The 57,547-nt window shown below is 64.2% G+C and carries 48 protein-coding genes (1 of these 48 cut by a window edge); 22 read left to right on the forward strand and 26 right to left on the reverse strand.

Annotation, left to right across the window (positions count from 1 at the left end):
• Positions 1–401: 401 nt before the first annotated feature.
• Complete coding sequence (locus F2P45_RS08650; protein ID WP_166872910.1) at positions 402–794, reverse strand: hypothetical protein; 393 nt, start codon at positions 792–794, stop codon at positions 402–404.
• A 354-nt stretch (positions 795–1,148) separates the two neighbouring features.
• Here F2P45_RS08650 and F2P45_RS08655 point away from each other — a divergent pair, with 354 nt between their 5' ends.
• Positions 1,149–2,738, forward strand: coding sequence for a phage tail sheath family protein (locus F2P45_RS08655; protein ID WP_166872913.1), 1,590 nt, complete (start codon positions 1,149–1,151; stop codon positions 2,736–2,738).
• A 165-nt stretch (positions 2,739–2,903) separates the two neighbouring features.
• Here F2P45_RS08655 and F2P45_RS08660 read toward each other — a convergent pair whose 3' ends face one another.
• The 3 genes from F2P45_RS08660 to prpR all read right to left on the reverse strand — a co-directional run bounded on the left by F2P45_RS08660 (position 2,904) and on the right by prpR (position 7,274).
• Complete coding sequence (locus F2P45_RS08660; protein ID WP_370663224.1) at positions 2,904–4,094, reverse strand: trans-sulfuration enzyme family protein; 1,191 nt, start codon at positions 4,092–4,094, stop codon at positions 2,904–2,906.
• Positions 4,091–5,467: a pyridoxal-phosphate dependent enzyme gene (locus tag F2P45_RS08665; RefSeq protein ID WP_166872916.1), complete on the reverse strand. Its 1,377-nt coding sequence runs from the start codon at positions 5,465–5,467 to the stop codon at positions 4,091–4,093. The genes F2P45_RS08660 and F2P45_RS08665 overlap by 4 nt, the downstream gene beginning before the upstream one ends.
• Positions 5,468–5,621: 154 nt before the next feature.
• The gene (gene prpR / locus F2P45_RS08670; RefSeq protein ID WP_166872919.1) at positions 5,622–7,274 is read right to left on the reverse strand and encodes a propionate catabolism operon regulatory protein PrpR; all 1,653 of its coding nucleotides are present in this window, start codon (positions 7,272–7,274) and stop codon (positions 5,622–5,624) included.
• A gap of 207 nt (positions 7,275–7,481) precedes the next feature.
• Here prpR and prpB point away from each other — a divergent pair, with 207 nt between their 5' ends.
• The 5 genes from prpB (at position 7,482) to F2P45_RS08695 (ending at position 17,176) form a co-directional block, all read left to right on the forward strand.
• The gene (prpB, locus tag F2P45_RS08675; RefSeq protein WP_166872922.1) at positions 7,482–8,366 is read left to right on the forward strand and encodes a methylisocitrate lyase; all 885 of its coding nucleotides are present in this window, start codon (positions 7,482–7,484) and stop codon (positions 8,364–8,366) included.
• A gap of 33 nt (positions 8,367–8,399) precedes the next feature.
• On the forward strand, positions 8,400–9,566 hold the full coding sequence (prpC, locus tag F2P45_RS08680) for a bifunctional 2-methylcitrate synthase/citrate synthase (RefSeq protein ID WP_166872925.1): 1,167 nt from the start codon (positions 8,400–8,402) through the stop codon (positions 9,564–9,566).
• 22 nt (positions 9,567–9,588) lie between these two features.
• Positions 9,589–12,186, forward strand: coding sequence for a Fe/S-dependent 2-methylisocitrate dehydratase AcnD (gene acnD / locus F2P45_RS08685; protein WP_166872928.1), 2,598 nt, complete (start codon positions 9,589–9,591; stop codon positions 12,184–12,186).
• Positions 12,186–13,385, forward strand: coding sequence for a 2-methylaconitate cis-trans isomerase PrpF (gene prpF, locus F2P45_RS08690; RefSeq protein WP_166872931.1), 1,200 nt, complete (start codon positions 12,186–12,188; stop codon positions 13,383–13,385). The genes acnD and prpF overlap by 1 nt, the downstream gene beginning before the upstream one ends.
• Positions 13,386–13,555: 170 nt before the next feature.
• Positions 13,556–17,176: an EAL domain-containing protein gene (locus tag F2P45_RS08695; protein WP_166872934.1), complete on the forward strand. Its 3,621-nt coding sequence runs from the start codon at positions 13,556–13,558 to the stop codon at positions 17,174–17,176.
• A 232-nt stretch (positions 17,177–17,408) separates the two neighbouring features.
• Here the strand turns inward: F2P45_RS08695 and xth are convergent, their stop codons facing one another.
• On the reverse strand, positions 17,409–18,179 hold the full coding sequence (xth, locus tag F2P45_RS08700) for an exodeoxyribonuclease III (protein WP_166872937.1): 771 nt from the start codon (positions 18,177–18,179) through the stop codon (positions 17,409–17,411).
• Positions 18,180–18,651: 472 nt separating this feature from the next.
• Here xth and F2P45_RS08705 point away from each other — a divergent pair, with 472 nt between their 5' ends.
• The 4 genes from F2P45_RS08705 (at position 18,652) to F2P45_RS08720 (ending at position 20,286) form a co-directional block, all read left to right on the forward strand.
• Positions 18,652–19,029, forward strand: a complete 378-nt coding sequence (locus tag F2P45_RS08705) for a phiTE_015 family protein (protein ID WP_054267055.1) — start codon at positions 18,652–18,654, stop codon at positions 19,027–19,029.
• The gene (locus tag F2P45_RS08710) at positions 19,029–19,217 is read left to right on the forward strand and encodes a DUF1653 domain-containing protein (protein ID WP_166872940.1); all 189 of its coding nucleotides are present in this window, start codon (positions 19,029–19,031) and stop codon (positions 19,215–19,217) included. The genes F2P45_RS08705 and F2P45_RS08710 overlap by 1 nt, the downstream gene beginning before the upstream one ends.
• A 74-nt stretch (positions 19,218–19,291) precedes the next feature.
• Positions 19,292–19,759 carry a CreA family protein gene (locus tag F2P45_RS08715; RefSeq protein ID WP_370663227.1) on the forward strand — a complete coding sequence of 156 codons (468 nt, stop codon included), beginning with the start codon at positions 19,292–19,294 and terminating at the stop codon, positions 19,757–19,759.
• Positions 19,760–19,833: 74 nt separating this feature from the next.
• Positions 19,834–20,286 (forward strand): hypothetical protein, encoded by a 453-nt coding sequence (locus F2P45_RS08720; protein ID WP_166872947.1) that lies wholly within the window; start codon positions 19,834–19,836, stop codon positions 20,284–20,286.
• A 61-nt stretch (positions 20,287–20,347) separates the two neighbouring features.
• On the opposite strand, the gene F2P45_RS08725 is transcribed toward F2P45_RS08720, so the two are convergent.
• Positions 20,348–21,841 (reverse strand): leucyl aminopeptidase, encoded by a 1,494-nt coding sequence (locus F2P45_RS08725; RefSeq protein WP_166872950.1) that lies wholly within the window; start codon positions 21,839–21,841, stop codon positions 20,348–20,350.
• A 59-nt stretch (positions 21,842–21,900) separates the two neighbouring features.
• Here F2P45_RS08725 and lptF point away from each other — a divergent pair, with 59 nt between their 5' ends.
• From lptF to F2P45_RS08740, 3 genes are read left to right on the forward strand one after another with little or no spacing between them, the layout of a single operon-like run.
• Positions 21,901–23,043: an LPS export ABC transporter permease LptF gene (lptF, locus tag F2P45_RS08730; RefSeq protein ID WP_166872952.1), complete on the forward strand. Its 1,143-nt coding sequence runs from the start codon at positions 21,901–21,903 to the stop codon at positions 23,041–23,043.
• On the forward strand, positions 23,040–24,224 hold the full coding sequence (gene lptG, locus F2P45_RS08735) for an LPS export ABC transporter permease LptG (RefSeq protein ID WP_166872955.1): 1,185 nt from the start codon (positions 23,040–23,042) through the stop codon (positions 24,222–24,224). The genes lptF and lptG overlap by 4 nt, the downstream gene beginning before the upstream one ends.
• Positions 24,224–24,589 carry a sirohydrochlorin chelatase gene (locus F2P45_RS08740; RefSeq protein WP_166872958.1) on the forward strand — a complete coding sequence of 122 codons (366 nt, stop codon included), beginning with the start codon at positions 24,224–24,226 and terminating at the stop codon, positions 24,587–24,589. The genes lptG and F2P45_RS08740 overlap by 1 nt, the downstream gene beginning before the upstream one ends.
• 33 nt (positions 24,590–24,622) lie before the next feature.
• On the opposite strand, the gene F2P45_RS08745 is transcribed toward F2P45_RS08740, so the two are convergent.
• Positions 24,623–25,642, reverse strand: a complete 1,020-nt coding sequence (locus F2P45_RS08745; protein ID WP_188130123.1) for a LacI family DNA-binding transcriptional regulator — start codon at positions 25,640–25,642, stop codon at positions 24,623–24,625.
• A 316-nt stretch (positions 25,643–25,958) separates the two neighbouring features.
• Here F2P45_RS08745 and F2P45_RS08750 point away from each other — a divergent pair, with 316 nt between their 5' ends.
• Positions 25,959–26,423, forward strand: a complete 465-nt coding sequence (locus F2P45_RS08750; RefSeq protein WP_166872961.1) for a hypothetical protein — start codon at positions 25,959–25,961, stop codon at positions 26,421–26,423.
• Between the two features lie 68 nt (positions 26,424–26,491).
• Here the strand turns inward: F2P45_RS08750 and F2P45_RS08755 are convergent, their stop codons facing one another.
• The 4 genes from F2P45_RS08755 to F2P45_RS08770 form a co-directional block, all read right to left on the reverse strand.
• Positions 26,492–26,806 carry a hypothetical protein gene (locus tag F2P45_RS08755; protein ID WP_370663228.1) on the reverse strand — a complete coding sequence of 105 codons (315 nt, stop codon included), beginning with the start codon at positions 26,804–26,806 and terminating at the stop codon, positions 26,492–26,494.
• 75 nt (positions 26,807–26,881) lie between these two features.
• Complete coding sequence (hemP, locus tag F2P45_RS08760) at positions 26,882–27,058, reverse strand: hemin uptake protein HemP (protein WP_166872965.1); 177 nt, start codon at positions 27,056–27,058, stop codon at positions 26,882–26,884.
• A gap of 154 nt (positions 27,059–27,212) precedes the next feature.
• A complete protein-coding gene (locus tag F2P45_RS08765) occupies positions 27,213–28,250 on the reverse strand; it encodes an AraC family transcriptional regulator (protein WP_229504981.1) in 1,038 nt (345 codons plus the stop codon).
• A 7-nt stretch (positions 28,251–28,257) separates the two neighbouring features.
• Positions 28,258–29,184 (reverse strand): diguanylate cyclase domain-containing protein, encoded by a 927-nt coding sequence (locus tag F2P45_RS08770; RefSeq protein ID WP_166872971.1) that lies wholly within the window; start codon positions 29,182–29,184, stop codon positions 28,258–28,260.
• 607 nt (positions 29,185–29,791) lie between these two features.
• On the opposite strand from F2P45_RS08770, the gene F2P45_RS08775 reads away from it, so the two are divergent.
• The 3 genes from F2P45_RS08775 to F2P45_RS08785 all read left to right on the forward strand — a co-directional run bounded on the left by F2P45_RS08775 (position 29,792) and on the right by F2P45_RS08785 (position 34,560).
• On the forward strand, positions 29,792–32,380 hold the full coding sequence (locus F2P45_RS08775) for a TonB-dependent receptor (protein WP_166872974.1): 2,589 nt from the start codon (positions 29,792–29,794) through the stop codon (positions 32,378–32,380).
• 7 nt (positions 32,381–32,387) lie between these two features.
• The gene (locus tag F2P45_RS08780; RefSeq protein ID WP_166872978.1) at positions 32,388–33,968 is read left to right on the forward strand and encodes a phytase; all 1,581 of its coding nucleotides are present in this window, start codon (positions 32,388–32,390) and stop codon (positions 33,966–33,968) included.
• A gap of 148 nt (positions 33,969–34,116) precedes the next feature.
• Positions 34,117–34,560: a hypothetical protein gene (locus F2P45_RS08785; RefSeq protein WP_166872981.1), complete on the forward strand. Its 444-nt coding sequence runs from the start codon at positions 34,117–34,119 to the stop codon at positions 34,558–34,560.
• Here the strand turns inward: F2P45_RS08785 and cobA are convergent.
• The 6 genes from cobA to F2P45_RS08815 are packed head-to-tail and all read right to left on the reverse strand — an operon-like array spanning position 34,549 to position 40,651.
• Complete coding sequence (gene cobA / locus F2P45_RS08790; protein ID WP_166872984.1) at positions 34,549–35,316, reverse strand: uroporphyrinogen-III C-methyltransferase; 768 nt, start codon at positions 35,314–35,316, stop codon at positions 34,549–34,551. The genes F2P45_RS08785 and cobA overlap by 12 nt on opposite strands.
• A 42-nt stretch (positions 35,317–35,358) precedes the next feature.
• The gene (locus F2P45_RS08795) at positions 35,359–36,678 is read right to left on the reverse strand and encodes a sulfate adenylyltransferase subunit 1 (protein WP_166872987.1); all 1,320 of its coding nucleotides are present in this window, start codon (positions 36,676–36,678) and stop codon (positions 35,359–35,361) included.
• Positions 36,678–37,616 (reverse strand): sulfate adenylyltransferase subunit CysD, encoded by a 939-nt coding sequence (gene cysD, locus F2P45_RS08800; RefSeq protein WP_166872990.1) that lies wholly within the window; start codon positions 37,614–37,616, stop codon positions 36,678–36,680. The genes F2P45_RS08795 and cysD overlap by 1 nt, the downstream gene beginning before the upstream one ends.
• A 47-nt stretch (positions 37,617–37,663) precedes the next feature.
• Entirely contained in the window at positions 37,664–38,380 is a 717-nt protein-coding gene (locus F2P45_RS08805) for a phosphoadenylyl-sulfate reductase (protein WP_166872993.1), read from the reverse strand.
• Between the two features lie 8 nt (positions 38,381–38,388).
• Positions 38,389–38,970, reverse strand: coding sequence for a DUF934 domain-containing protein (locus F2P45_RS08810; RefSeq protein ID WP_166872995.1), 582 nt, complete (start codon positions 38,968–38,970; stop codon positions 38,389–38,391).
• Positions 38,963–40,651, reverse strand: coding sequence for a nitrite/sulfite reductase (locus F2P45_RS08815; protein WP_166872998.1), 1,689 nt, complete (start codon positions 40,649–40,651; stop codon positions 38,963–38,965). The genes F2P45_RS08810 and F2P45_RS08815 overlap by 8 nt, the downstream gene beginning before the upstream one ends.
• Before the next feature lie 214 nt (positions 40,652–40,865).
• Between F2P45_RS08815 and F2P45_RS08820 the strand changes: the two genes are divergently transcribed.
• Both F2P45_RS08820 and F2P45_RS08825 read left to right on the forward strand, forming a co-directional pair.
• Complete coding sequence (locus F2P45_RS08820; RefSeq protein ID WP_099881478.1) at positions 40,866–41,807, forward strand: CysB family HTH-type transcriptional regulator; 942 nt, start codon at positions 40,866–40,868, stop codon at positions 41,805–41,807.
• A 22-nt stretch (positions 41,808–41,829) separates the two neighbouring features.
• Positions 41,830–42,480, forward strand: a complete 651-nt coding sequence (locus tag F2P45_RS08825) for a class I SAM-dependent methyltransferase (protein ID WP_166873003.1) — start codon at positions 41,830–41,832, stop codon at positions 42,478–42,480.
• Between the two features lie 17 nt (positions 42,481–42,497).
• Here the strand turns inward: F2P45_RS08825 and F2P45_RS08830 are convergent, their stop codons facing one another.
• The 6 genes from F2P45_RS08830 to F2P45_RS08855 form a co-directional block, all read right to left on the reverse strand.
• The gene (locus tag F2P45_RS08830) at positions 42,498–43,346 is read right to left on the reverse strand and encodes an MFS transporter (RefSeq protein WP_229504982.1); all 849 of its coding nucleotides are present in this window, start codon (positions 43,344–43,346) and stop codon (positions 42,498–42,500) included.
• Between the two features lie 123 nt (positions 43,347–43,469).
• Positions 43,470–44,255: a DeoR/GlpR family DNA-binding transcription regulator gene (locus F2P45_RS08835; RefSeq protein WP_166873006.1), complete on the reverse strand. Its 786-nt coding sequence runs from the start codon at positions 44,253–44,255 to the stop codon at positions 43,470–43,472.
• Positions 44,256–44,400: 145 nt separating this feature from the next.
• On the reverse strand, positions 44,401–45,417 hold the full coding sequence (locus tag F2P45_RS08840; protein WP_166873009.1) for a porin: 1,017 nt from the start codon (positions 45,415–45,417) through the stop codon (positions 44,401–44,403).
• Positions 45,418–45,655: 238 nt separating this feature from the next.
• On the reverse strand, positions 45,656–46,903 hold the full coding sequence (locus F2P45_RS08845) for a PAS domain-containing sensor histidine kinase (RefSeq protein ID WP_229504983.1): 1,248 nt from the start codon (positions 46,901–46,903) through the stop codon (positions 45,656–45,658).
• A gap of 212 nt (positions 46,904–47,115) precedes the next feature.
• The gene (locus F2P45_RS08850) at positions 47,116–47,877 is read right to left on the reverse strand and encodes a LytR/AlgR family response regulator transcription factor (RefSeq protein WP_166873012.1); all 762 of its coding nucleotides are present in this window, start codon (positions 47,875–47,877) and stop codon (positions 47,116–47,118) included.
• A gap of 103 nt (positions 47,878–47,980) precedes the next feature.
• A complete protein-coding gene (locus F2P45_RS08855; protein ID WP_166873015.1) occupies positions 47,981–49,333 on the reverse strand; it encodes a sensor histidine kinase in 1,353 nt (450 codons plus the stop codon).
• Positions 49,334–49,664: 331 nt separating this feature from the next.
• Between F2P45_RS08855 and F2P45_RS08860 the strand changes: the two genes are divergently transcribed.
• The gene (locus F2P45_RS08860; protein ID WP_166873018.1) at positions 49,665–50,603 is read left to right on the forward strand and encodes an exopolyphosphatase; all 939 of its coding nucleotides are present in this window, start codon (positions 49,665–49,667) and stop codon (positions 50,601–50,603) included.
• A 51-nt stretch (positions 50,604–50,654) separates the two neighbouring features.
• Here F2P45_RS08860 and F2P45_RS08865 read toward each other — a convergent pair whose 3' ends face one another.
• From F2P45_RS08865 to F2P45_RS08875, 3 genes are all read right to left on the reverse strand, one after another.
• Entirely contained in the window at positions 50,655–53,042 is a 2,388-nt protein-coding gene (locus F2P45_RS08865) for a sensor domain-containing protein (protein WP_166873021.1), read from the reverse strand.
• A 134-nt stretch (positions 53,043–53,176) separates the two neighbouring features.
• Entirely contained in the window at positions 53,177–54,442 is a 1,266-nt protein-coding gene (locus tag F2P45_RS08870) for a nitronate monooxygenase (RefSeq protein WP_166873024.1), read from the reverse strand.
• A gap of 247 nt (positions 54,443–54,689) precedes the next feature.
• Positions 54,690–55,175 carry a YajQ family cyclic di-GMP-binding protein gene (locus F2P45_RS08875; protein WP_099881460.1) on the reverse strand — a complete coding sequence of 162 codons (486 nt, stop codon included), beginning with the start codon at positions 55,173–55,175 and terminating at the stop codon, positions 54,690–54,692.
• Between the two features lie 115 nt (positions 55,176–55,290).
• On the opposite strand from F2P45_RS08875, the gene murB reads away from it, so the two are divergent.
• Both murB and F2P45_RS08885 read left to right on the forward strand, forming a co-directional pair.
• Positions 55,291–56,331: a UDP-N-acetylmuramate dehydrogenase gene (gene murB, locus F2P45_RS08880; RefSeq protein WP_166873027.1), complete on the forward strand. Its 1,041-nt coding sequence runs from the start codon at positions 55,291–55,293 to the stop codon at positions 56,329–56,331.
• A gap of 292 nt (positions 56,332–56,623) precedes the next feature.
• Positions 56,624–57,547, forward strand: partial view of a glycoside hydrolase family 3 protein gene (locus tag F2P45_RS08885; RefSeq protein WP_229504984.1) — the beginning only. The gene runs 2,202 nt beyond the window's last position; the window shows 924 of its 3,126 coding nt (coding positions 1–924); its start codon is at positions 56,624–56,626; the stop codon falls past the right edge of the window.

Genomic DNA, 57,547 nt, shown 5'->3' on the forward strand with positions numbered 1-57,547 from the left:
CCCACGAAGGTGGCATCGTGTGTCACGCCGTTGGCTTGAGTGCTAAACTTTTTCATGACTTCCCCTTTCGATAGTGGCTGACAGATTCGCCAAATTCGTTTAGACCACGCTGACTTACAAATGTCGCGTCACCGTAGGTCTCGGGACGGGGAAGTCCCTTTCATTCATTCGGACACGGCCTCGGCATTATTGCGGCAGAGCTCGTGTCCGTTTGTCAGACCTGACACCGGGATGACGACACCGGGATGACACCGGGATGCAGACACCGGGATGCACCGGGATAGACAGTCAGACCTGACACCGGGATAGACACCGGGATAGTAGAGTTCGTGTCCCTTTGTCAGACCTGACACCGGGATAGACCTGACACCGGGATGGGATGACACCGCGCAATGGCCGGTTTAGCGCAGGCGGCCCACGTAGCTTTGCACGGACGCGGCGCGCGCGCTCAGGGCTGCCGGCGCCGCCGCAGCGAGGCCGGCGGACGGCGCCTGCACCGGTGCCCCCTGCTGCGCCGGCACGCGCGCCAGCAGCGGTGTTGTCGCCACAGTGACGAACAATCCGCCCGTGCCGAAATAGATCTCCTGCAAGCGTGCACCGATCTGTAGCAGGTCCTCGTTGCCGCTCGCAAGGGCCAGCCCCAGCACATGGCGGCAATAGGCCGGATCGACGCGCATATATTCGATATCGGTCACGCGGCCTTGCCCGCGCCGCAGTATCACGTGCAAACGCGACATTAACGCAAATGCCTGGTTTTCCAGGTGGGCCATGGTGATTTGCTCGTTGGTCGTCATCAATCGACTCCTTTATGTGCGCGGCCAGAATTTTTGCCGGATAAACAACTGCTTTGCATATTGCATGCCGGCCAATGCGGGAAAATACCGTCCGCCTTACCCGAATTGCATCGCTTTCGCACCGCCATGGCGCAGCGCCGGCGATGTGTGGCACCAATACCTCGCATCAGCGTGTATTTACCCGCGCCCGACCCGGTTTCTCGCCAGCGCTGTCAAGCCCGTTTCGCAAGACTATTGCAGAGTCCGCTTGCATCATTGATTAATGTCAAAGATAACGTTTTCAAAGCGCATCTAATAGCTATGTCGCCGCAGTTTGATGCAGCCGTGAATATAGAAAACGAAACAGGAGATCCCATGCATGCCGCAATGAGCTACGCCAGCACCGTGACCGAGCAGCTTCCCACAGCCGTACACCCGATTGCGGGTGTGGCCACCTCGATCACCGCGTTTGTCGGCCGCGCGCTGCGCGGGCCGGTCGATGAACCGGTCAGCATCGCCAGCTTCGCCCAGTTCGAGCGCCTGTTCGGCGGCTTGTGGGAGGGCAGTGCGCTCGGCTTCGCGGTGCGCGATTTCTTCCTGAACGGCGGCGCCAGGGCCGTCATCGTGCGCCTGTACCACGCCCCGGCACCGGCCGACGGCGTGGTGCGCAGCCACGCCATCCTGCGCGCCGGGGGACTGACCCTGCAGGCGCGCGACCCCGGCACCTGGGGCAATGCGCTGCAGGTGCGCGTCGACCACGAACTGCTGTCGGGCGACCCGGACAGCTTCAACCTGTCGGTGCGCGACAGCGTCACCGGCCAGGTGGAGCTGTTTCGCAACGTCTCGCTCGGCGCCAGTCATCCGCGCCGGGTCGACCTGGTCTTGCGCAGCATCTCGCGCCTGGTGAGCATGAGCGGCACGCTGCCTCTTGAGCGCCCCGCCAGCCATCCGCGCGCGCCGGCCGAGGGCGACGCCTGGCAGTGCGGCGCCGCCAGCAACACCGGCGTGATGGATGCCGACCGCGCCGCCGCCGAACTGCCGCTCACGCTGGCGGACTTTATCGGCAACGGCAAGATGGCGCGCAAGGCCGGCCTGTACGCGCTGGACCGCGCCGATTTGTTCAACCTGCTGTGCATTCCTCCCTACCTGGAGAACGGCGGCGACCTGCTCGACGCCGGCGTCCACAGCGCCCTGGTGGCCGAAGCGGGCGCTTACTGCGAACTGCGGCGCGCCATGCTGCTGGTCGACCCGCCGCCGGCCTGGCACAGCGTCGACAACGCCCTCGAAGGCGTGGCCGCACTCGGCACCAGCAGCAGGAATGCGGCGCTGTTCTTCCCGCGCTTGCTGCAGCCGGTCGACCAGCGCGGCGGCCAGCTCACGCGCCTGGCCCCTTGCGGCGCGGTGGCCGGCATCATCGCCCGCACCGACCAGCAGCGCGGCGTCTGGAAAGCGCCGGTCGGCATGGACGCCACCCTGATCGGCGTGCCGGAACTGAGCGTGCCGGTGTCCGACAGCGACAACGGCATGCTCAACCCCCTCGGCATCAACTGCCTGCGCAGCATGCCGTCGGCCGGGCGCATCGTCTGGGGCGCGCGCACCCTGCACAGCGACGACCCCGATGGCGCGCAGGGCAAATGCATCCCGGTGCGGCGCACCGCGCTGTATATCGAAGAGAGCCTGGTGCGCGGCACGCGCTGGGTGCTGTGCGAGCAGAACGACGACCAGCTGTGGGCCCAGGTTCGCCTCAGCATCCACGCCTTCATGGTCGGCCTGTTCCGCCAGGGCGCGTTCCAGGGCAAGGCGCCGCACGAAGCGTTTTTTGTCAGCTGCGGGCCGGAGACGACCACCCAGGACGACGTGGAGCATGGGGTACTCAACATCACCGTCGGTTTCGCGCCGCTCAAGGCCGGCCAGTTCGTGCTGGTGCACGTGCAGCAGGCGGCCGGCCAGGTGCGCAGCCACTGATGCCGGCCGGCGTCGGGGCCAGCCGATCCAGCGGCGCTGGCGAACGGCCAGGCGTCCGACGCCATGGCGGATGCCGGCGCGGTTTTTGGGGCGCATGAGCGTTGGCGCCGGCGTCCCGGGAGACGCCGGCCAGTTTGCCGCCGGCGCTGCCGGCAGCGAGCAGGCTTAGATGGCGGCCAGCGCGGCGCGCAGGTCGTCGCGCAGGTCTTCCACGTGTTCCACCCCGACCGACAGGCGAATCAGCCCATCGCTGATGCCGAGCAGCGCGCGCTGCGCCGGCGGAATGGTCGCATGGGTCATCAGGGCAGGGTGCTCGATCAGGCTTTCGACCCCTCCCAGGCTCTCGGCCAGGGTGAACACCTCGCAGCGCTCCAAAAAGCGGCGCGCGCCGGCCAGGTCGGTATCGAGCTGGATCGAGATGATGCCGCCGAAGCCGTTCATCTGGCGCTTGGCCAGTTCGTGCTGCGGATGCGAAGCCAGGCCAGGATAGAAAACGCGGCCGACCTTCGGTTCGTTTTCCAGCCATGCGGCCAGGTCCAGCGCGCTGGCGCAGTGGCGTTCCAGGCGCAGCGCCAGGGTCTTGATGCCGCGCAGGACCAGGAAGCTGTCAAACGGACCCTGGATCGCGCCCACCGAATTTTGCAGGAAGCCCAACTGCTCGGCCCATGCAGCCTGGTGCTCGCCCGCGCCGACCACCGCAATGCCGCCGATGACGTCCGAATGGCCGTTCATGTATTTGGTGGTCGAGTGCACCACGATGTCCATGCCCAGTTCCAGCGGACGCTGGACGATCGGGCTGGCGAAGGTGTTGTCGCACACCGAGATGATGCCGCGCGCGCGGCAGATGTCGCCGATGGCTTTCAGGTCGGCCAGCTTGAGCATCGGGTTGGTCGGCGTTTCGACCCATACCATGCGCGTTTCGGGACGAATGGCCGCCAGCAGCTTGGCCGGATCGGTCAGGTCGACGTAGGTGAAATCGTGGCCCGCGCTGCGCCGGCGCACGCGCTCGAACAGGCGGTAGGTGCCGCCGTACATGTCGTCGCCGGCGATGATGTGCGAGCCGGCGTCGGCCAGTTCGAGCACGGTCGAAATGGCGGCCAGGCCGGAGGCGAAGGCGAACGCCTGCGCGCCGCCTTCCAGGTCGGCCACGCAGCGTTCCAGCGCCCAGCGGGTCGGATTGTGCGAGCGTCCGTAATCGAGGCCCTTGTGCACGCCCGGGCTTTCCTGCACATAGGTGGAGGTGGCGTAAATCGGCGGCATCACCGCGCCGGTGGACGGATCGGGCGACTGGCCGCCGTGGATCACGCGCGTGGAAAGATGTTTTTTGCTGATCGAGTCGGTCACGGGTTTGTTCACGATAGGGTCCTGCGCAAGTGGTTAAGAAGGTCGAAGCGGGTAATCAGGCCATAAAAATGATCGTCCTCGCTGATGACGGCGGTCAGGCCGCGGTCGAGTATATCGCGCAGCTCGGCCATGCTGGCGGACGGACGCAGTGTTTGCAGTTCCGACGTCATGGTGGTGCCGACCTGGTCGCGAAAGCGCGTGGCGTCGCCCGTCACATGCAGCAGCAGGTCGGATTCGTCCAGGATGCCGGCCAGGCGGCCCTTGTCGATCACCGGCAGCTGCGCCAGGTCGGCGCTGCGCATGCGGTTGAACGCCGTGAGCAGGGTATCGGACGGCGCCACGGTGACCACGTCGCCGTCGTCGAAGCGGCGGCCGATCAGGTCGCGCAGGTCGCCCAGCGCCGGGCGCTGGAGCAAGCCCTGGTCGACCATCCAGCCGTCGCTGTAGACCTTGGTCAGGTAGCGCGTGCCGGTGTCGCACACAAACGTGACCACTTTCTTCGGCGTGGTCTGCGCGCGGCAGTAGCGCAATGCGGCCGCCAGCAGGGTGCCGCTCGACGATCCGGCCAGGATGCCTTCTTCGCGCAGCAGCATGCGCGCGCTGCCGAAGCTGTCTTCATCGCTGACGGTGTAGGCGCTTTTCACGCGCGACAGATCGGCAATCGCGGGAATGAAGTCTTCGCCGATGCCTTCGACCGCCCACGAACCGGCGTCGTCGCGCAGCACGCCGGTGTTGATGTAGTCGGCCAGGATCGAACCTTGCGGATCGGCCAGCACGAATTCGAGCTTCGGTTGCACCGTTTCGAAATAGCGCGACAGGCCGCTCAGGGTGCCGGACGAACCGACGCCGACCACGATGGCGTCGAGGTCATGCCCGGTCTGTTCCCACAGTTCGGGGCCGGTGGTGCTCTGGTGCGCCAGCGGGTTGGCCGGGTTGTTGAACTGGTCGGCGAACCAGGAGCCGGGAATCTCGCGCGCCAGGCGCGCCGCCACATCCTGGTAGTACTCCGGATGGCCTTTGCCGACGTCGGAGCGGGTCAGGTGGATGTCGGCGCCGAGGGCTTTGAGGTGCAGGATTTTTTCGATCGCCATTTTGTCGGGCACGACCAGCACCACGCGGTAGCCTTTCAGGCGCGCGACCAGGGCCAGGCCGAGGCCCGTATTGCCGGCGGTGGCTTCGACCACCACGCCGCCGGGTTTCAGGCTGCCGTCGGCTTCAGCCGCTTCGATCATGGCGCGGCCGATACGGTCCTTGATGGAGCCGCCGGGGTTTTGCGATTCGAGCTTGAGGAACAGGCGGCACGGACCGGTGTCGATGCGGGTCACTTCGATCAGCGGGGTGTTGCCGATCAGGGAAAACAGGGCAGGCTGCGGTGCGGATGACATGAGAACCTCCGAAAGCCGGGTTCGGCGTCCTTGTGGGCGGCCGCTCCGGCGGAAAAAGGGCGGATCATAGGCGTGCGGTGACGGCGATGGAACGAATGATTCTATGCTTTGATATATGAATTCCGATCCGGTTTGCGCAAGTGCGATGCGTTTCCTATAGCTCGTCGTTCCCGCGCAGGCGGGAACCCAATTTTAACTTGCGCCACAAGGTCGTGCGGCTGATCCCCAAATACGCAGCCGCCTCGTCGCGCCGCCCGCCGAAGCGGGCCAGTACTTGCTCCACCGTTTGCTGCACCGTTTGCTCCACCGTTTCGGCCGCCGTCGCCTCCACGGCGAGCGGCGCCCGCACCTCCCGTCCCAGTTCGGGCGCGACCGACAGCACGAACGCCGGCGTCAGCGCCTGCAAGGGCTCGGCCGCCAGAAACAAGGCCACCCGCTCCATCAGATTGCGCAGTTCGCGCACATTGCCCGGCCAGCCGTAGCGTTCCAGCAGCGGCGCGCAGCCCGTCATCTCCGCATGCAGGTTCGGATGCGGCCGCGCGCCCAGCGCCGCCAGCGCATTCTTGAGCGACCACTCGGCCAGCGCCACCACGTCGCCCGCGCGCTCGCGCAGCGGCGGCAACGCCAGGCGCAGCACCGCCAACCGGTAAAACAGATCGGCCCGGAAACGTCCCTCGCGCACGCGCTGCTCCAGGTCGCAGTGGGTGGCGCTGATCACGCGCACATTGATTGCGATCGGGCGCGTGCCGCCGACCCGCACCACCTCGCGCTCTTCCAGCACGCGCAGCAGGCGCGTTTGCAGCGGCAGCGGCATTTCGCCGATCTCGTCGAGAAACAGGGTGCCGCGGTTGGCCGCTTCGAACAGGCCCGCATGGCCGCCCCGGCGCGCGCCGGTGAACGCGCCTTCCTCGTGCCCGAACAGTTCCGATTCGAGCAGCGACTCGGCCACCGCGCCGCAATTGACGGCCACGAACGGCCGGTTTGCGCCCAGGCTGCGCGGGCTTTCGCGGTGAATCGCCTGCGCCACCAGTTCCTTGCCGGTGCCGGTTTCGCCTTCGATCAGCACCGTCGCGGGCGAGCGCGCATACAGCACCACGGCCTGGCGCAAGGTCTCCATGGCTTGCGAGTCGCCGCGCAAGTCGTTCAGGCCATGCCGTGTGCGCATGGTGTCGGCGACCACCGGGCGCCGCCCGCTGTTCGATTCGAGCTGGGTCAGGCGCGCCAGTTCCAGCGCATCGTCGAAGGCCTGGCGGATCGACGCCGCCGAATACACGAACACGCCGGTCAGTCCCGCTTCCTCGGCCAGGTCGGTAATCAGGCCCGCGCCGACGATGGCGTCGATACCGGCCGCTTTGAGGTCGTTGATCTGGGCGCGCGCGTCTTCTTCGGTCACGTAGGTGCGCTGGGCGATGGCAAAACCGAAGGTGCTGGCAAATTCGGCCAGCTCCGGCAGCTGCTGCTGATAGGTGATCACGCCGATGCGCTCGGCCACGCGGCGCGCGCGCGCCAGCGCCTGCATCACATCGAAGCCGCTGGCCTTGGCGATCACCACCGGCACCGACACCCGGCCCTTGAGGTAGGCCGCGTTCGACCCGGCCGCGATCACCACGTCGCAGCGCTCGCTGGCCATGCGCTCGCGAATATGCCGCGCGGCGTCGTCGAAGCCGAGATTGACCGGCTCGATGGACGCCAGGTGGTCGTATTCGAGCGTGATATCGCGGAACAGGTCCGACAGGCGCGAGACGGAAACGGTCCAGATGACCGGCTTGTCGCCGGCCTCGGAAGCGCTACGGGAAGAATAGGGCATGTTTCAATTTTACCCCAGTTGCGTTTCACACGTTTCATCTTGAAACATGCTGAAACACCAGTGCAATGGAACAGCTTGTTTCTAATGTGCGCAAGGCATTGAATACAAAGAGGTTTCGTGCGTCAGGCTGAGTGGCTTGCGCGTGGCACGCCGCTTGCAATGCAAACAGCATTGTCATTCCAACGCAGTACCCGAGGAGAAAACGCAATGAGAGAATCACGAGGCGCGATGTTCCGCCGCGCAGTCCAGGAAGAGTCGCCGTTGCAGGTCGTCGGCACCATCACCGCCTACACCGCGCGCATGGCCGAACAAACCGGTTACAAGGCCGTGTACCTGTCCGGTGGCGGCGTGGCCGCCAACTCGCTCGGCATGCCGGACCTCGGCATCAGCACCATGGACGACGTGATCACCGATGCCCAGCGCATCACCGACACCTGCGGCCTGCCGCTGATGGTCGATATCGACACCGGCTGGGGCGGCGCTTTCAACATCGCGCGCACCATCCGCCACATGATCCGCGCCGACGTGGCAGCGGTGCACATGGAAGACCAGGTGTCGGCCAAGCGCTGCGGCCACCGTCCGGGCAAGGAAATCGTCAGCAAGGAAGAAATGGTCGACCGCATCAAGGCCGCCGTCGACGCCCGCCATGACGAAAGCTTCGTCATCATGGCGCGTACCGATTCGCTGGCGGTCGAAGGCCTGAACGCCGCCATCGACCGCGCCTGCGCCTACGTGGAAGCGGGCGCCGACATGATCTTCCCGGAAGCGATCACCAAGCTGGAGATGTACAGCCAGGTGCGCGAGGCGGTCAAGGTGCCGATTCTGGCCAACCTGACCGAATTCGGCGCGACCCCGCTGTTCACGCTCGACGAACTGCGCGCGCACAAGGTCGACATCGCCCTGTACTGCTGCGGCGCCTACCGCGCCATGAACGCTGCGGCCCTCAATTTCTACAAGACGCTGCGCGCCGAAGGCACCCAGAAAAACGTCGTAGCGACCATGCAAAGCCGCATGGAGCTGTACGACTACCTCGGCTACCACGAGTACGAGCAAAAGCTCGACTCGCTGTTCGCCCAGGGTAAAGAAAAGTAATCACACAAATTTAGAAGAATCGCGGAGCCTCACATGACTGACATCACCACCCCGGCCGAAGCCGTCCCGTTCAAGCCGAAAAAATCGGTCGCCCTGTCCGGCGTTACCGCCGGTAACACCGCACTGTGCTCGGTCGGCAAAACCGGCAACGACCTGCACTACCGCGGCTACGACATCCTCGACGTCGCCGACAGCTGCGAGTTCGAAGAAATCGCCTACCTGCTGGTACACGGCAAACTGCCCAACGACGGCGAACTGCGTGGCTACAAGGCGCACCTGAAATCGATGCGCGGCCTGCCGCAGGCGGTCAAGAACGCACTCGAAGCGCTGCCGGCGTCGAGCCACCCGATGGACGTGATGCGCACCGGCGTGTCCACCCTCGGCTGCGTGCTGCCCGAAAAAGACGACCATAATGTGCCGGGCGCGCGCTCGATTGCCGACCGCCTGATGGCGTCCTTCGGTTCGATGCTGCTGTACTGGTACCACTTCAGCCACAACGGCCGCCGCATCGACACCGAAACCGACGACGACTCGATCGGCGGCCACTTCCTGCACCTGCTGCACGGCTTCAAGCCGCCCGAGGCGTGGGTCAAGGCGATGCACACCTCGCTGATCCTGTACGCGGAACACGAATTCAACGCCTCCACCTTCACCGCGCGCGTGATCGCCGGTACGGGTTCGGACATCCACTCGGCCATCACCGGTGCGATCGGCGCGCTGCGCGGTCCCAAGCACGGCGGCGCCAACGAAGTCGCGCTCGACATCCAGAAGCGCTACGAAAACCCGGACGAAGCCGAAGCCGACATCCGCAACCGCGTCGCCAACAAGGAAGTCGTGATCGGCTTCGGCCACCCGGTGTACACCGTGTCCGACCCGCGCAATAAAGTGATCAAGGAAGTGGCGCGTTCGCTGTCCGAAGGCGCCGGTTCGACCAAGATGTTCGACATCGCCGAGCGCCTGGAAACCGTCATGTGGGAAGTCAAGAAGATGTTCCCGAACCTGGACTGGTTCTCCGCCGTGTCGTACCACATGATGGGTGTGCCGACCGCCATGTTCACGCCGCTGTTCGTGATCTCGCGCACTTCCGGCTGGGCCGCCCACGTGATCGAGCAGCGCATCGACAACAAGATCATCCGCCCGAGCGCCAACTACGTCGGCCCGGACGACCTGACCTTCGTGCCGCTGGCCGATCGCAAGTAAACAGGTAAGTAAGGGATCAAACATGAACACGAACCACCGCAAGAACCTGCCGGGCACCAAACTCGATTACTTCGACGCGCGCGCCGCGGTCGACGCCATCGCGCCTGGCGCCTATGACAAGCTGCCGTACACCTCGCGCGTGCTGGCCGAGAACCTGGTGCGCCGCTGCGACCCCGCGACCTTGAACGCCTCGCTCGGCCAGCTGATCGAGCGCAAGCGCGACCTCGACTTCCCGTGGTTTCCGGCGCGCGTGGTCTGCCACGACATCCTGGGCCAGACCGCGCTGGTCGACCTGGCCGGCCTGCGCGACGCCATCGCCCTGCAAGGGGGCGATCCGGCCCTGGTCAACCCGGTGGTGCCGACCCAGCTCGTGGTCGACCATTCGCTGGCAGTCGAATGCGGTGGTTTCGATCCCGATGCCTTCGACAAGAACCGCGCCATCGAAGACCGGCGCAATGAAGACCGTTTCGACTTCATCAACTGGACCAAGAAGGCCTTCAAGAACGTCGACGTGATCCCGCCGGGGAACGGCATCCTGCACCAGATCAATCTGGAGCGCATGTCGCCGGTGATCCAGGTGCAGGGCGGCGTGGCTTATCCCGACACCCTGGTCGGCACCGACTCGCACACCCCGATGGTCGACGCGCTCGGCGTGATCGCCATCGGCGTGGGCGGCCTGGAAGCCGAAAGCGTGATGCTGGGCCGCGCCTCGTGGATGCGCCTGCCGGACATCATCGGCGTCGAACTGAGCGGCAAACCGCAGCCGGGCATCACCGCCACCGACACGGTGCTGGCGCTGACCGAATTCCTGCGCCAGCAGAAGGTCGTCTCGTCGTATCTGGAGTTTTACGGCGAAGGCGCTGCGCACCTGACCCTGGGCGATCGCGCGACGATTTCCAACATGGCGCCGGAATACGGCTCGACCGCCGCGATGTTCTACATCGACGAGCAGACCATCACCTACCTCAAGCTGACCGGGCGCGACGACGAACTGGTGAAACTGGTCGAGCTGTATGCCAGGCACACCGGCTTGTGGGGGGATACGCTGGGCAACGCCGAGTACGAGCGCGTGCTGCGCTTCGACCTGTCGACCGTGGTGCGCACCATCGCCGGCCCGTCCAATCCGCACAACCGCGTGCCGACCTCGGAACTGGCCGCGCGCGGCATCAGCGGCTTGGTCGAGAACGAGCCTGGGCTGATGCCCGACGGCGCCGTCATCATCGCCGCCATTACCAGCTGCACCAACACCAACAACCCGCGCAACATGATCGCCGCCGGCCTGCTGGCGCGTAACGCCAACAAGCTCGGACTGACGCGCAAGCCCTGGGTCAAGAGCTCGCTGGCGCCGGGCTCCAAGGCCGTCACCCTGTACCTGGACGACGCCGGCCTGATGCCGGAACTCGAAAAGCTTGGCTTCGGCGTCGTCGCTTACGCCTGCACCACCTGCAACGGCATGTCCGGCGCGCTCGATCCGGTGATCCAGCAGGAAGTGGTGGAGCGCGACCTGTACGCGACCGCCGTCCTGTCGGGCAACCGTAACTTCGACGGCCGCATCCACCCGTACGCGAAACAGGCCTTCCTCGCTTCGCCGCCGCTGGTGGTGGCCTATGCGATCGCCGGCACGATCCGCTTCGACATCGAAAAGGACGTGCTGGGCATCGCCGCCGACGGCACAGCGGTCACGCTCAAGGACATCTGGCCGAGCGACGCGGAAATCGACGCACTGGTGGCGTCCAGCGTCAAGCCGGCGCATTTCCACAAGGTCTACATTCCGATGTTCGCCAAACAGGAAGACGACGGCGTCAAGGTCAGTCCGCTGTACGACTGGCGGCCGAATACCACCTACATCCGCCGTCCGCCGTACTGGGAAGGCGCGCTGGCCGGTGCGCGCACCCTGGCCGGCATGCGTCCGCTCGCGGTCCTGGGCGACAACATCACCACCGACCACCTGTCGCCGTCGAACGCGATCATGCTCGATTCCGCCGCCGGCGAATACCTGGCCAAAATGGGCCTGCCGGAAGAAGACTTCAACTCCTACGCCACCCACCGCGGCGATCACCTGACCGCGCAGCGCGCCACCTTCGCCAATCCGACCCTCAAAAACGAGATGGTCAAGGTCGACGGCAAGGTCAAGGCAGGCTCGCTGGCGCGCATCGAACCCGATGGCACGGTCACGCGCATGTGGGAAGCGATCCAGACCTACATGGAGCGCAAGCAGCCTTTGATCATCGTCGCCGGCGCCGACTACGGCCAGGGCTCGTCGCGCGACTGGGCCGCCAAGGGCGTGCGCCTGGCCGGCGTGGAAGCCATCGTGGCCGAAGGCTTCGAGCGCATCCACCGCACCAACCTGGTGGGCATGGGCGTGCTGCCGCTGGAGTTCCTGCCTGGCGAGAACCGCATCACCCTGGCGATCGACGGCAGCGAAACCTTCGATGTGCTGGGCGAGCGCACCCCGCGCGCCACGCTCACCCTGGTGATCACGCACGTTTCCGGCGACGTGGTGGAAGTGCCGGTCATCTGCCGCCTGGATACCGCCGAAGAAGTGGCGATCTACGAAGCCGGCGGCGTGCTGCAGCGCTTCGCCCAGGACTTCCTCGAATCGACGGCAAAGGAGTCATGATGGCGCACCTGCCTCAAATCAGGATTGCCGCCACGTATATGCGCGGCGGCACCAGCAAGGGCGTTTTCTTCCGCCTGCAAGACCTGCCCGAAGCGGCGCAGGTGCCCGGCGCCGCGCGCGACGCGCTGCTGCTGCGCGTGATCGGCAGCCCCGACCCCTACGGCAAGCAGATCGACGGCATGGGCGGCGCCACCTCGAGCACCAGCAAGACGGTGATCCTGTCCAAAAGCGCAAAGCCGGAGCACGATGTCGACTACCTGTTCGGCCAGGTCGCCATCGACAAGGCCTTTGTCGACTGGAGCGGCAACTGCGGCAACCTGTCGGCCGCTGTCGGCTCGTTCGCCATCGGCGCGGGGCTGGTCGACGCCGCCCGCATTCCCCAGGACGGCATGGCGGTGGTGCGCATCTGGCAAGCCAACATCGGCAAGACCATCATCGCGCACGTGCCGGTGACCGGCGGCGCGGTGCAGGAAACGGGCGACTTCGAACTCGATGGCGTGACCTTTCCGGCCGCTGAAGTGCAGCTCGAATTCATGAACCCGGCCGCCGAAGAAGAGGGCGCCGGCGGCGCCATGTTCCCGACCGGGCAGGTGGTCGACGACCTGGACGTGCCGGGACTGGGCATCCTCAAGGCCACCATGATCAACGCCGGCATTCCGACGATTTTCGTCAATGCGCAGGCGATCGGCTATACCGGCACCGAGCTGCAGGAGGCGATCAACGGCGACCCGAAAGCGCTGGCGATGTTCGAGGCGATCCGCGCGCATGGCGCCGTGCGCATGGGTTTGATCAAGCACGTGGACCAAGCGGCCACGCGCCAGCACACGCCCAAGGTGGCCTTCGTGGCGCCGCCGGCCGATTACGTGTCGTCGAGCGGCAAAGCGGTGGCGGCCGGCGACATCGACCTGCTGGTGCGCGCCATGTCGATGGGCAAGCTGCACCACGCGATGATGGGCACCGCCGCCGTCGCCATCGGCACCGCGGCCGCCATTCCCGGCACCCTGGTCAGCCTGGCGGCCGGCGGGGGAGGGCGCAACGCGGTGCGCTTCGGCCATCCGTCCGGCACCCTGCGCGTGGGCGCCGAAGCGACCCAGGTCGGCGGCGACTGGAGCGTCGCCAAGGCCATCATGAGCCGCAGCGCGCGCGTGCTGATGGAAGGGTGGGTGCGCATACCCGGCGACGCCTTCCAGCGGTCTTAACAGCCCTTCCCGAGCGTTTGCGCGGAGCGCCCACCCCGCCCCGTGCGTGGTGGGCGTTTCTGTTTTTTGGGTTTTCCCGGCTTTTCCGGTAATTTACGGCCAATTGTGGTTTATGATCAAGCTCTCCGTTGCCCATCGCAGAGGCGGCGGACTTACGCCGTCGTGGGGACATGGATCGCTTATCAACCAAGCCTGATTTCGTCGCTGAAGCACTCCAGTTAATCGGATCGCCCGCCTGCGCCTGCGACGCGGACGGCATCGTCCATGCCGCCAACGCGGCCTTGTGCGCCCTGCTCGGCGCCACTCCCGCCGGCCAATCCCTGCTCGAGCTGTTCGCGCCCGAAGCGCATCACGATGTCTTTCTGCGCCTCAACGACGGCGACGGCGCCGACCAGTTGTGGGAAAGCGCGCTGCACGCGCACGGCCAGCCGATTGCGGTCCAGGTGCTGGCCAAGCCGCTGCCCGGCGGCGGCGCGACGTTCGTATTTACCGACATCCGCCGCTACGACCGCGACCAGGCCGCGCTGCGCAAGACGGTGATGGAGCAAAAGGCCATCCTCGAAAACGCGGCGGTCGGCATCATCCTCAGCAAAAACCGCGTCATCCACGAATGCAATATCCGCGCCGCCGAGATCTTCGGCTACAGCGCCGAAGAACTGGTGGGCGCTGCCAGCGTCACCGTTTTCCCCAGCCCGCGCAGCTACGAACAAATGAGCAGCGAGGCGGGACCGCGGCTCGCCGCCGGCGGCTCGTACGCGGGCGAGCTGCGCCTGCGCCGCAAGGACGGCGTGCTGCTCTGGTGCCGCCTGTACGGGCGCGCGGTCGATCCGCGCGACGCCTCGCACGGCACCATCTGGATCATCGAAGACATCGACGACCTGCACCAGAACGAAACGCGCCTGCGCCGCGCGCTGCTCGAAATGCAGGCCATCATGGACAACGCCCCGCTGGGGATCGCCTTCCAGCGCGACAACCGCATCCTGCGCTACAACCAGCAGTTCGGGCGCTGCTTCGGTTTTTCCGGCGAGACGGGACTGGGCCATGCGGCCGCCGAACTGTTTGTGTCGAGCGCCGCCTACGACGCCTTGCAGCAGGAGGCGCAGCCGCTGCTGCGCGCCGGGAAGTCCTACCAGAGCGACATCGAGATGCTGCGCCAGGACGGCAGCGCGTTCTGGGCGCACGCCTACATCTACGCCATCAACGCCGGGCGCGGCAAGCAGGACACCATCTGGATCGTGGACGACCGCAGCGCCCAGAAGGCGGCCGAGGAAGCGACCCGCCAGGTGCTGCTGGAGCAGAAGGCGATCCTGGACAACGCCTCGGTCGGCATCCTGTTCAGCCGCAACGGGATCATGTTGTCGTGTAACCCGCGCATGGCCGAGATGTTCGGCTACACGCGTGAAGAAATGACCGGCAGGCCGGCGGCGGACGTGTTCCCGTCGCCCGAAGCGTACGACGAATTCGGACGCGCGGCCGGGCCGCCGCTCGGCAACGGCCTGCCCTTCGAAACCCCCGAATACCAGTTCCGCCAGCGCGACGGCACCCTGTTCTGGTGCCGCGTGCGGGCGCAGACGATCGATGCCGAACGGCGCGAACAAGGCACCATCTGGATCCTGGAAGACGTGACCGAAGCGCGCCAGACCCTGGTCGAGGTGCAGGCCATCATGACCAACGCCTCGGTCAGTATCCTGTTCACCAAGAACCGCATCATCACGCGCTACAACCGCGGCTTTGCCGACATGTTCGGCTACCAGGGCAGTGAAGGACTGGGCCTGCCCGGCCGCGCCCTGTACCCGAGCGACGAGATCTACGCCGCCATCGGCGCGGCCGCCGGCCCGCTGCTCTCGGTCGGCAAACCGTTCCACACCGAAGTCGGGATGGCGCGCAAGGACGGCAGCGTGCTGTGGGCGCAGCTGATCGCCTACGTGGTCAATCCGGCCGACCCGGCGCAGGGCACGATCTGGATCATCGAAGACCGCACCGACGCCAAGCGCGCCGAAGAATCGCTGCGCAACGCGCTGCTGGAAAACCAGGCCATCCTCGACAGCGCGGTGCTCGGCATCGCGGTGGTCGAAAACGGCCTGAACCTGCGCTGCAACGCCAAGATGGAAGAACTGTTCGGCTACGGTGCGGGCGAAGTGGCCGGGCTGTCGGTGCGCGCGCTGTATCCGGACCGCGCCAGCTGGGACCTGGCGCGCGCCGAGACCACGCGCGATTTCCACGCGGGGCGCGTGCACATGGCCGAATACCGGCTGGTGCGCAAGGACGGCAGCACCTTCTGGGCGCGCCTGTCGGGACGCCCGTTCGACCTGGCGCATGCCACCGGGCGCTCGGTGTGGCTGGTCGACGACGTGACCGCGCGGCGCGAGGCCGGCGAAGCGGTGCGGCGCGCGCGCGACGAACTCGAAGTGCGGGTACTGGAACGCACCGCCGAACTGGCTGGCGCCAACGCGCTGCTGCAGGGCGAGATCGTCGAACGGCGCCAGGCCGAAGCGCGCGTGAATCACATGGCCTATCACGACAGCCTGACCGGCCTGCCCAACCGCGCCTTGCTGTCGGACCGGCTGGACCACGCCATGCTCGGCGCCAGGCGTTCCGCCGGCAAGCTGGCCGTGATGTTCATCGACCTTGACCGATTCAAGACCATCAACGACTCGCTCGGGCACCTGATGGGCGACCGCCTGCTCAAGGAAGTGGCGGGGCGCCTGTGCGATGCGGTGCGCGCCAGCGACACCGTGGCGCGTCTCGGAGGCGACGAATTCGTGGTGCTGGTGCCGGGTATCGGCGGGCCCGACGAAAGCAGCCAGGTGGCGCAGAAGATCATCGACGTGCTGGCGCTGCCGTTCCCGGTGGACGGGCGCCTGCTGCACATCACGCCATCGATCGGCATCTGCATGTATCCCGACGACGGCGACGATGTGGCGACCCTGATGCGGCATGCCGACGCGGCCATGTATCACGCCAAGGCGAATGGCCGCAATAACTACCAGTATTTCACCGAGCGCATGAACCTGGCGGCGGCGCGGCATTTCGAGTTGGAGAGCGCGCTGCGCGGCGCGCTGGCGCATGAAGAATTCGAGCTGTTCTACCAGCCGATCATCGACATCGGCACGCGCCGCGTGCACACCATGGAAGTGCTGCTGCGCTGGCGCCGTCCGGGGCACGGGCTGGTGCTGCCGGACCACTTCATCCCCATCATGGAAGAAAACGGATTGATCGTGCCGGTCGGCGAATGGGTGATGCGGCGCGCCTGCGAGCAAAGCATGGCGTGGCGGCGCGAGGGGATGGCGGCGGTGCCGCTGGCGGTCAATTTGTCGCCTCGCCAGTTCATGCACCGGGGGCTGATCGAATCGATCCGGCGCGTGCTCGACGAAACCGGGATCGACCCGGCGCTGATCGAATTCGAAATCACCGAAACGGCGCTGATGCAGCACGGCGAGCAGACCATGGAGATCCTGGGGCAGATCAACGCGATGGGCATCCGCCTGTCGATCGACGATTTCGGCACCGGCTATTCGAGCCTGGCCTACCTGAAGCGCTTTCCGGTCAAGAAGATCAAGATCGACCGCGCCTTCATCAAGGACCTCGAGAGCAGCACCGAAGACCGCGCGATCGTGGCGGCCATCATGGCGCTGTCGAACAGCCTGCAGTTGTCGGTGGTGGCGGAAGGCGTCGAAACCGAAGCCCAGTACGCGCTGCTGAGCGGCCACGGCTGCCAGTACGCGCAGGGCTACCTGTTCGCCCAGCCCCGACCCGCCGGCGAGGCCCGCCAGCACCTCTCCATCACCTAGTTTCCTACCCCTGGTCAGCGCCTTCCCACAACCGGGGTCAGAGCTCTGACTAGAAACTATTTTCCTGCTTCAATGCTGATCGTGGTCATCCGGAACGATGCTGGGCGCGCACGGGCATGCTGTCAGATACGCTGCGTTCGAAACTTGCCGAACGGGATGGAATACGGCATTTGCAGTCAAAAAGTTGCAAGTCAGAGCTCTGACCCCGGTTGGGGGCGGTGGCAACTCTTTGTCAGTCCAGGGTGGCGATGACGGGGGCGTGGTCGGACGGTTGTTCCCACTTGCGCGGAATGCGGTCGATCGCGCATGCGGTGCAGCGCTTTTTCAAGGCCTCCGACAGCAATATGTGGTCGATTCGCAAGCCCTTGTTTTTCTGGTAGCCGAGCTGCCGGTAATCCCACCAGCTGAACGATTTGTCGGCCTGCTCGAACAGGCGGAACGCATCGGTCAATCCCAAGTCGGTCAGCGCGCTCAGGGCCGCCCGCTCTTTGTCGGAGCACAGCACCTGGCCGGCCCATGCAACCGGGTCGTGCACGTCGCGGTCCTCGGGGGCGATGTTGTAATCGCCCAGGATCGCCAGGCCACCTTCGGCATGCGCGCTCACTTCGCCGGCAAGCCACTCCCGCAGCGACCCCAGCCATGCAAGTTTATAGGCATATTTGTCGGTATCGACCGCCTGGCCATTGGGCACATAAGCGCAGATAAAGCGCACCCCGCCAATGGTCGCCGCGAGTATCCGCTGCTGCTCATCGGGAAACAAAGGGTTGTTTCTGATGATGTCAGTAAGTGGTAATTTAGATAATATTGCAACGCCGTTATAGGTTTTCTGCCCGCTGAAGGCAACTTCATAGCCGGCCGCATTAATTTCAGAAATGGGGAACTTATCGTCGGTTAGTTTGGTCTCTTGTAAGCAGAGTACGTCTACCGGATTGGCCTCAAGCCATTGCAGTAAGTGTGCAAGTCGTACTTTGAGGGAATTAACATTCCATGTTGCTATTTTCATAGGGGAGTCCAAGCGCCATTGATGCTAAAAACACGCAGTATCGCGTTAAATGTGCCGTTCGTGCAAGAACATGCTGACAGTTAACAAATTTGCCGGTGTATGCGCTTTGCATACGCTTGTGTTATCAACACTTTTATCGAAAAAATACCGTGGAGATGTTAAACTTTGTTGTCCCCGAGATTTAACCACTCGCAAGATGTAATTAGATGTAACAACAGGCAGACAAAACAACGATTTTGGACTATTGTTACTCATGGGGAATAAAAAATTGCATTCTTATAACGCACGGGGTAATATACTCAAATCCGGTCGGTGGTGGTGAGAACCAACGGTCGGAACCCCTAGCGTGAAGAGTTACACGCCCTTAAAGTTTGTGACGGCTTCATGACACATTCTGCAAGGTGGTACTAGTTAAAACAATTCTGTTTTGATTAGTGTAGAAATGCGAAGACAGCATTTGTAAAGGATTAAAATGCGAAGTGCATTTGAAGCATGGGCGCAGCGCGATGGTCATATCGTTCGACGCCGAGAAGATAAGCCCGATGAATATCTCGTGTTTGAAACACAACGTCGCTGGGTAATCTGGCAAGCGGCGCTAGCGCACGGCAAAACAGCCGCGGCGACAGCGAAGTATTCGGCGCAAAAGGCCGCCTCGAAAGAGTCGGCCGAACCGGTACGCGCAAGCGCACCGGCGTCGGATGAAACCGCAGTGCGTAACCGGGTTCTGAATGAGGTTCTTGATGCTTTTAGCGATCTCGACGATACCGCTGGTATCGAAGGTGTCCTGAAGGTCATCCAGGGCTTGAAGAAGAAGCAGAAAGCTCTGGCCGAAGACAAGACCGAGAGTTGATGCAATACCGGCACTACAAGGGTGGCCTGTACGAATTGGTGTGCGTGGCCACTCTTGAATCGGATTTCTCCGAGATGATCGTGTATCGCGCAGCGGACGGTTCAATATGGACGCGGCCGAAAGACGTGTTTTTTCAACTGGTCGAGGTCGACGGCATTCTGGTGCCGCGCTTTGCACCGGTGTCCTAGTCCTGCCCGGCTACTGCGGCGACTAGCTCCAGCATCACTCTCCCGCACCACTCTCCAGGAATAACATTATGCGAATGATTCGCCTCGCTTTGAGCCTCGCGCTGTCCGCTGCCGCCGTTGGCGCCGCCGCCGAAACGGTGGGCTCGGTCGATACCGCTTTCAAGCTGATCGGCCCCGACCACAAGGTCGTGGTCGAAGTATTCGACGATCCGGTCGTCAGCGGCGTGAGCTGCTATCTGTCGCGCGCCAAGACCGGCGGCATCAAGGGCGCCGTGGGCCTGGCCGAAGACAAGGCCGAATCGTCGGTGGCCTGCCGCCAGGTCGGACCGATCGCCTTCAAGGGCAAGGTGCCGCGGCAGGAAGAAGTATTCAGCGAGCGCGCCTCGATCTTCTTCAAGCACGTGCGCGTGGTGCGCATGGTCGACACCAAGCGCAATGCGCTCGCTTACCTTGTCTATTCGGACCGCCTGATCGACGGCAGCCCGAAAAACAGCGTGACCGCAGTGCCGGTGCCGGCCAACCAGCCGATTCCGCTCAAGTAGGTTTCATCGGGTAGTATTCAGAAATCCTGGGCATCTGCCGTAAACAGGATGAACGACTACCTTGGATGGATGCGATGGCGATTTTCATACGGACCGGCGCGCTGGCGCTGCTGGCCGCCCTGGGCGGCTGCGCGACGATCAGCGAATCGAACCAGCAGACCCTGATGCTGCACACGATCCTGGACAACCGCGAAGTCGGCGGGGCCGGCTGCGTGCTGACCAATGACAAAGGGCGCTGGTTCGTCACGTCCCCTGGGCACGTGACCGTGCAAAAGAGCGCGGGCAATCTGTTCATCGACTGTAAGAAGGATGGCGTCGGTGCGGGGCAGGACCGGGTCGCATCGAGTGCCAACGCCAGCGCCACCGTGGGCAATGCGGTGCTGACCGCGGGGCTGGGATACCTGCTCGACAAGCGCACCGGCTCCGGGTTCGATTACCCGGAAACGCTGACGGTGCTGATGCGCCGCAGCGGCGCGCGCGATTATCGGAACGACCCGCCGGAAGCGGCGGGGACGGCGCTCCACTAACGTCCGATCGCAACAAAAAAGCGGCCCCGCGAGGCCGCTTTTTGTCGTCCTGCGATGCCGCTTACACGCGGTTGATCAGGAACGTCGACAGCAGCGGCACCGGACGGCCGGTCGCGCCCTTCGCGCCACCCGACTTCCAGGCGGTGCCGGCGATGTCCAGATGCGCCCAGGTGTACTTGCGGGTAAAGTTCTCGAGGAAGCAGGCCGCCGTCACGCTGGCGCCGCCCGGAGTGCCGATGTTGGCCAGGTCGGCGAAGTTGGACTTGAGCTGCTCGTTGTAGACTTCTTCGATCGGCAGGCGCCATGCGGTGTCGCTGGCGGCTTTGCCGGCGGCCAGCAGTTCGCCGGCCAGCTTCTCGTGGGCCTCGTCGCTGCGCGTGAACAGGCCCGTGTTGTGATGGCCCAGTGCCACCACGCAGGCGCCGGTCAGGGTGGCGATGTCGATCACCGCGGCCGGATTGAAACGCTCGCAGTAGGTCAGCGCGTCGCACAGCACCAGGCGGCCTTCGGCGTCGGTGTTGAGCACTTCGATGGTCAGGCCGTTCATCGAGGTGACGATGTCGCCCGGCTTGGTGGCGCGGCCCGACGGCATGTTCTCGCACGCGGCGATCACGCCGATCACATTGAGCTTCAGGCCCATTTCGCCAATCGCGCGGAAGGTACCCAGCACCGAGGCGGCGCCGCACATGTCGTACTTCATTTCATCCATGCCGGGACCGGCCTTGATCGAAATGCCGCCCGTGTCGAAGGTGATGCCCTTGCCGACCAGGACCACCGGCGCATCTTTGGCCTTGCCGCCCATGTGTTTCAGGACGATGAACTTGGGCGCTTCTTCGCTGCCGTTGGTGACCGACAGGAAGCTGCCCATCTTGAGCGCCTGGAGCTGTTTGCGGTCCAGGACTTCGACGTCGAACTTGTAGTCCTTGGCCAGCTTGCGCGCGGTGTCGGCCAGGTAGGTCGGGGTGCAGATGTTGGCCGACAGGTTGCCCAGTTCCTTGGTCAGGTCCATGCCGTTGGCGATCGCAATGGCCTGCGCCAGCGCGGTCTTGACTTCGCCCGTGGCATCAAGCGCCAGGGTGATCTTGCGCACGCCCGCCGCGGCAGGGTCCTTCTTGCTTTTCTGGCCGTCGGTGCGGAAAACGCTCTCGTGGGCGGCGCAGACGATGGTGCGCACGGCCCAGGAAACGTCACGCTCTTTCACATCCGTCATGGGTAATGCGATAATGGCGTCCGCGGCGCCGAGCGAGGCGAAAGCCTTGAGCGTCGCGTTCACTGCGGAAGTGAAGCTTTTTTCGCTGACCGTCTCGTCGTTGCCCAGTCCTACCAGCAGCACGCGCGCCGCGCCGGTGCCGGACATGCCGCGCAACAGCAGGGTCGAACCGGCTTTGCCGGTAATGTCGCCGGACTTGAGCGCAGCCGTGATGTCACCACCCTGGTCGAGGGCTTTTGCAGCCTGCGACAGTTTTTTGTTTTCGAATACCGCAACCGCGATGCAACCGGTTTTGGCCGACGTGATGGTGTTCTTTGTGTCGAATGCTTTTATGCTAAAGTCCATTTGAATCTCCGTTTCGTGTTTGTGACGCGCACTGCCTAACCTGTGATTATAACTTTCGAATGATCTTTCAACGCGCCTTGCAACGTGAATTGGCCAGTTCGGCCGGAACGACTTTCACGGTGCTGTTTTCCATCGTCGCCACCTGGACCCTGATCTCCATCCTCGGCAAAGCCGCAGGCGGAAAGGTCGGGTCGAGCGACGTGCTGGCGTTGATCGCCTTCGCAACGCTGAATTATCTGCCAACTATCCTGACTCTCACCAGCTTTATTTCGGTACTGGCGGTCGTCACGCGCAGCTACCGCGACTCCGAGATGGTGGTCTGGTTCGCGTCCGGCCTGTCGCTCACGCGCTGGATCCGGCCCATCCTCACCTTCGGTATTCCGATGATGATCCTGACCGGCACCCTGAGCCTGTTCGTGACCCCGTGGGCCAAGATGAAAAGCACCGAATTCGTGCAGCGCTTCGAAAAACGCGAAGACCTCAAAAAGGTCTCGCCCGGCCAGTTCAAGGAATCGTCGTCGAGCAACCGCGTGTTCTTCGTCGAAGGTGTCACCGGCGAATCGACCGTGGTGCAGAATGTGTTCGTCAACACGGTCGAAAAGAACGTCAACTCCGTCATCGTCGCCAAGGAAGGCGTGATCGAGTCGGACGGCAAGGGCGGCCAGTTCCTGGTGCTCAAGAATGGCCGGCGCTACCAGGGCGTGCCGGGCCAGGCCGATTTTCAATCGATGGAGTTCGGCCGCTACAGCATGCGCGTGGCCAGCAAGAACACGACGATGGATGGCGACATCTCGTCGGACGCCATGTCCACCCAGGAGCTGCTCGCAACCCCGAACCGCTTCACCCAGTCCGAACTGCTGTACCGCATCGCCGCGCCGATTACCTGCCTGCTCCTGATCCTGCTGGCCATTCCGCTCGGTTTTGTCAATCCGCGCGCCGGCAGCGCGGCCAACCTGATCATCGCGCTGCTGATCTTCTTCACCTACATTAACCTGACCAAGCTGGCCGAGGCCAATGTCCGCCAGGGCAAATCGGACTTCCACATGGCCTGGTGGCCGCTGCATCTGTTCGTCGCGGTCCTCATCGTGATCATGTTCGCCTGGCGCCTGAACGTCAACCACCGTTACCACCCGCTGGTGCTGTGGGCGGCGATGAAGCGCGGCCGGCTCGATCATGCCGCCCCGGCGGGAGGCGCCAAATGAAGGTCCTTCAACGCTATTTCGCGATCTCGATCGCGCAGGCCGTCGCCTTCGTGCTGGTCGCCTTCCTGGCGCTGAGCGCTTTCATGGACCTGACCGGCGAACTGCCGTCGGTGGGCAAGGAAGGCTACGCAATCCAGCATGCCTTTTTGTATGTGCTGCTGCGCGTGCCGTTCCACGTGTACGAGGTGATGCCGGTGGCGACCCTGATCGGCACCATCTATACGATGGCGCAGTTCGCGTCGAGCTCCGAGTTCACCATCATGCGGGCGTCGAGCATGTCGACCCAGATGGCGGCGTGGATGCTGTTCAAGATCGGCTTCGTGTTCGTCATCATCACCTTCGTGTTCGGCGAGCTGATTGCGCCGCGCACCGCGCCGCTGGCCGAAAAACTCAAACTGAGCGCGCGCGGCGCCACCGTGTCGCAGGAGTTCCGCTCCGGGATGTGGACCAAGGATATCGTGCGCAGCGAAGGCACCAAGGGCGTCGTTACCGGCTCGCGCTTTTTCAATGTGCGCCAGTTCCGCACCGACGGCCAGATGCTCGATGTGCGGCTGTACGAGTTCGATACCAACTTCCGCATGCGTTCCCTGATCACCGCGGCGCGCGCCGTCTTCACCGGCAACAGCACCTGGCGCCTGGAAGACGTGACCGAGACGCGCTTTACCAACACGCGCGAGCTGCCGCCACCGGGCGGCAAACCGGAAGCCGGCGCCCAAGCGCTGGGCACCTACGGCCAGGAGACCAGCATGGTCGCCACGCGCAAGCTGCCGAGCATGGACCTGGTGTCCGAGATCACGCCAAAAATCATCTCGGTATCGGCGTCCGATCCGGTGCGCATGTCGGCCACCGAACTGGCGATCTACACGCGCCACCTGGCCGAGAACAAGCAGGAGACCGAGCGCTTCAAGATCGCGTTCTGGAAAAAGCTGTTCGACCCGCTGGCCATTTTCGTGCTGATGGCGCTGGCGCTGCCGTTCGCCTATCTGCACACCCGCAGCGGCGGCGTGAGCCTGAAGATCTTCATCGGCATCATGATCGGTGTCGGCTTCATCCTGATCAATAACCTGTTCGCGCACGTCGGGCTGCTCAGTTCCATGCCTGCCGTCCTGACGGCGATCGCCCCGAGTTTGCTATTCCTGCTATTGGCCCTTGCGGCGCTATGGTGGGTGGAAAGACACTGATGACCCGCGCCCTGATCCTGTTTGCCCACGGCGCCCGCGCCGCCACCTGGGCCGCGCCGTTCGAGCGCCTGCGCGAGCTCACGCAGGCGCGCGTGCCCGAGGTGCCGGTCTCGCTGGCGTTCCTGGAATTGATGGAGCCGCGCCTGCCCGAGCGCGTGGCCGAACTGGCCGCGCAGGGCGTGACGGCGCTGACGGTGGTGCCGGTGTTTCTGGGGCAGGGCGGGCACTTGCTGCGCGACCTGCCGCTGATCGTCGAGGAACTGCGGCGCGATCATCCGGGCATGGACATCACCGTCTCCGGCGCGGTCGGGGAAGACGCCAGCGTGCTGGCGGCGATGACCGATTTCTGCGTGGCGCAGCTGTAAAGAATCGTTCCTGGAGCCTGCCGAGACAGTCTCTTAACGCACCCGGCGCGTGGTCTCGCGCACCACCAGTTCGAGCGGCGGGATCTGCGCCATCACCGGTTCGCCGTTGATCAGTGCCAGCAGCGCATTGGTGGCGATGCGGCCCATGTCGTACAAGGGCTGGCGAATGGTCGTCAGCGGCGGCGTGGTGTACGACGAACCCGGCAAGTCATCGAAGCCGACCAGGGAGATATCGTCCGGCACCCGGATGCCCTTGCGGTACAGGCACAAGCGCACCCCATACGCGCTCAGGTCATTGGCCGCGAACACCGCCGTGAACTGCTGGTTGGTCTCGAACAGGTGGTTCACCGCCAGCAGGCCGCCGGATTCGTGGAAGTCGCCGCCCACCACCAGCTTGTCGTCGTATTCAAGATCGGATTCGGCCAGCGCGCGCTTGTAGCCGACCAGGCGCTCGTCGGCGTCGCGGTGATGCGATGGGCCGGTGACGAAAGCGATGCGGCGGTGTCCCAGTTCGACCAGGTGGCGCACCGCCATGAAGGCGCCGTTTTCATTATCGAGCTTGAACCCGAGCGCGCTTTTGGTGTGCATGTCGCGGCCGGTGGAGACGATCGGGCGCTGGCTGGCGAACTGCAAAATGGTATCGTCGGGCAGATGGCCGGACAGGACGATGATGCCGTCGACCTTGCGTGCCAGCAGAAGGCGGATGCGCTCCGTTTCCTCGACCGCGTTCCAGTGGCCGCTCACGATCACCGATGCGTAGCCGGTGCCCTTCAAGCCATCGTCGACACCGCGCAGGGTCTCGTCGAAAAACGGGCTCGAAATATCCTGCACCACGATCCCGATGGTCATCGAGCGCCCCTTCTTGAGGCCTTGCGCCATCTGGTTCGGCGCGAAGTGCATCTTCTCGATCGCGGCCATGACGGCGGCGCGCTTGTCGTCGGACACTTTGGCGGTACCGTTCAGGATGCGCGATACGGTGCTGGGCGAGACGCCGGCGTGACGCGCGACGTCGATCAGGGTGGAGGGCGGGGCAGCGTTGTCGTGGTCGGTCAAGGGATGGGTCCTGGTAGGGGGCGGAACGGCTGTCACCGCGAGATTACCATAACTGGAACGACCCACGAAATAAACAGCCGGCCAGAGTGTACACAGGTCCAGCCACTTTGAAAACGTTTTCAATGGCCATTCGGCGCGATAACGCTACGCAAGCCGGTTCGGTCGCGCACGATGCCTGTACCGGTAGCTTGCCCGCAACTGATGCCCGTGGGAAAATTACACGTATTTACTCCTTTGAAGCCTTATTATTGCGAGGTCAATTTATAATGCGGATTGGCATTTTTTTCCGTGGCCTTGATTCAGATTTACCTTCCCCATGAAAAAATATATCTTCGGCTTTTCCCTGTTGCTTTTCTTTTTCGGCGCGTCGACATTGCTGGACGACCTGGACAAACGCAAAGCCGAACGCCGTTACCGGGAGCAGGGCGAAGTGGCGCGGGTCATGGCGTTCAAGAATATGGAAGAACGTTCGGAGGGAAGCGAAGGACATACCGGCAAGTCGGCAAGCAAAGGCTTCGCCGTCGCCGATATCGAGTTCCGCACCCAGGGCGGCACGCGGGTGGCGGTGGCGCAGTGGCCGATCAGCAAAGAACTGCTGGAACAGATAGGCAACGGCGAGCGCATCGAGATCGAATATCTGCGCGACGACCCGCATACCATCAGGCTGCCGGGAAAGCCGTATAGAGGCTTTGGCTGGATGGGGTATATCGTGTATATCGCGCTCACGCTAAGCGGGGCGTGGCTGTTTTTCGGCCTGTTCAGAAGCAGGGCGCATCGCTGATCGCTGCCCAGGCCAGCGCGCCACTGGTGCGCTGGCCTGCAAACATGCGGTTCGGCCTGGCGCGCCGCCTAGCGCGTCCCGCCCACGAAGCGCTTGAACAGGGTCGGGCGCGACGGGCGCGGCAGCGCCTGGTCGACCACTGCCGCCCACTGCTCAGACAATTGCTGGCAGGTGGCGCGCAGCACGGGATTGAGGTCGCCGTGACTGGCCAGCGCTTTCAGATGGCGCTCGATCACCGACGCCAGCTTCAGGCACGGTCCGGCCTGCGCGGCATTGGCGCTGTAGTGGGACATCAGGTGCAGCGCGGCTGAGACCAGCAGTTCGGGCTGGGGCGGCGCGCCGGCCGGTGCGGTAACTGCGGGTCCTGCCATATCGATAGCGATAGCCATTGCGTTGCTCCTGTCAAAAAGGGGGGACTGGCTCGCGGGTGCAACGCTGGCTGGCTGGGGGGTGGTAGTTCAGGCGGTCAGGATCAGCTTGTTAAGCCGGGTGATCCGCAATTCGTAGATTTTGCCGTCATGTTCAATCTGGATTGACTTGCCCTGGCGCAGCAGTTCCTGGCTGTTAACGCGCAGCGGAAGCGCAGGTGCGACAGGCGCCGGGATCGCGCGCACGGGTTGTTGGGTGGTATTCATCGCTGCCTTTCAGTGAATGAGAACAATTCTCATTTAGATTATGGCCGATGTGTCTTCCGATTGCAAGCGATATGAGCCTATCTCAGTCGATCGGGGACGTTGGGGCGATGCAACGCATTCCTCGCTTGCCAGGCGCGCCAGCAGCGACTTTGAGCTACCGAGAGAGGCGATACGCTTCCAGACTTTGTCTTAATAGCATGGGTGTCATGCCGGTCCAACGTTTAAATGACCTTCGGAAATTGTTAGCGTCATGAAATCCGAGATGGCGCGCCACCGCATCGTTGTCGTGGCGTCCGCCATGGAACAGGTGCAGGGCGACGTGGGCGCGCACCTGGTCGAGTTCGGCCTGGAAGTGGCTGCCGTGACGCGCCAGGTGGCGTTTCAGGGTGGCCGGACTGACGCCGAACTGGACCGCGCACTGTTCCAGGGTCGGTGCGTTGCGGATGTGCTCCAGCAGATAATCGTAGAGGGCGCACAGCAGGCTGCGCTCTCTGGCGCCGGCGTGCGCCGCGTCGACAGTGCGCAGCGCCACCGCCGCCGCCATCGCATTGGCGCGCGGCCAGGGGCGGTCCAGCCAGGCCGCGTCGATCAGCATGGCGTCGAGATGACAGTGAAAACGCAGCTGCTCGCCCAGGTGCACCTCGTGCTGCTCGGTGTAGCGCGGCGGGGTGCGGTTGAAGCAGTAGCGCCACGGCAGGCGCTCGCCGCCCAGCCAGCGGCACATGGCGGTCATGGCGGTCATGTGCATCTCCACCAGGAAGCCGCGCTGCTGGCCGGCGCCGAAACTGTCGGTCCAGTACAGCACGGCGAGATCGCCATCTTCGCGAAAGCGCGGCGCCAGCAAAGGGCACAGCTGCATCTGGAAGCGCACCAGCAGGGCGATCGCCTCGCGCAGGCTGTGGGCCTGCATCAGCGCGTGGCTCAGCGCGCCGAAGTGCCCGGGCAGCATTTGCTGGCCCAGCATGAAACTGGTCTCCGGGCTTTTCAGTCCGGCCGCCACATTCGCCAGCAGTTGCAGATATTCGGTGGGGCTGATGGCTTGCTGCGCATCGGGCGCCTGCAGGTCGCCGATGCCGGTGCCGGCCAGGATCGCGCGCGGGGCCAGCTCGCGCGAACGCGCGTAGTCGAGCACCAGCGCCGGCTGGTGCTGCGCCACGATGCAGGCGTCGCCCGCTTGCAGAAGGCGGCTCAAAAGCGGCTCACGCGGGCGCGGCGAAGCTGCTCGCATCCTCCGGCGCCGGCGCCGGCTGCGGCATGCGCCGTTCCAGCGCGCGGTTGATTTCCTTGAGCAGCTGGCGCGGCTCGATATCCACATGGCGCACCGCGTAGCGCACCGTCACCTGCAGCGCCTCGCCGCTGCCGTGGGTGTGATGGCGCAAGGTGGCCACGGCGCGCCGCAACTGCTCGGCCAGCGCGCGTGCGGTGTCGCCATCGGTGGCTGGCAGCAGGATCGCGAAGCGGTCGCCCGCATAGCGGCACAGCAGGTCGGTGCGGCGCAGGTTGAGCAGCAGGGTATGGGTCACCGCCTGTAGCAGGCGGTCGCCTTCGCGCTGGCCGTGGGCGCGGTTAATCAGGTGGAAGCTGTCGATATCGACCATCAGCAGGGAGCAATCGGGCCCGGTGCCGCGTTCGTGCTCGATGCGCAGCTGCGCGCGCAGGTAGTCGGCGTCGCCCACTTGCGTGAGCGGATCGAAGGAGCGATGGTCGCGGAACAGGCGCTCGCGTTTGTGCAAGTGCTCGTTGAGCATGAATTGTTCGCGCCGCCAGTCGAGCAGGCCGCAGGTGAGGGCGGCCATGCCGGCCAGGGTCAGGCCGCTCTCGATCACATGGTTCCACAGCTGGCCTTTGGGGACGCTGAAAAATTCGTCGAGGCAGTCGGCGCAGGCGCCCAGCATCAGGCCGGCCAGGCCGGCGGCCAGCAGCGCCGTCACGCGGCCCGGGGGGCGGGAGCTCAACACCAGCACGAACCACACGCCGGCCATGAGGGCGATGCTCGCCTCACTGGCGATATCGATCCACTTCCATTCGGCTGGCGGCTTGGGCACGCCGGCGAGCGCATACAGGAAAAAGCAGGCGAGAAGGGCCAGCAAGGCCAGGACGAGCGGAGTGCGGTGTGAATGGAGCATGGGCGAAAGGCCAAAGCCTTGCATGAGGGTGATACGTTCCGATACTAGCCCGCGCGCGTGACAGGACGATGACAGGCGGGGTGCAAACAGCGCAGCGGCGCCAGTCCGATCGGCTCACCCCGCGTCCACCCCGGTGTCAGGTCTGACATTCGGACACGGCCCCGGCTGTAGATAGCCCCCCACCGGGTGTCAGGTCTGACATTCGGACACGACCCCGGCTGCAGGGAACTGCGCGATTGTCATCTGCAGATGAACTCGTGTCTGAATGTCAGACCTGACACCGGGGTGACATGACACCGGGGTGACACCGACACCGGGGTGACACCGGGGTGGCGGATCAGCTCGTGTCCGAATGTCAGACCTGACACCGGGGGGAATGTCAGACCTGACACCGGGGGAGACACCGGGGGAGACACCGGGGGAGGACAGACACCGGGGGAGGACACCGGGGGAGGACACCGGGGGAGGACACCGGGGGAGGGGGCATTTCAGCTCACCGGCTGGCGTAAAAGGCCGTATCGACCGTGGCGGCGGCCTGCGTGTCACGAGATGGACATATTCGCTCTCTAGACTTCGCCCTGTTTTTCACCCATCCAACGGCGAACCTATGAACAGCGACAAACAACAACAGCGTCAGTGCGCGGCAGCGGGCGGCTTTCCGCGCCTGTCCCTCATTGCTTTCGGAATCCTGCAACTGTGCACCGGCATCGCGCACGCGGCCGACAGCGCCGCCGGCAGCAGCGAAGCAACCGCGATCCCTTCCGATATCGTGGTCATCGCCGGCCAGCGTTCGAGCATGAAGCGCGCACTGGCGGCCCAGCAGAAGGCCGATAACATCGTCAGCATCATCAGCAGCGACGATATCGGCGGCCTGCCGGACAAGAACGCCGCCGAGGCGCTGGCCCGCCTGCCAGGCGTGGCGGTGCAGCGCGACCAGGGCGAAGGCCGCTATATCGTGGTGCGCGGCATCGGCCCCGATTACAACGCCGTCACCATCAACGGCGCGTCGGTGCCGTCGCCGGAAGCGGGCCGCCGCGCGGTCGCTCTCGACGTGCTGCCGGCCGGCCTGATTCGCTCGCTGGAAGTGTCCAAGACCCTCATGCCCGATCAGGATGCGAACTCGCTCGGCGGCTCGGTCGACGTCAAGTCGCTGTCGGCCTTCGACTTGCCCGGCACCGCGCTGTCGCTCCAGGCGGGAGCGAGCCGCGACCAGAATACCGGCAAGACCAGCCCGAACGCCGGCGCCTTGTGGGCCGAGCGCTTTTTGGACGGCAAACTGGGCGTGGCGGCCGGCATCAGCGGCGAGCGCCGCAAGTTCGGTTCCGATAACGTGGAAACCGGCGGCGCCTGGAGCGAGGGCAAGCTGTCCGGCCTCGAGATGCGCAATTACCTGCCCGAGCGCGAACGCCGCGCGCTGGCGCTCAACCTCGATTACCGCCCGCAGTCGGGCCAGTCGCTCTATCTGCGCACGTTCGTGAGCGAATTTTCGGACGATGAAGTGCGCGACCGTCTGTCGATCAGCAACGTCAAGGGCGATGAAGCGGCGCCCGATACGCCATTTACCGCCCGCGCCGAACGGCGCCTGCGCCAGCGCAAGTACACCCAGCGCATCACGTCGGCCGTGACCGGCGGCGAGGCCCGCTTCGGCGACTGGAAACTGGCCGCGTCGGGCGGCGCCAGCCGCGCCACCGAAGACACGCCCGAGAGCATCAACGACGGGCGCTTCCGCGCTTCGTCCAACGTGGCCGGCCTGCGCTTCTCCGGCACCGGCGTGCCGCGCCTGACCGGCCCTGCCAGCCTGTCCGATGCGGCCAGCTACAAGCTGCAGGGGATCACCCTGCAGGCGCGCGACAGCGCCGACGCCGAGCGCCACGTCAAGGTCGACCTGGGCCGCAGCCTGGCGCTGGGCGACGCTGCTGCCGACGTCACGGCGGACATCAAGGGCGGCGTCAAGATCAGCCGCCGCACCAAGGAAAACGACACCGAACAATGGGGCTACACCAGCAGCAAAGCCACCAGCGGCAATTACTGGGGCGCGGGCAGCGTGTCGATGAGCGGCTTCACCCAGGGTACGCTCGATTACCCGTTCGCCAACCTGGGGCCGGGCCTGAATGCTGGCGCCATCCGCGCGCGGGTGGCGCGACTCGATCGCGCTGGCGCCAGGCTCACCGAGGAATCGAACCTGGATGACTTCAGCATGGACGAGGACATCAACAGCGCCTATCTGCAGGCCGGCGCCGACATCGGCCGCTGGCGCCTGCTGGCCGGCATGCGCCACGAACGCACCAGTTTCGCCGCGCGCGGCCAGCAGGTGTCGGAAGACGGCCTGGCGCCGCTCGCCCGCAGCAAGTCGTATTCGAACTGGCTGCCGAACCTGCAGGCGCGCTTCGATATCGACAAAGATACCAGCGTGCGCGCCGCGTGGACGAATGCCGTGGTGCGGGCCAACTTCAGCCAGCTGGCGCCGGGCGTGAGCCTGGCCAGCAATACCGAAGCGGTGATCGGCAACCCGGACCTGAAACCGCTGGAAGCGTCGAACCTGGACCTGGGCATCGAGCGCATGCTCGGCGCGGACGGCGCCGTGTCGGCCTACCTGTACTCGAAGGATATCAAGAACTTCACCTACACCACCGATCTGGCGGGCAGCGGGGCGTGGGCCGGCTACACCACCGCCACCAGCTACGCCAATGGCGACAAGGCGCGCGTGCACGGGCTGGAGCTGTCGTATTCGCAGTCGCTGCGCATGCTGCCGGCGCCATGGAACGGCTTGATCGTCGGCGCCAACGCCAGCTTCAATGACGCCAGGGCGACCATCGGCCGCTTCGACAAGGCCAGCGGCGGCCAGTTGACGCGCCGGATCCGCCTGCCGGGGCAGTCGAAGCAGATCGTCAACCTGATGCTCGGCTACGAAAACGGGCCGCTCAGCACTCGCCTGGCGCTCAATCACAAGTCCTCGTACCTGCTCGAAGTGGCCGACGACATGCTCGACGCCTCGCAAGACCGCTACGTCGACGCCCAGCGCCAGGTCGATTTTTCGCTCGGCTACCAGATCAACAAGCGTGTGCAGCTGGTCTTCGAGGGCATCAACCTGAATAATGAAACCTATTACGTGTACCAGGGCAGCAAGCCGTATAACGTCCAGTACGAGCAGTACGGCCGTACCTTCAAATTGAGCCTGAAAGCGAACTTTTTCTGATATGACCATGCAAAAACACCTTACCCGCGCAGCCGCTTTGCTGTGCATCCTGGCCGGCACCGCAGTGCATTCAGCCCACGCCGCCGACCGCATCGCCCTCGATGGCGGCGGCTGGCTCTCGCTCGACAGGCAGGCCTTGCAGCTGACCGACGCCGCCGGCAAGGAGCTGGCGCGCCTGCCGATGCGCGCCAGGCAGCTCGACGTGCGCACCACCAAGGGCAGCGGCATCGCCGTGGTGCTCGATGCCGATACCCAGCACGCGCTGCCGATCCGTGTCGACGTACGGCGCGGCGAGCTGGCGCGCATGGCGCCTTTGCCGCAGCAGCCGTTCGGCCTGGAGGGCCTGTGCCTGTTTCGCGACCAGCAGGGACTGGACTTCCTGTTCGTCGCCGCCAAGGATGGCCAGGCGGAGCAGTGGCTGATGCACGGCGCCACGCCGCAGCTGGTGCGCAAACTGAGCATGCCGCTCGACGCCGGCCAATGCAAGGTGGACGACGCGCGCCACACGCTGTATGCGAACGAGGAGGGCGTCGGCACCTGGGCGTATGAGGCAAACAGCGAGGCGGCGCCGGCGCGGCGCCTGCTCAAGGCCGGTGCGCGCCTGCCGGCGGGTCCGGTGGCTTCGCCTGCGGCGGTGGTCGAGCCGCGCGCGCAGACCATGCCGGTGGCGCGCCTGGGCGACGTGGCGGACGATCCGGCGATCTGGGTGCATCCGCAGGACGCCACCCGCTCGCGCGTGCTGGGCACGAACAAGAAGCAGGGCCTGATGGTGTACGACCTGCAGGGCAGGCAGCAGCAGTTCCTGGACGTGGGCCGCCTGAATAACGTGGACCTGCGCCAGGGCGTGAACATGGATGGCAAGGCGGTCGATCTGGCGGTGGCCAGCCAGCGCGACGACAACAGCGTGGTGCTGTTCGGCTTCGACGCGGACGGCAAGGTGGCCGAGCTGACGCGCTTTGCGACCGGTTTCCCGGAGGTGTATGGCATTTGCCTGTTCCAGCCGCGCAGTGGTGGGCTGGAGGTGATCGTCAACGACAAGGGCGGGGCGTTCCGCCAGTTCCGCATCGCGCGCAGCGGCGAGGCGTGGAGCAGCAAGCTGGCACGCGAGTTCAAGGTCGACAGCCAGCCGGAAGGCTGCGTTGCCGACGACCGCAACGAGCGTTTGTTCATCGGTGAGGAAAAGCGCGGCGTGTGGACCCTGGCGGCGCGCGGCGATCAGCCGGCGACGCGCAAGATGGTGCTTGGCGTGGGCCGCGATTTGCACGCGGATGTGGAGGGGATGGCGATTTACGAAGCCGCGAAGGGCGCGTACCTGATCGTGTCGAGCCAAGGGGACAGCAGTTATGTGGTGCTCGATGCGGTCGCCCCGTACAAGGTGCGCGGGCGCTTCAAGGTGGGGTTCAACCTGGCCGAGGGGATCGATGGGACGTCCGACACCGATGGACTCGATGTGACGTCGAAGAACCTGGGCGGGCCGTATGCGCAGGGCATGCTGGTGATTCAGGATGGGTACAAACGCATGCCGGATGGGCCGCAGAACTTCAAGTATGTGAGTTGGGAGGATGTTGCGAAGGCATTGAAACTGTGAATGCTGGCGGTGGTGGCTGCGCGAACGATGGAGAGAGGGAATATGCGCTTGGTTTGTTCTGGATCAGTTACCAGCGTGTGCAGGGTTTGACTGGGCTGGCGTTTGCGCTCAAAATTTCTTGACTCTCTTTCTCTCTCCGGTACCCACCATGCTCAGCACATTCCTGAAGCTGCTGCTCCGCGAAGTTTCCCTGATCGCCCGGAACGGCCGCAATTCGCTCATCGCACTGGGCAACGAACGCCGCGCCGCCATGCGCCTCGACCGCCTGGCCGACCGCCTCGCGCGAATGGGATACAAGATCGACATGCTGCGCAAGCGCATGGAAGCGGGCCTCGACGAAGCGCTCGATGCCGACGCCAGCCTGCGCGAAGCGCTCAAGGCATTGAAGGAAGATATCCGCACGGTGCGCAGCCAGCTGTATTCGCTGACCGGCCCAGACAGCTCGCCGCGTTTGCAGCGCGCTTTCAACCGCCTGTCGGCCATCGCCGAAAAAACCTATGCCGCAGCCGACAAGCTGCAATGGGAAATCGACGCGCTGGAACCGCAGGCAGGGCCGCAACAGGCCCCCGCATGCAAGCGCTCAAGCGCTTAACTGCGCCCCGTCCAGGCGATCGCCGTCCTGCACGGTATCGATCGGCTGGCTGTCGCGCAGCGCCATGGCGTCGCCCAGCATCACCAGCACCGGGCCGTGCGCCGGCCCAAGACCGTGCGCCAGGGTGGCCAGGGTCAGGCGCATGATGCGCTGCTCCGGGCGGCTGCAATTTTCAATCACCACCACCGGCGTATCCGGCCTGCGGCCCTGGTCCAGCAGGCGCTGAGCGGTCACGATCGCTTCGCGCCCGCCCATGTACTGCACCAAGGTGTCGGTATCGGGAATGGCGGTCTGGTCTTCCAGTTCGGGCGCGGTGCTGGACGTGAAAAACGCCACGCTGCGCGCCACGCCGCGCTTGGTCAGCGGCTGTTTGCTTGCCGCCGCCGCCGCCACCGCAGTGGTAATGCCCGGCACGACCTCAACCTCGATGCCGGCTTCTTCCAGCGCGCGCAATTCTTCATCGGCGCGCCCGAACAGCATCGGGTCGCCGCCTTTCAGGCGCACCACCAGCGCGTATTTTTGCGCGCTGTCGACCAGCTGCTTGTTGATGAAGGCCTGCGCCGTGGACAACTGCCCGCAGCGCTTGCCTACGGCGATCTTCAGCGCCTGCGGACACAGTGCCAGCATCTCGTCGGTCACCAGGGCATCATGCAGCACCACGTCGGCCCGCTCCAGCAGGCGCGCGCCGCGCAGGGTGATGAGGTCCTGGGCGCCGGGGCCGGCGCCGATCAGATAGACTTTTCCGAGTGCTGACATAAAGCGTTCCTTTTGCTGGCTTCCAGAGCTGGCGCTGACTATTTACGCGTCCAGTCGGATCATACCAGCGGCAACCGTCTGGTGAGTAACTTCATCGATCAAAATGAAGGCGCCCGTTGCGCGGATGTCGGCGTAGGCGTCGGCCGCCAGCGGCTGCTGCACGGTCAGGCCGATGCGCGCGATGTCGTTCAGCTTCAACCCGTCGGCCGCGTGGCGCTCTTGCGTATTGATGTCGAGCAGGGTGTCGACGCCGGTGATCTTGGCCGAGGTCTGCTTGGTGCCATGCTTGATCCAGTATTTGCGGCGCATGTCGAGCGGCTCGTCCGACATCCAGCACACGTCCGCCTTGAGCGTCTTGAGCAGGGTCGCGGGCTGGTCGGCGCCGGCCAGCAGGTCGCCGCGCGAGATGTCCAGGTATTCATTGAGCAGCAGGGTGATCGACTGGCCCACCACTGCCGACTGGTGCGAGCCTTCCAGGGTCAGGATGTCCTTGACGGTGGCGCTCTGGCCCGAAGGCTGGACCACCAGCTTGTCGCCCACCTTGACCATGCCCGCTTCGATGCGGCCCATGTAGCCGCGGAAGTCGTTCGCTTCGTGGCCGTTGTGGCGCGCCACCAGCTGCACCGGGAAGCGGAATGGGGCCGCGTGCGATTCGTCGTAGACCGAGAGCGACTCGAGCAGCGAGATCAGGGTCGGACCCTGGTACCATTTCATTTTTTCGCTCGGCTCGACCACGTTGTCGCCGGTCAGGGCGGACAGCGGAATCGGCGTGATGTCTGTCAAGCCCAGGGTCGCGGCAAACTCCTTGTAGGCCTTGACGATGCGGTCGTACACGGCCTGGTCGTAGTTCACCAGGTCCATCTTGTTGACGGCGACGACCACGTGCTCGATCTGCAGCAGGTGGGCGATGGTCGAATGGCGCTTGGTCTGGATCAGCAGATCCACGCCGCCGTCTTCACGCAGCTTGACCTTGGAGACGTCGATCAAAATGATCACCGCGTCGGCGGTCGAGGCGCCGGTGACCATGTTGCGGGTGTACTGCTCGTGGCCCGGCGTGTCGGCGATGATGAACTTGCGCTTGGGCGTGGCGAAGTAGCGGTAGGCCACGTCGATGGTGATGCCCTGTTCGCGTTCCGCTTCCAGGCCGTCGGTCAGCAAGGACAGGTCGACCGCGTCGCCCACGGTGCGCTTGTGCTTCGAGCGCGACATCGCGTCGAGCTGGTCGGCGAAGATGCCCTTGCTGTCGAACAGCAGGCGCCCGATCAGGGTGCTTTTGCCGTCGTCGACGGAACCGGCGGTGATGAAACGCAGCAGGCCGCGTTCGGTCGGGGTGTGGTTATGATTGTCGATACGGGCGTTCATCAGAAGTATCCTGCTTTCTTGCGTTTTTCCATCGAGGCTTCGGAGGTCTGGTCGTCCATCCGGGTGGCACCGCGTTCGGTGATCTGGGTGATGGCGGTTTCGGCGATGATCGCTTCGACCGTCGATGCGCTTGAGCTAACAGGGCAGGTGCACGAAATGTCGCCCACGGTGCGGAAGCGCACCACTTGCGTTTCGACGGTTTCGCCATCGCGCGCCGGGGTCAGGTCGGTCAGCGGCACCAGCAGGCCGTTGCGCGCAATGACCTGGCGCTCGTGCGCGAAGTAGATCGGCGGCAAGGCCAGTTTTTCGCGCTGGATGTAGAGCCACACATCGAGTTCGGTCCAGTTCGAAATCGGGAACACGCGCATGTTTTCGCCCGGGTGTACGCGGGTGTTATACAGGTCCCACAGTTCCGGGCGCTGGCCCTTGGGGTCCCACTGGCCGAATTCGTCCCGGAAGGAGAAGATGCGTTCCTTGGCACGGGCTTTTTCTTCGTCACGCCGCGCGCCGCCGATGCAGGCGTCGAATTTGTGTTCGGCGATCGTCTCGAGCAAGGTCACCGCTTGCGCCGCGTTGCGCGAGTCGGTCTGCGGGTTACGCAGGCGCACGGTGCCGCGCTTGATCGAGTCTTCGACGCTGCCGACGATCAGGCGCTCGCCCAGTTCCGCCACGCGGGCGTCGCGGAAGGTGATCACTTCGGCGAAATTGTGGCCGGTGTCGATGTGCACCAGCGGGAACGGGAATTTACCCGGACGGAAGGCTTTTTCGGCAAGGCGCAGCAGCACGACCGAGTCCTTCCCGCCCGAGAACAGCAGGGCGGGGTTGGCGCATTCGGCGGCGACTTCGCGCAGGATGTGGATCGCTTCCGATTCGAGCGCATCGAGGTGGCGCGCATTGACGTCGGTCAGTACGCGCGGGGTGTCGGTCAGTGTAGTCATGGTGGCTAGGGCCTTTGTTTTTTTGTTGTGGCGTGCGAGCGTGAGCGTCACGCAGCCACGGATTTAATGCGAATCAGTTTTCCATCGACCATGTGCAGGCCGCATTCCTTGGAATCCGGGTTTTCCCACCACCAGCGGCCGGCGCGCACGTCTTCGCCCGGTTGCACCGCGCGCGTGCAGGGTGCGCAGCCGATCGAGGGGAAGCCCTGGTCGTGCAGCGCGTTGTACGGCACATTGTTATCGCGGATGTAGTTCCAGACATCGGTCTCGGACCAGTCCGCCAGCGGATTGAACTTGGCCATGCCGTGCGCGGCGTCGTCTTCCTGGATGTCGAGCTGGGCGCGCGTGCTCGATTGCGAGCGGCGCTGGCCGGTCACCCAGGCCTTGTTGCCGGCCAGGGCGCGGCCGAGCGGCTCGACCTTGCGGATGCGGCAGCACTCGCGGCGCATGTCCACGCTCTCGTAAAAGGCGTTCAGGCCGTGCTGCGACACATACGCGTCCACCGCGTCCGGCTGCGGTTTGAACAGCGCGATGTCGTAGCCATACGTGGCCTTGACCTGGTCCAGCACCGCCAGCGTTTCCGTATGCAGGCGGCCGGTTTCGAGCGAGAAGATCCCGATCGGCAGGTTCGCCTTGAGGATCAAGTCGGTCAGTACCATGTCTTCGGCGGCCAGGCTGGAGGCAAACACCGCCGGCGAATATTCGGCGGCGATGCGGGCCAGGGTGGCGCGGGTGCTGGCGACGAGGGCGGTGATGTCGGTCATGATGGGCCTCAGATGCCGTAGCCGACGTCGCTGCTGTCGATGCGCACGTCGCGTTCGTGACGGCGGAACAGCGGCGCCTTGACGTCGACCGAGGCCTGGTACACCTCGGAGAAGTCGGTCAAGCCCTTGAGCGCGTCGTGGATATTGCGGTCCGGGCGCGTGGCATAGGCGTCGAAGCCGCAGCGCTGCATCTGGAACAGCTGGTCGCGCAGCACGTCGCCGATGGCGCGCAGTTCGCCTTGATAGTCCATGCGCATGCGCAGGTTGAAGGCGGTCGAGTAGCCGCGCCCATCGGTGAACTTGGGGAAGTCGATGGCGACGACCGCGAATTTGTCCAGATCGCCCTTGAGCGATTCGGCGCGTTCGTCGGGTGCGAGCCAGACACCGATCTCGGTGCGCGATGCCAGCGCATCGCGCTGCGCCTGCCATACCGTCAGCGGCACGATGACTTTGCCTTCGGGGACCACCACCGCGTCCGGCGCGTCGGCGGCGACGCCGGCATCAAGGTCAGCGCTTGCTAAGCGCAGCACGCTCCAGTCATCGGCGACGACTGCGCGGTGTTTGATGATTTCTTTGTGCGACTCAAGCATAGTGGTCTTCTCCAACCAGTTCGCCCGCCTTGATCGGCGTGGCATACACATGTTCCTTGAACGGGGCGACACCCAGGCGCTGGGCGGTGTCGACAAAGCGTTCGTCTTCGTGGCGTTCGCGCACGTACACCTGCAGCAGGCGGTCGATCACTTCGGGCATTTGCAGCGCCGAGAAGGAAGGCCCGATGATCTTGCCGATGGCCGCGTTGTTACCCTGCGCGCCGCCGATCGAGACCTGGTACCACTCGCTGCCATCCTTGTCGACGCCCAGCACGCCGATCGAGCCGACGTGGTGGTGGCCGCAGGCGTTGATGCAGCCCGAGATATTGAGTTCAATCTCGCCGATGTCGTGCTGGTAGTCGATGTTATCGAAGCGTTCCGCAATCGCGGCGGCGATCGGGATCGACTTTGCGTTGGCCAGCGAGCAGAAGTCGCCGCCCGGGCAGCAGATGATGTCGGTCAGCAGACCGATGTTCGGCGTCGCCAGGCCGTGCGCCTTGGCTTCCTGCCACAGCGCGAACAGGGCCGACTGTTTTACGTCGGCCAGCACCAGGTTCTGCTCGTGCGTCACGCGCAGTTCGCCGAAGCTGTAGCGGTCGGCCAGGTCGGCCACGAAGTCGATCTGCGTCGCGGTGGCGTCGCCCGGCGGCACGCCGGTTTTCTTCAGCGACAGCAGCACGATGGCGTAGCCGGGCACCTTGTGCGGCTTGACGTTGCGGGTCAGCCAGTTGCCGAAGGCCTTGTTGTCGGCGTGGTCCGCACGGACGTCGATGTTTGGCAGCGTTTCGTAGGCGGCCGGCGTGAAGTAGGCCGCCACGCGCGCCATTTCTTCGTCGGTCAGGGTCGATGCGCTGTCTTTCAGGTCGATCCATTCTGCTTCGACCTGGCGCGTGAATTCTTCGGCGCCCATGGCCTTGAGCAGGATCTTGATGCGCGCCTTGTACTTGTTGTCGCGCCGGCCGTAGCTGTTATAGACGCGCATGACCGCTTCGATGTAGGTCAGCATGTAACGCCACGGCAGGAACTCGCGCACCACGCTGCCCAGGATCGGCGTGCGGCCCATGCCGCCGCCGACCATGACCTTGAAGCCGATCTCGCCTTCGTCGTTGCGCACCACGGTCAGGCCGATGTCGTGCACCGCAATCGCGGCGCGGTCTTCCACGGCGCCGTTGATCGCCACCTTGAACTTGCGCGGCAGGGCGGCAAACTCCGGATGGAAGGTACTCCACTGGCGCAGCACTTCGGCGTACGGGCGCGGGTCGATGATTTCGTCCGCCGCCACGCCGGCGTATTCGTCGGAGGTGATGTTGCGGATGCAGTTACCCGAGGTCTGGATGGCATGCATCTCGACCGAGGCCAGGTCGGTCAGGATGTCCGGCGTCTGTTCCAGCTCGATCCAGTTGAACTGGATGTTCTGGCGCGTCGTGAAGTGGCCGTAGCCGCGGTCGTACTTGCGGGCGATATGGCCGAACATGCGCATCTGGGCTGAGGAGAGCAGGCCGTACGGCACGGCGATGCGCAGCATGTAGGCGTGGCGCTGCATGTAGAGGCCATTTTGCAGGCGCAGCGGCACGAATTCGGCTTCGGTCAGCTCATCGCTGAGACGGCGCTCCACCTGGCTGCGGTATTGCGCGATGCGTTCCCTGACGATGAGGTGGTCGTATTGGTCGTAACGGTACATATGTCATCCTGAATATTTGTGTGCCGATCGGGCTTCTTGCGGGGCAAGATCGTGAGACTGTCCCCAAACTAGCCTCAATAGTAATAAACTCGTCCTTTATTCCAAAGGACTAAGAATTTATTTGCTTATATGCGTATCCGGCATAAGCATTCTTATAAAATGCTGGTAGATATTTATTTTGAGTATCTTTCCGGCCTGCGAGAACAAAAAAGCAATGAACCTCCATCAATTACGCTTCGTACGCGAAGCCGTGCGGCAGAATTACAACCTGACCGACGCGGCCAAGGCCTTGTTTACATCCCAGCCCGGGGTGTCGAAAGCGATTATCGAGCTTGAAGAAGAGCTCGGTGTTGACATTTTCACGCGCCACGGCAAGCGCATCCGCGGTTTGACCGAACCCGGCCGCCTGGTGCTGGAGTCCGTCGAACTGATCATGCAGGAGATCGACAGCCTGAAACGCATCGGCAAGGAGTACGCGGCCCAGGACAGCGGCAGCTTCACCATTGCCACCACGCACACTCAGGCCCGCTACACCTTGCCGAAAGTGGTGCAGGCCTTCATGCTCAAGTACCCGAAGGTACGCTTGTCGCTGCTGCAAGGCAACCCGCGCCAGATTGCCGAGATGGTCCAGCGCGACCAGGCCGACCTGGCCATCGCCACCGAATCGATCGCGGGCATTGACGGATTGATCACCTTGCCTTGTTATCAATGGGAACACATGGTGGTGGTGCCGCCCGACCATCCTTTGCTCAAATCCAAGGCCGTCTCGCTGGAAGAGATCGCCACCTACCCGCTGATCACCTACGACGGCGCGTTTGCCGGACGCAGCAAGATCGACCACGCTTTCGGCCTGCGCGGACTGAAACCGGACGTGCTGCTCGAAGCCATCGACGCCGATGTCATCAAAACCTATGTGGAACTTGGCATGGGTATTGGTATCATAGCGGGCATGGCCTTCGACGCCGAGCGTGACAAGAACCTGCGCGCCATTCCGGTGGGGCACTTGTTCGGGATGAACATCTCGCGCGTGGCCGTCAAGCAGGGCGCCTATCTGCGCAGCTACATCTATACCTTCATCGAATTGCTGGCGCCGACCCTCAACCGCAAGCTGGTCGAGTCGGCCATGAGTGGCACCAAAGAAACTTACGAGCTGTAAAAGCTTTCACACCAAGAAAAATATGATCACCGAACAATCTGCACAGTTTTACGCCAAGAGCGCGTCCAACCACGACCGCATCTACGACCGGCCGGAACGCAAGGACGACCTGGCCGCCATGCGCGGCCACGTGGCCGAGACCCTGCGCGGCCACACCGTGCTCGAACTCGCCTGCGGCACCGGTTACTGGACCGCCGTCATCGCCGGCACGGCCGACAAGGTGGTCGCCACCGATATCAATCCTGAAATGATCGCGCTGGGCAAGTTGCGCGCGCTTCCAGGCGACAAAGTGGAATTCAAGGTGGCGGACGCCTGGAACCTGCCGGACGATATCGGCGGCTACACGGCCGTGTTCATCGGCTTCTGGTGGTCGCACGTCAAGCGCGAAGAGCAGGAACGTTTCCTGGCGCACTTGCGCGCCAAGGTCGGGGACGACATGTTCATCGTCCTGCTCGACGACGCCTACGTGGAAGGCAGCAGCGAAACCGTGGCGCGCACCGATATGGAAGGCAATACCTACCAGATCCGCATCGCGCCCGATGGCGAGCGCTACGAGATTCCCAAGACCTATCCATCCGACAGCGCGCTGCGCAAGAAGCTGGCCTCGTCGGTGCGCGAGATCAAGATCGTGCGCCTGGAGTACTTCTGGCTGCTGACCTGCCGCCTCAAGTAAGGGGGAAGTAAGGTCAATCACCCGGGCGCGCTCGACGCGCCCAATCTGGCGCTGGACGCGATCAGCAGCATCGCGCAGCCGAGCCCGGCAAACGCCATATGCAGGCTGGTGGCGTGCGCCACGAAGCCGATCGCCGCCGGCCCCGCCAGGATGCCCGGCAACGACGAGGCCAGTACCGTGCAGAAAAACCCTCCAGTGGCGCACAGGCCGCCCAGCAACAGCACTTTTTGACCGCCCAGTTTGCTCACCACCCGGTCGCCGCTCAGGCGCCCGAGGGTCATGGCAATCGCAAACGCCGCGTAGCCAAGCCCGCCCTGGCGGGCGTCGGCGCCACCTTCGAGCGCGCGTCCTTCGGTCAGCAGCAGGGCGCTCCAGTCGAGAATGGCGCCTTCGGCCAGAAAGCACAGGAAGCACAGGCCGCCGATGAGGATCACGGCGCCGTGCGGCACCACGCACAGCGGCGCATCGCGCACCTGGGCATCGGGTTCGCGCAGCAGGCCGGACGAGGCGCCGGCCAGGACGGCGCCGACCAGCAAGGCCAGCACGATGGTGGACGCGGTCGGGTTCAAACCCAGCCACAGCAGCAGCACCATGGTGCCCGCACCCGGGAAGCCGCCCACGCTGAACAGACCGTGAAAGCCGGACATCAAGGAGCCGCCGCAGTTCTTCTGCACCGCCACCGCCTGGATGTTCATCGCCACATCGAGCGTGCCGATGGCCGCGCCGAAGGCAAACAGCACGCAGCCGAGCAGCACCGGGCTGGGCGCGAAAGCCAGGCCGGGCAGGACCAGGCAGACAATCAGGCCCGAGCACAGCACCACCGGACGCACGCCGAAACGCGCCGTCATGAAACTGGTCGACGGCATCGCCAGCAGCGATCCGGAGCCCAGGCCGACATGGCCAGGCCGGCGGCAAGAAATGCAAGGCGGGTGGAAAGGCGTTGCCGCGCTCCGGTCTCAGGCATGGTTTCTTTCGGAAAAGGGGAATGGTCAGGGTTTGGCGGCGCGCAGCACGCGCACGCCGCGCGCCGCGAAGGCATCGAACTGGCGCGCGTCGATGTCATGCTCGGCAATCAGCTTGGTCAGGCTGGCCGCCGGCAGCACCGCGTACGGGGCGGCGGTGCCGACCTTGTCGCTGGTGGTGGCGACCAGCACCGACCTGCTCAGGGCCGCAACGCGGCGCTTGAATTCGGCTTCCTCGAAATGAATGGCGCTCACGCCGGCCTGGGCATCGACGCCGCAGGCGCCCAGGATGTACAGGTCGCAGCTGATCGGTTCCAGCTCGCGCAGGGCGGTCGCGCCGATGCTGGCGCCCGTCTCGGCGTGGATGCGTCCGCCGATGACGATCAGTTCGATCAGCGGCTTGTCGACCAGCGCGGCGGCAATCGCCGGGGCATTGGTGATGACCGTCAGACGCGCCTCGCCCAGCGCCTGCGCGATCGCCAGGTTGGTCGAGCCGGCATCGATGAAGACCACGCTGCCGGGCGCGACGCACGGCGCGGCGGCGGCGGCCAGGCGCGCTTTGCGGTCGGCCTGGGCACTGCGGCGCTGGGCCGGGGTGCCGCCGGGCGCCGCCGGCAGCGGCATGCGCAAGGCGCCGCCGTAGACTTTCTGGCACAGGCCGGCGGCGGCGAGGTCGCGCAAATCGCGCCGGATGGTGTCTTCGGACACCTGCAGCCATTGCGCCAGGTCGGGCGCCAGCACCCGGCCATCGGTTTGCAGGCGTTGCAGGATGAGGGCGTGGCGTTCCTGCAAGAGGAGGGGTTCGGTCGGCATCGGGACATTCAAACAAGCATCAATGCGCAGAAATATACATGAATGCGCACAAACGTGCAATCAGGCATAAAAAAACCCCGCAGGCTGGCGGGCAGCGTGCGGGGTTTTTTGCTTCAGCTAAACGCGCCAGGGCGCGTCAGTGAATTTAGAACGAGTGACGAACGCCGACCGAGAAAGCGCTAGGATCGGAACCGGACTGGCCTTTCGTTGCATCTGGAGTAACTTGAGCGCCAGCGGAGAAGATGCCGAAGGCTGCTTTGTTGTTGTTACGGATCGATGCGTACGAGGTGTACACATTGGTGCGCTTCGACAGAGCGTACGAGTAAGCCAGCGAGAAGCCGTTGCCCTTGGCGCCGCCTTCGAGTTTGCTTTGCTGCAGGTTACCGTAGATCTTGTTGGCGCCGAAGGTGTACGACACGCCGGCATTGGCCTGCTCATACTTGTTGTTGTTACCGGTTGGGTTGGCAACCATGTAGTTAGCACGCACTTCGACTGCGCCAGCGGTGAAGCCTGCGCCGACGATCATTTCCTTGTCGTCGCCCGAAGCCAGACGCTCGATCTGGTGGTAACCGGCACCGACGTAGATGTTGTTGGCTTTGTATTCAAGAGCCAGACCCATCAGATCCAGCGAAGGACCGACCAGGGTTTCGCCCAGGCCATAGCCGGCGCTGACGATCACGCCGCCCATCGAGTTCGATTTGTAGTTGACCGAGTTGCTGATGCGACGGGTCAGACGGTTTGCGCCGAAGGAATTCAAGTTGGTGCCGTAGAAACCCTGGCCGTTGATATCGCTTGCGTTAGCGACGTCAGCGATCGGGGTGTACTCGCGACCGATCATGACGGTGCCGAAGCCACCTTTCAGACCAACCACCGAGCGGCGGCCGAACAGGCTCGAATCGCCCATGCCGGTGTCGAGTGCGACGCCAGCTTCCAGATTGAACACAGCGCTCAGGCCATTGCCCAGATCTTCAACGCCACGGAAACCTACACGGCTGGTCGACTGGTTGCCCGAGTTGACGACCGTACGGCTCCCGCCTTTGGCGCCCGTGTCTTCTTTCGCCAGCGCCGCATCAGCCACACCGTAGATCGTGACGCTCGATTGAGCGGAAGCGCACAGAGGAATCGCAGCGGCCAGGACAGCGGCCATCAGTTTGCATTGCATATAAATCTCCAAAAAGTTGCACAGATAAGGGTCGATTAACCAGGGATGCTCTTAATCGGACGTAATTATAGCTTCCACGTATGTCAAATCCATGACAAAGTGAACTGTGGCGAGAATGAGACAGTCTGGTTTTGCCCTGCAATAGGGCGTCAATACCCCCTAATTGCACGCTTCGGGTGCGCTAAACTTTAGCCGTAGGGAATGGTGCAGCGCCGCATAACGCCCGCCGTTGCAGGCGTTATGGGAAATCCCGGGTGACGTGCGGCGGCAGCGGACGCGCCCGTTCCGGTGCGCCCGCGGCGCGCTCGCCGGGGGCCTCGTCGGGCGTACTGTCGGGTACGGGTAACACAATATCGATGCGGGTTCCGGGCGGATCGTCGCCGCTGACGGTGATTTCGCCCTTCATTGCCCACACCCGTTCGCGCATGCCGATCAGGCCGAGCGACTGGGCTTTTTCCATGTCGGCCGCCTGGATGCCGCGCCCGTCGTCGCGGATCGAGACCAGCAACTGGCCGTCGATGCGGTAGACATACATGGTCACGTTGCTGGCCCCGGCGTGGCGTGCGATGTTGGTCAGCGCTTCCTGGACGATGCGGAAAATCGCGGTGCTGGCGGCGTCGTCGAGGCGCAGCTCGGCTTCGTCGGCGAACAGCGAGCAGGCGATGCCGTGGCGCTCGACGAATTCGTCGCGCAAGCCCTGCAGCGCGAAATACAGGCCGCCTTCGTCGAGCGCGCGCGGGCGCAGGTTGGTGGCGATGCGGCGCAGCGAGGTGATTGCGGTGAGCAGGTTTTCTTCCATGCCGTTCATCAGGCGCTGGCCGTTGCTGCTGGCGTCGGGCTCCTTTTGCAGCAGGTTCAGGTCCATCCGCAGCGAGGCCAGCAACTGGCCGAGGTCGTCGTGCAGCTCGCGCGCGATGTGGGCGCGCTCTTCCTCGCGCACGGTTTGCAGGGCCGAGGAGAGCTGGCGCAGCTGCGCATGCGAGCGCGACAGCTTTTCCTGCACCTGCTGGCGCTCGGTCACGTCGCGCAGGATGATGGTGTAGATGGTGCGGTCGGCCTCGATCATGCTGGAAATGGAGCCTTCGAGCGGGAAGGTTTCGCCGCTGGCGCGTACGCCCGTGACGGCGTAATCGGTGGCGCGGCGTCCGGCGCGGCCGGCCACGTCGCCGAAATAGGCGGGCGCGGCGTCGCCGGTGACGGTCGGCAGCGGCGCGATGAACTGCTGCAGGGGGCTGCCCTGCATGCGCTCGACCGTGGTCGAGAACATCGCCGCGGCCGAGGGGTTGGCCAGCACGATGGTCTGCGTGTCATCGGTGGAGATGATCGCTTCGCTCGCGTTCTGGATGATCTCGCGGCTGTGGCTGCGCGCAAAGCGCGGCCAGCGGTTATGCGCGAACAAGCGCGCGAGGGAGTGACCGCCCAGCAAACCGAGCACGAACATGATCGCACCCCAGCTCAGGAAGCGGGAAGAACGCTGTTGTGCCATGCGCGCCTGCCGTCGAAAGCCCGCGGGACGCGGACCGTGGGCTGATTATAAAAGCACGCTTGCCGCACGCCTTGAGGCGCGACAAACAGGAAGACGAAGGCGCTGTGATGCGCGGCGCCGGCGGCGGCGGGGTACCAGGTGTCATGTCGTGTCGTGTCGCAAGGTGGTGCATGGGACGGAAGGCATGCGCCGCGAACAGGCGCGGCGGCGGTTTACATTTGCTTGAACAGGTGCAGGAAGCTGCGGCTCACTTCGAGCTTGTCGCTCTTGCCCTTGATAAGCACCAGGTGGCGCCCGCGGATGTCGCGCGTGACCCCTTCGATGGCGTTGACGTTGACCAGGGTGGCGCGGTGAATCTGCCAGAACAGGGCCGGATCGAGTTCTTCGGCCAGGTCGCGCACCGGTTTGCGGATCAGCGCCTCGAAGCGCTCGGTCTGCACGCAGGTGTATTTTTCGTCGGAGCGGAAAAACAGGATCTCCTCGACCGGAATCATGCGCAAGTCCTGGCCGATGCTGGCCTGGATCCATTGCAGGTAGGTCGGCTTGGGCGCCGCCATTTTTTCGGCCAGCTGCGAGAGCATGGCGGTGACGCTGTCGTTGACCGCTTCCTTCGGCTTGGCCAGGCGCGACTTGAGGCGGTCGACCGTCACCTGCAGGCGCTCGGCCTCGGGCGGCTTGAGCACGTAGTCGACCGCGCCGCGCTCGAACGCTTCGACTGCGTACTGGTCGTAGGCGGTGACGAACACGATATTGCTGCCGGCGCCGATCGCGCGCGCCGCTTCCATGCCGGTCTTGCCCGGCATGCGGATGTCGAGGAAGGTCAGGTCCGGCTTGAGCTGGCTGACCAGCTCGATCGCTTCTTCGCCGTTTTTCGCCTCGCCGACGATTTCCAGTTCGGGCCAAGCCTGGTTCAGGCGCAGGCGCAGCTGGTCGCGCATCAGTCTTTCGTCGTCGGCAATAATAGCGGTAGGCATGGTGCGTTTCTGGTGAAGGACAAGAGTGCCAATTATTCAATGAAACCGGGCTTTAATCAATCAATTCCTTGGCCCGTTTTCAACGGCTGCGCTCGCTTGTGCATTACTTCGATACCTGATAAGGCACTTCGATGGTGGCGATCACGCCGCTCGGCGTGTTGGCCGCGATGTGCAGCTGGCCGGCGTCGCCGTGCAGGAGCTTGAGGCGTTCGCGAATCGTCATCAGCCCCAGCCCGGTGCCATCGCTGGGGAACACGCCGAAGCCGACCCCGTTATCGCTGACGATCACGCGCAGCTTGTTGTGCGCCACCTCGGCCACGATGGCGAGGGAGCCGCCTTCGGGCTTGCATTCGAGGCCGTGCTTGATGGCGTTCTCGACCATCGACTGCAGCATCATCGGCGGAAACGCCGCGCTGCGCAGGCCGTCCGGAATGCGCAGGTCGACCTGCAGGCGCTCCTCCATCCGCATCTTCAGCAGGCTCAGGTAGGCCTTGACCATGTCCGCCTCGCGTCCGAGGTTGGTGACCACGGCGTTGTCGCGCATCTGCGGCAGCACCGCCCGCAGGTACTGGATCAGGCTGCGCTGCATGGCCGAGGCGCGCGGCGGGTCGGTCTCGATCAGGTATTCCACCGAGGCCAGGGTATTGAACAGGAAGTGCGGCTCGACCTGGGCCTGCATCATCTGCATGCGCGCTTCCGACAGCTGGCGCTGCATCGATTCGCGCTCGGCGGCGGCATTCGCGGTCTGGGTTTCGGCTTCGGCGCGCTTCTTGCCGCCGACCAGCGCCTTGGTGGCGAACAGGGCCAGCACCAGCAGGGAGACGAAACTCTTGAACCAGGTCGAGGCCTGGCCGTGATACACCTTCACTTTTTCTTCGGCGGCATTTTCGACAGCCGCTTCGATCGCGCTCGACAAACCCTCGACGATCTGTGGCGGCAGCGCGACGCGCACTTCGCCGTCGCCCGACCCGGGTACGACAACTGGCGGGTGCGTTTCCGGCACGATGACCCGGGCCGGTTTGGCGGGCTTGCCGGTATGGACGCCGGCCTCGGGCGGTTGCGGCGCATCGGGAACGTCCGGCGTTTCCGCTGTCTCCGCTGTCTCCGCTGCTTCCGGGACCTCGGGTGTTTCGGGTGCTTCCGGCTGCTCGGGTACTTCGGCCGGCTCGGGCGGCGCCCTGCGCTTAAGCGGCGGACTGTAGCTGATGCCGCTGTCGTCGAAGATGATATTGCCTTCGCGCTTGTCGCGTTTGCGTTCCGGCCGCACCTCGATCACGTCGCCGCCCGAAAACAGCTCGTTCTGCAAGATCGAGGCGGCGATCAGGGCCAGTGCCGCGAACAGGAAAAACTTCCACCACGATAGCTGGGTCACCCAGGTGGCGGTGGCGTCGAAGGCGCGCTGCAGCCACGCCAGGACGGTCGCGATGGCTTGCTCGGGAGGGCGGCGTGCTTCCATGGTGAATATGTTCCGTTAAATGGATGAAAACTGCGATGGATAAAACTGCGTGACATTGCGTGAGATTGTCGTAGCGGCGAGTGTACCCGCTGCGCGCCTCCCGGCGCCCGAAAAAACGCTTGCGGCCGCTAATACTGATGAGATGTTGCCACTGTAGGACGCGCGCCGGCGCCGTGCGCGGCCTTTGCGACAGGCTGCACGATTGGGGGAACAGGGTGCGCGAACAAAGCGTACGGCATCGGAGCGCGCGCAGCGGCCGGTTGCGCGGTATGATGAAGGATCGAACCGGCCGCGGCCGGCCCGCTGTTCCACCTGCCAAAGGGAATGTCCTATGTCTGCCGATGTGAAAAAATACCGTTTGATCACGCGTAGCGATTTCGATGGCCTGGTCTGCGCCGTCCTGCTCAAACACCTGGACCTGATCGACGATATCCTGTTTGTCCACCCCAAGGACATGCAGGACGGCAAAATCGTGGTCAGCGACGGCGATATCACCACCAACCTGCCGTACGTGGCCGGGGTGCACATGGCATTCGACCACCATTTATCGGAGACGATCCGCAACAGCGGCGAGCGCGCCAACCACATCATCCATCCCGAAGCGCCCTCGGCCGCGCGGGTGGTGTACGACTACTACGGCGGCGCCTCGGCCTTCCCGGCCGCCTGGTACGACATGATGGCCGCGGTCGACAAGGGCGACGCGGCGCGCTTCAACCAGCAGGAAGTGCTCGATCCGCACGGCTGGGACCTGCTCAACTTCCTGATGGATGCGCGTACCGGGCTGGGGCGCTTCCGCGACTTCCGCATCTCGAACTACGCGCTGATGATGGACCTGATCGAGTATTGTAAAAATCACACGATCGACGATATCATGGCGCTGCCCGACGTCAAGGAGCGCATGGATCTGTACTTCGAGCACAACGACAAATGCAAGGAACAGATCAAGCGCTGCGCCAGCGTGCACCGCAACCTGGTCGTGCTCGACCTGCGCGCGGAAGAAACCATTTACGCCGGCAACCGCTTCATCATCTACGCCATGTTCCCGGAAACGAATATCTCGATCCACGTACTGTGGGGCCTGAAAAACCAGAACACCGTGTTCGCCACCGGCAAGTCGATCCTGAACCGGACCTCGCGCACCAATATCGGCGCCCTGATGCTCGAATACGGCGGCGGCGGGCACGAAAACGCCGGCACCTGCCAGGTCTCGAACGAACTGGCCGAGGAAGTGCTGGGCGCGCTGATCCAGCGCATCACCAGCGAAGGCTGAGCGCAGGTCCGGTGCATGAAGCGGGCGGGAAGCGGGCGGGCGCCGGCTGGCTCAGGCCGCCGGCGCCGCCACCAGCATATCGTGCAGGGCATGCTCGGCCAGCGGGGCGCTGAAATACGTTCCCTGCAGCTCGTCGCACAGGTTGGCCCTTAAAAACTCCATCTGCACCCGTGTTTCCACCCCCTTGGCGATGACCCGCGCGCCGAGGTCGTGGCCGACATCGATCAGCGCCTTGGCCACCGCGCCGCTGCGCGCGTCGGCCGTGATCTGGTGCACCGCCATCTTGGCCAGCTTGACGTGCGTGAGCGGCAGCTTTTGCAAGAAATTCAGGTTCGAGGAGCTGTCGCCAAAGGCGTCGAGCGAGCGCAGCACGCCCAGGTCGCGCAACTGCGACACCACTTCCACGCTCAGATGCGGATTGATGTTCAGGCTCTCTTCGCGCAATTCGAGTTCCAGCTGCGAAGGCGCTATCTTGTGGGCCGCCAGGATGGCGGCGATGTGTTCGGCATAGTGAGGCTGGGAGAATTCGCGGCCCGAGGCATTGACCGCCACCGGCAGCGGCGCAAACCCGGCGCTGCCCATGCGCTGCATGAAAAGGCAGGCTTCTTCGAGCACATAGTCGCCAATGGCGACGATCATGCCGGTTTCTTCGGCTTCGGGCAGGAATGAGGCGGGCGCCAGCACCCCCAGTTCCGGATGGCGCCAGCGCAACAGCGCTTCCAGTCCCTGGATGCGGCCGCTGCGCAGGCAGATCTGGGGCTGGTACAGCAGGAACAGTTCGTGGCGTTCGAGCGCGCCGCGCATGCCGTCTTCGAGCTTTTGCTTGGCCTGGGTGGTCGACTTCATGTCGGACGAAAAGAAATGCACCTCGCCCGTATTGGCCGCCTTGGCGTGGTACATCGCCACGTCGGCCGCCCGCACCAGGTCGAGCGCGCCTGTGCCGTCATGAGGATAGACGCTCACGCCGATGCTGCCGCCGACCGCGATGTCGGTCGAATCGAAGCTGACCGGCTGCGACAAGCTCACGCGCAGGCGCTCGATCATGCGCAGGGTGTAGCGCAGCGACGGCTGGTTGACTAGCACCAGCACGAACTCGTCGCCCGACAGGCGCGCCACCGTATCGCTCTCGCGCACCGACGATTGCAGGCGCCGCGCCACCATCTTGAGCACCTGGTCGCCCGCCTCGTGGCCATAGCCATCGTTGATCTGCTTGAACCCGTTCAGGTCGATCAGCACGGTGGCCACCAGCGACTTGTTACGCTGGGCCATGTGCAGCGCCTGTTCCAGCCGGTCCCACAGCAGGGTGCGGTTGGCCAGCCCGGTCAGCGCATCGTGGTTGACCTCGTGTTCAAGATGGGCGGTACGCTGCTTGACGGCGGTGACGTCGTTGATGACGCCGATGAAATGGGTGACTTTGCCGGTGCCGTCGCTGACCGGGGTGATGGTCAGGTCGTTCCAGAAAATCTCGCCATTGCGGCGCCGGTTGCGGAACACCACGTTCACTTCGCGCCGCTCGCGCACGGCCGCGCGTAACTGGTCGCGATCGTCCTCGTCCATGCCGGGTATGCCCATGAAGCGCGCATCGCGCCCGATCACTTCTTCCGAACTGTAGCCGGTGATGCGCTCGAAGGCCGGGTTGGCGTACTCGATCGGATTGTCGCGGCCGGCGCAGCGCGAAATCACCAGGCCGCTGCTGGTGGCGTGCAGGGCGCGTTCGCGCAGGCGCAGCCGGTCTTCCTGGGCGCGCCGTTCGGAAATATCGAGCCCCATGCCGCACAGGTAATAGCGGCCGCGGCAGCTGATGCGCGCGCCGCACAGCAGGTAGGGCGTGGCGTGGCCGTGCTTGTCGAGATAATTCGCCTCGACCATGGCCTGGGCGCCGTGATCGAAGACGTTGCGGATGCTGGCGGCGATCACGCGCTTTTCGGCCAGGTGATACATGTCGAGCGCGTTGGCGCAGCGCACTTCATCGGGGGCCATGCCGGTGACCTGTTCCAGCGTTGTGTTCCACAGCGCAAAGCTGCCATCCTCGCGCAGCACGTAGAAGGTGCCGGGCAGCACATCGATGATGCTCGAGAGCGGCATGCGCCCGACCGCCTCGGAATCGGACTCGTCGCTGGCGCCGTCGAGCATGGCGATCAGATGGCTGAGCGCGCCGTCGTGGCCGAACTGCGGCAGCAGGGTGAGGAAAATGGTGTGGGTGCTGCCGTCGGGGCGCACGAATTCGAGCTCGGCGGCATCGCAATCGCTGGGAATACCGGCCCAGCGCTGGCGCCAGGTTCCGCGGCCCTGTTCGCTGAGCAGCGCCGTCAGGGGCTGGCGCAGCGCATCGGCGGCGGCGATGCCGAGCACTTTTTCGCACGCGCTGTTCCAGGTAATGATCTGGCCGCTTGCATCGATCAGCAAGGCCGCAGAACGGGCTTTCTCGCGGGCAGGCATGCACCTCTCCAATCGTCACGATGAAGGTTGGACAGGCAAAAGAGCGGGAGGTTCGGCGCCGCCAGCACCGTGGCGAAAGAAATTGAGGCGGGGTACCGGCGGGCAAGCAGCCCGCCGGGAAGTGCGCAAGCGCCTTATGCCAGCGCGATTTCCTGGCGTACCGGCAAGGCGATCTGGTTATCGACGCTGAACTGGTAGTCCTGGAACACATGCTCGGCCGACAGCATCTGGTAATTGCCGTCGGCCAGCTTGTGGGTTGTATCCTTGAGGCGATAGGTGTAATGGCCGCAAGTCCAGCAATTGAAATTGCGCATGTGCGTGCACAGGCAGGTCTTGTCCATCACCACCACGGTCTTGCTGTCCGGATTGGCCAGCACTTCGCGGTTGTACGAATTGATGTAAGAACAGTTCCCGGTCGCATCGAGCAGATAGCCATACGATTCGCAGCCCGGGCGGATGCCGGCGCCGATCGCCGGCGTGCTCTTGAGCATGCGCATCGGATAGCCGGTCGGCGAGATGCCGTTGACGATGATGTCGTCTTCGGTGGCGCGCACGTACTCCTGCTTGACCTTGTCCGGCAGGCCGCACTCGTGGGTGATGGTGAAGCGGGTCGCCACCTGAACGCCGGCGGCGCCTTTTTCCAGGAAGCCGGCCGCGTCGGTGCCGGTGAACACGCCGCCGGCCGCGATCAATGGAATCTCAAGCTTTTCTGCGCGCATGTACGCATGGATTTCATCCATGATGGTGTGCAGGTCGTACTCGGCCCAGTCCATGCCGAAGCCCAGGTGGCCGCCGGCCAGCGGGCCTTCGACGATGATGAAGTCCGGCAGGCGGTCCAGCTTGGCCACCTTGCGCAGGAAAATCTGCAGCGCGCGCACGGACGAGACGATGATGCCCAGCTTGGCGTCGCGGAAACGCGGATGGTCGGCGATCAGCGCGAACGAGCCCAGGTGCAGGCCGGCCGACATGGTGATGCCGTCGATGCCGGCGTCGAGCGCGGCCGTCAAACGCGTGCGCAAGGTTTCGCGCGGCGAATTCATGGTCAGCTTTTCCATGCAGTTCACGAAAATGAGGCCATCGCCGCGTTTCGCTTCCATGGTCGCGCCGACGTGGCGGCGGGTGGCATCGGCCAGGCGCGCCAGGTCGAACTGCACCACCGCCTTGTCCATATTGTTGATATTGAACTTATAGGTCTTGGTTTTGTCTTTGACATAGCTGGTGTCGAACTTGCGGTCCGAAACATCCTCAACCATGGCATCGGAAATATGCCCGATCCCGCCCAGGCGCGCCGCTTCGAGTGCCAGTTCGGAGGTCGAAATATCGACGCCCATGCCACCGATCATGATGGGCACATATTCCTTGTTGCCCAGACGCAGGCGGAAATCATCAACACGTTTCATTGCTATCCTTAGACTGCCAAGTTTACTGGTGCGCTGGCGCGGCCTGCGGGCCGCTTGCGCACCTACAATTCTACCCCAAGCGACCCTGGGTGTTCTGCGTTCCAGCGAGCAAAGCCGGGACAATACTCCACGGTATGTCCGCGCTTCCAGGGCGGCGCGCTGCGGCGCCACCGGCCGGCATCTCGCCCACTCCCGCCCGACCTCGCCGATTGAACGACGAAGCCGAACGATCGGCGCGCCGTGCTGCTTAATCGCGGAAGTTATTGAATTCCAGCGGCATGTCGGGCACATCCTTGCGCAGCATCGCCATGGCGGCCTGCAAGTCGTCGCGCTTGGCGCCGGTGACGCGCACCGATTCGCCCTGGATGCTGGCCTGGACCTTCATCTTGCTATCCTTGATCACCTTGACGATTTTCTTGGCATCGTCGGTTTCGATGCCGTTTTTCACCTTGATCACCTGTTTGACCTTGTCGCCGCCGATTTTCTCGATCTTGCCCTCATCGAGGAAACGCACATCGACCTTGCGCTTGGCCAGCTTATTGGTCAGCACATCGCGCACTTGCGAGAGCTGGAAATCGGAATCGGCGAACGCGGTCAGTTCGGTATCCTTCTGTTCGACCTTGGCCGAGCTGCCTTTGAAATCGAAACGGGTGGTGATTTCCTTGTTCGACTGCTCGACGGCGTTTTTCACTTCAATCATGTCTGCTTCGGAGACGACATCAAACGACGGCATAATGGGATCCTTTTTACTTGCAAAATGTAGAATGCCGATATTTTAACGGACAACGGGGGCGGCGCCCCTGAACTGCACCGGTTTTTTCCCCTAAATGCCTCCACAACGCTCATTCATGCCAACAGACCTCGTCATTTCGCCCGACTTTTCCCTCCGCAGCGTCAATACATTCGGCATCGACGCCCGCGCGCGCGCCTACCTCAGGGTGACCCAGGCCGGGCAACTGGCGCAGGTGATGGCCGATCCGGCGCTGGCGGCCATGCCGCGCCTGCTGCTCGGCGGCGGCAGCAACACCGTGCTCACGGGCGACTTCGAGGGACTGGTGCTGCACATGGCCATCGAAGGACGCGCGCTGGTGGGCGAAGCAGTGACAGCGGACAGCGGCAGTGTGCTGGTGCGCGCCGGCGCCGGCGAAACCTGGCATGACTTCGTGCAATGGACGCTCGCGCAGGGGCTGGGCGGGCTGGAAAACATGGCCCTCATTCCCGGCACGGTGGGCGCCTCCCCGATCCAGAATATCGGCGCCTACGGGGCAGAAGTCAAGGACCTGTTCCATGCGCTGACGGTATTCGACATCGCCGCCGGAACGCTGCGCACGATGGACGCGGCGGCCTGCCGCTTCGGCTACCGCGACAGCGTGTTCAAGCATGCCGACGGGGCGGGGCTGGTGATCGTCGACGTCACCTTCGCGCTGCCGCGCGCGTGGGTGCCCAACCTCAAGTACGCCGAGCTGGCGCAGGAACTGGCGGCAGGCGGGCTGGGGGCGCCGACGGCGCAGCAGATCAGCGACGCGGTGGTGGCGATCCGGCGCCGCAAATTGCCCGATCCGGCGCAGATCGGCAACGCCGGCAGCTTCTTCAAAAATCCCGTGGTCGGTAGCGAACAATGTACCGCCTTGCTGGCCGCGCACCCGGCGCTGGTGCATCACAAACAGGCCGACGGCAGCGAAAAGCTCGCGGCCGGCTGGCTGATCGACCAGTGCGGCTGGAAAGGGCGCAGCCTGGGCGCGGCCGGCGTCTATGAAAAGCAGGCGCTGGTGCTGGTCAACCGTGGCGGTGCCAGCGGCGCCGAGGTGCTGGCGCTGGCGCGCGCCATCCAGGCCGACGTGCTGGCCCGTTTCGGGGTCGCCCTCGAAACCGAGCCCGTCTTCGTCTAAGCGAGCCAGGCCATGCGCGCCAGGCCTGCGCCTGGCGCTCCCCGGGGCGACCCTGTCCGGGTGACCCTGTCCGGGCGACCCTGTCCGGGCGACCCTGTCCGGGCGACCCCTTCCACGTCGACAATGTTCAGAAAACATTATCTTTTTTGTCAATTCTGCTAAATAATGAAAGTGCGAGTGAAGCGCTTCCAATTCCGGTTTCCGCGATTGCCGGCGCCTTCTCGCCAAGGGTAGCCCGCAACCGTGCGACAGCACTGGCGGGTCCCGGCCATTCAATCAGGAGACAAACAAGATGCGAGACAAATTACGTACCTCGATCCGGACGGTGCTGGCAGCGGCCGCCTGTGGCGCCATGCTGGCCGCCTGCGATAGCGACAGCGACCCGGCCAAACCGGATATCCCCACGCCGCCGCCCGTCGCCGTCGACAAGGTAGCGCAGTACAGCGACTTCCCCAACGTGCCCAGCGATATCAAGAAGGATCCGGCGATGGAGTCCTCCATCGCCGCGATCGTGGCCGGGATGAGCGTGGCCGAGAAAGTCGGACAGATGACGCAGCCCGAAATCAAGAGCATCACCCCGGACCAGGTGCGCCAGTACTATATCGGTTCGGTGCTGAACGGCGGTGGCTCTTTTCCGGGTAACAACAAGCTGGCGGCGCCGGCGGACTGGCTCAAGCTGGCCGACGCCTACTGGAAAGCGTCCATGGCCACCGATGCCAAGGTTAAAATCCCGGTGATCTGGGGTACCGACGCGGTGCACGGCCACAATAATGTGTACGGCGCCACCATGTTCCCGCATAACATCGGCCTGGGCGCCGCCAACGATCCGGCCATGATGCGCCGCATCGGCGCGGCCGTGGCCGCCCAGGTATCGTCGACCGGGATCGACTGGACCTTCGCCCCGACCCTGGCGGTGGTGCGTGATGACCGCTGGGGCCGCACCTATGAAGGTTATTCCGAAGATCCCTTGATCGTCACCAGGTACGCGCGTGAAATGGTCAAGGGCTTGCAGAACGATTTTGCCGGCGGCGGCAACGTCATCGCCACGGCCAAGCACTTCATCGGCGACGGCGGCACCGATCTGGGCCGGGATCAGGGCGTCAACATGTCCAGCCGCAACGACATGATCAACATTCACGGCCAGGGGTACTACCACGCCCTTGGCGCCGGCGCCCAGACCGTGATGGCCTCGTTCAACAGCTGGGACAATGAGAGC

The sequence above is a fragment of the Massilia mucilaginosa genome, assembly GCF_011682145.1.
Lineage (GTDB): Bacteria > Pseudomonadota > Gammaproteobacteria > Burkholderiales > Burkholderiaceae_D > Telluria_A > Telluria_A mucilaginosa.

Coding starts and splice junctions, on each gene's coding strand:
- F2P45_RS08650 (WP_166872910.1), bottom strand. CDS start 794: ATGACGACCAACGAGCAAATCACCATGGCCCACCTGGAAAACCAGGCA.
- F2P45_RS08655 (WP_166872913.1), top strand. CDS start 1,149: ATGCATGCCGCAATGAGCTACGCCAGCACCGTGACCGAGCAGCTTCCC.
- F2P45_RS08665 (WP_166872916.1), bottom strand. CDS start 5,467: ATGTCATCCGCACCGCAGCCTGCCCTGTTTTCCCTGATCGGCAACACC.
- prpR (WP_166872919.1), bottom strand. CDS start 7,274: ATGCCCTATTCTTCCCGTAGCGCTTCCGAGGCCGGCGACAAGCCGGTC.
- prpB (WP_166872922.1), top strand. CDS start 7,482: ATGAGAGAATCACGAGGCGCGATGTTCCGCCGCGCAGTCCAGGAAGAG.
- prpC (WP_166872925.1), top strand. CDS start 8,400: ATGACTGACATCACCACCCCGGCCGAAGCCGTCCCGTTCAAGCCGAAA.
- acnD (WP_166872928.1), top strand. CDS start 9,589: ATGAACACGAACCACCGCAAGAACCTGCCGGGCACCAAACTCGATTAC.
- prpF (WP_166872931.1), top strand. CDS start 12,186: ATGGCGCACCTGCCTCAAATCAGGATTGCCGCCACGTATATGCGCGGC.
- F2P45_RS08695 (WP_166872934.1), top strand. CDS start 13,556: ATGGATCGCTTATCAACCAAGCCTGATTTCGTCGCTGAAGCACTCCAG.
- xth (WP_166872937.1), bottom strand. CDS start 18,179: ATGAAAATAGCAACATGGAATGTTAATTCCCTCAAAGTACGACTTGCA.
- F2P45_RS08705 (WP_054267055.1), top strand. CDS start 18,652: ATGCGAAGTGCATTTGAAGCATGGGCGCAGCGCGATGGTCATATCGTT.
- F2P45_RS08710 (WP_166872940.1), top strand. CDS start 19,029: ATGCAATACCGGCACTACAAGGGTGGCCTGTACGAATTGGTGTGCGTG.
- F2P45_RS08715 (WP_370663227.1), top strand. CDS start 19,292: ATGATTCGCCTCGCTTTGAGCCTCGCGCTGTCCGCTGCCGCCGTTGGC.
- F2P45_RS08720 (WP_166872947.1), top strand. CDS start 19,834: ATGGCGATTTTCATACGGACCGGCGCGCTGGCGCTGCTGGCCGCCCTG.
- F2P45_RS08725 (WP_166872950.1), bottom strand. CDS start 21,841: ATGGACTTTAGCATAAAAGCATTCGACACAAAGAACACCATCACGTCG.
- lptF (WP_166872952.1), top strand. CDS start 21,901: ATGATCTTTCAACGCGCCTTGCAACGTGAATTGGCCAGTTCGGCCGGA.
- lptG (WP_166872955.1), top strand. CDS start 23,040: ATGAAGGTCCTTCAACGCTATTTCGCGATCTCGATCGCGCAGGCCGTC.
- F2P45_RS08740 (WP_166872958.1), top strand. CDS start 24,224: ATGACCCGCGCCCTGATCCTGTTTGCCCACGGCGCCCGCGCCGCCACC.
- F2P45_RS08750 (WP_166872961.1), top strand. CDS start 25,959: ATGAAAAAATATATCTTCGGCTTTTCCCTGTTGCTTTTCTTTTTCGGC.
- hemP (WP_166872965.1), bottom strand. CDS start 27,058: ATGAATACCACCCAACAACCCGTGCGCGCGATCCCGGCGCCTGTCGCA.
- F2P45_RS08770 (WP_166872971.1), bottom strand. CDS start 29,184: ATGCTCCATTCACACCGCACTCCGCTCGTCCTGGCCTTGCTGGCCCTT.
- F2P45_RS08775 (WP_166872974.1), top strand. CDS start 29,792: ATGAACAGCGACAAACAACAACAGCGTCAGTGCGCGGCAGCGGGCGGC.
- F2P45_RS08780 (WP_166872978.1), top strand. CDS start 32,388: ATGCAAAAACACCTTACCCGCGCAGCCGCTTTGCTGTGCATCCTGGCC.
- F2P45_RS08785 (WP_166872981.1), top strand. CDS start 34,117: ATGCTCAGCACATTCCTGAAGCTGCTGCTCCGCGAAGTTTCCCTGATC.
- cobA (WP_166872984.1), bottom strand. CDS start 35,316: ATGTCAGCACTCGGAAAAGTCTATCTGATCGGCGCCGGCCCCGGCGCC.
- F2P45_RS08795 (WP_166872987.1), bottom strand. CDS start 36,678: ATGAACGCCCGTATCGACAATCATAACCACACCCCGACCGAACGCGGC.
- cysD (WP_166872990.1), bottom strand. CDS start 37,616: ATGACTACACTGACCGACACCCCGCGCGTACTGACCGACGTCAATGCG.
- F2P45_RS08805 (WP_166872993.1), bottom strand. CDS start 38,380: ATGACCGACATCACCGCCCTCGTCGCCAGCACCCGCGCCACCCTGGCC.
- F2P45_RS08810 (WP_166872995.1), bottom strand. CDS start 38,970: ATGCTTGAGTCGCACAAAGAAATCATCAAACACCGCGCAGTCGTCGCC.
- F2P45_RS08815 (WP_166872998.1), bottom strand. CDS start 40,651: ATGTACCGTTACGACCAATACGACCACCTCATCGTCAGGGAACGCATC.
- F2P45_RS08820 (WP_099881478.1), top strand. CDS start 40,866: ATGAACCTCCATCAATTACGCTTCGTACGCGAAGCCGTGCGGCAGAAT.
- F2P45_RS08825 (WP_166873003.1), top strand. CDS start 41,830: ATGATCACCGAACAATCTGCACAGTTTTACGCCAAGAGCGCGTCCAAC.
- F2P45_RS08830 (WP_229504982.1), bottom strand. CDS start 43,346: ATGCCGTCGACCAGTTTCATGACGGCGCGTTTCGGCGTGCGTCCGGTG.
- F2P45_RS08835 (WP_166873006.1), bottom strand. CDS start 44,255: ATGCCGACCGAACCCCTCCTCTTGCAGGAACGCCACGCCCTCATCCTG.
- F2P45_RS08840 (WP_166873009.1), bottom strand. CDS start 45,417: ATGCAATGCAAACTGATGGCCGCTGTCCTGGCCGCTGCGATTCCTCTG.
- F2P45_RS08845 (WP_229504983.1), bottom strand. CDS start 46,903: ATGGCACAACAGCGTTCTTCCCGCTTCCTGAGCTGGGGTGCGATCATG.
- F2P45_RS08850 (WP_166873012.1), bottom strand. CDS start 47,877: ATGCCTACCGCTATTATTGCCGACGACGAAAGACTGATGCGCGACCAG.
- F2P45_RS08855 (WP_166873015.1), bottom strand. CDS start 49,333: ATGGAAGCACGCCGCCCTCCCGAGCAAGCCATCGCGACCGTCCTGGCG.
- F2P45_RS08860 (WP_166873018.1), top strand. CDS start 49,665: ATGTCTGCCGATGTGAAAAAATACCGTTTGATCACGCGTAGCGATTTC.
- F2P45_RS08865 (WP_166873021.1), bottom strand. CDS start 53,042: ATGCCTGCCCGCGAGAAAGCCCGTTCTGCGGCCTTGCTGATCGATGCA.
- F2P45_RS08870 (WP_166873024.1), bottom strand. CDS start 54,442: ATGAAACGTGTTGATGATTTCCGCCTGCGTCTGGGCAACAAGGAATAT.
- F2P45_RS08875 (WP_099881460.1), bottom strand. CDS start 55,175: ATGCCGTCGTTTGATGTCGTCTCCGAAGCAGACATGATTGAAGTGAAA.
- murB (WP_166873027.1), top strand. CDS start 55,291: ATGCCAACAGACCTCGTCATTTCGCCCGACTTTTCCCTCCGCAGCGTC.